At 73.2% G+C, this 55,194-nt stretch carries 52 protein-coding genes, 1 tRNA gene and 1 pseudogene (2 of these 54 cut by a window edge); 27 read left to right on the top strand and 27 right to left on the bottom strand.

The genetic code is table 11. The features are described from left to right. The 3 genes from FH609_RS02210 to FH609_RS02200 all read right to left on the bottom strand — a co-directional run. Positions 1–539: the 5' portion of a histidine phosphatase family protein gene (locus tag FH609_RS02210; protein WP_139665515.1), read on the bottom strand. 202 nt of this gene lie to the left of the window's left edge; only the first 539 of its 741 coding nucleotides appear in the window; it begins with the start codon at positions 537–539; its stop codon lies off the left edge, out of view. A 93-nt stretch (positions 540–632) separates the two neighbouring features. Further along, positions 633–1,307, bottom strand: a complete 675-nt coding sequence (locus FH609_RS02205) for a response regulator (RefSeq protein ID WP_139665516.1) — start codon at positions 1,305–1,307, stop codon at positions 633–635. Continuing rightward, a complete protein-coding gene (locus tag FH609_RS02200; RefSeq protein WP_139665517.1) occupies positions 1,304–2,158 on the bottom strand; it encodes a sensor histidine kinase in 855 nt (284 codons plus the stop codon). Before FH609_RS02200 ends, FH609_RS02205 begins: the two co-directional genes overlap by 4 nt. A gap of 131 nt (positions 2,159–2,289) precedes the next feature. Here FH609_RS02200 and FH609_RS02195 point away from each other — a divergent pair, with 131 nt between their 5' ends. From FH609_RS02195 to FH609_RS02185, 3 genes are read left to right on the top strand one after another with little or no spacing between them, the layout of a single operon-like run. Beyond that, positions 2,290–3,069, top strand: coding sequence for an ABC transporter ATP-binding protein (locus FH609_RS02195; RefSeq protein WP_139665518.1), 780 nt, complete (start codon positions 2,290–2,292; stop codon positions 3,067–3,069). Next, complete coding sequence (locus FH609_RS02190) at positions 3,066–3,884, top strand: hypothetical protein (RefSeq protein ID WP_226961323.1); 819 nt, start codon at positions 3,066–3,068, stop codon at positions 3,882–3,884. Before FH609_RS02195 ends, FH609_RS02190 begins: the two co-directional genes overlap by 4 nt. Further along, positions 3,881–4,558 carry an ABC transporter permease gene (locus FH609_RS02185; RefSeq protein WP_139665519.1) on the top strand — a complete coding sequence of 226 codons (678 nt, stop codon included), beginning with the start codon at positions 3,881–3,883 and terminating at the stop codon, positions 4,556–4,558. Before FH609_RS02190 ends, FH609_RS02185 begins: the two co-directional genes overlap by 4 nt. 55 nt (positions 4,559–4,613) lie before the next feature. On the opposite strand, the gene FH609_RS02180 is transcribed toward FH609_RS02185, so the two are convergent. Next, entirely contained in the window at positions 4,614–6,014 is a 1,401-nt protein-coding gene (locus FH609_RS02180) for a serine/threonine-protein kinase (RefSeq protein WP_139665520.1), read from the bottom strand. A gap of 22 nt (positions 6,015–6,036) precedes the next feature. Further along, positions 6,037–6,111: transfer RNA gene (locus FH609_RS02175), tRNA-Val, on the bottom strand. A 142-nt stretch (positions 6,112–6,253) separates the two neighbouring features. Here FH609_RS02175 and FH609_RS02170 point away from each other — a divergent pair. Together FH609_RS02170 and FH609_RS31350 are read left to right on the top strand one after the other, a co-directional pair. Next, positions 6,254–7,606 carry a hypothetical protein gene (locus tag FH609_RS02170; RefSeq protein ID WP_139665521.1) on the top strand — a complete coding sequence of 451 codons (1,353 nt, stop codon included), beginning with the start codon at positions 6,254–6,256 and terminating at the stop codon, positions 7,604–7,606. A gap of 151 nt (positions 7,607–7,757) precedes the next feature. Beyond that, a pseudogene (locus tag FH609_RS31350) lies at positions 7,758–8,183 on the top strand (DUF4383 domain-containing protein); the annotation flags it as partial. Between the two features lie 178 nt (positions 8,184–8,361). Here the strand turns inward: FH609_RS31350 and FH609_RS02160 are convergent. From FH609_RS02160 to FH609_RS02150, 3 genes are read right to left on the bottom strand one after another with little or no spacing between them, the layout of a single operon-like run. Next, on the bottom strand, positions 8,362–9,261 hold the full coding sequence (locus FH609_RS02160; RefSeq protein ID WP_139665523.1) for an HAD family hydrolase: 900 nt from the start codon (positions 9,259–9,261) through the stop codon (positions 8,362–8,364). Beyond that, a complete protein-coding gene (locus tag FH609_RS02155; RefSeq protein WP_226961322.1) occupies positions 9,258–11,693 on the bottom strand; it encodes a phosphoribosyltransferase in 2,436 nt (811 codons plus the stop codon). Before FH609_RS02155 ends, FH609_RS02160 begins: the two co-directional genes overlap by 4 nt. Continuing rightward, positions 11,690–12,853: an HpcH/HpaI aldolase/citrate lyase family protein gene (locus tag FH609_RS02150; RefSeq protein WP_139665524.1), complete on the bottom strand. Its 1,164-nt coding sequence runs from the start codon at positions 12,851–12,853 to the stop codon at positions 11,690–11,692. Before FH609_RS02150 ends, FH609_RS02155 begins: the two co-directional genes overlap by 4 nt. Positions 12,854–12,963: 110 nt before the next feature. On the opposite strand from FH609_RS02150, the gene FH609_RS02145 reads away from it, so the two are divergent. After that, on the top strand, positions 12,964–13,614 hold the full coding sequence (locus FH609_RS02145) for a TerD family protein (protein ID WP_139665525.1): 651 nt from the start codon (positions 12,964–12,966) through the stop codon (positions 13,612–13,614). A 43-nt stretch (positions 13,615–13,657) separates the two neighbouring features. Here FH609_RS02145 and FH609_RS02140 read toward each other — a convergent pair whose 3' ends face one another. The 4 genes from FH609_RS02140 to FH609_RS02125 form a co-directional block, all read right to left on the bottom strand. After that, positions 13,658–14,398: a Tellurium resistance gene (locus FH609_RS02140; RefSeq protein ID WP_139665526.1), complete on the bottom strand. Its 741-nt coding sequence runs from the start codon at positions 14,396–14,398 to the stop codon at positions 13,658–13,660. A 120-nt stretch (positions 14,399–14,518) separates the two neighbouring features. Then, a complete protein-coding gene (locus FH609_RS02135) occupies positions 14,519–15,649 on the bottom strand; it encodes a DUF475 domain-containing protein (protein ID WP_139665527.1) in 1,131 nt (376 codons plus the stop codon). Between the two features lie 177 nt (positions 15,650–15,826). Then, entirely contained in the window at positions 15,827–16,285 is a 459-nt protein-coding gene (locus FH609_RS02130; protein WP_139665528.1) for a peroxiredoxin, read from the bottom strand. Between the two features lie 153 nt (positions 16,286–16,438). After that, positions 16,439–16,873 carry a DUF3052 domain-containing protein gene (locus FH609_RS02125; protein ID WP_122182372.1) on the bottom strand — a complete coding sequence of 145 codons (435 nt, stop codon included), beginning with the start codon at positions 16,871–16,873 and terminating at the stop codon, positions 16,439–16,441. 382 nt (positions 16,874–17,255) lie between these two features. Here FH609_RS02125 and aceE point away from each other — a divergent pair, with 382 nt between their 5' ends. The 3 genes from aceE (at position 17,256) to FH609_RS02110 (ending at position 22,411) form a co-directional block, all read left to right on the top strand. Continuing rightward, positions 17,256–19,988: a pyruvate dehydrogenase (acetyl-transferring), homodimeric type gene (gene aceE, locus FH609_RS02120; protein ID WP_139665529.1), complete on the top strand. Its 2,733-nt coding sequence runs from the start codon at positions 17,256–17,258 to the stop codon at positions 19,986–19,988. Positions 19,989–20,229: 241 nt separating this feature from the next. Beyond that, on the top strand, positions 20,230–21,441 hold the full coding sequence (locus tag FH609_RS02115) for an alpha/beta hydrolase (protein WP_226961321.1): 1,212 nt from the start codon (positions 20,230–20,232) through the stop codon (positions 21,439–21,441). Positions 21,442–21,529: 88 nt separating this feature from the next. After that, the gene (locus tag FH609_RS02110; RefSeq protein WP_139665530.1) at positions 21,530–22,411 is read left to right on the top strand and encodes a DUF4429 domain-containing protein; all 882 of its coding nucleotides are present in this window, start codon (positions 21,530–21,532) and stop codon (positions 22,409–22,411) included. A 66-nt stretch (positions 22,412–22,477) separates the two neighbouring features. Here the strand turns inward: FH609_RS02110 and FH609_RS02105 are convergent, their stop codons facing one another. Beyond that, positions 22,478–22,972, bottom strand: coding sequence for a MerR family transcriptional regulator (locus FH609_RS02105; RefSeq protein ID WP_139665531.1), 495 nt, complete (start codon positions 22,970–22,972; stop codon positions 22,478–22,480). Between the two features lie 135 nt (positions 22,973–23,107). On the opposite strand from FH609_RS02105, the gene FH609_RS02100 reads away from it, so the two are divergent. Then, entirely contained in the window at positions 23,108–23,923 is an 816-nt protein-coding gene (locus tag FH609_RS02100) for a serine hydrolase domain-containing protein (protein WP_139665532.1), read from the top strand. Positions 23,924–24,283: 360 nt separating this feature from the next. On the opposite strand, the gene FH609_RS02095 is transcribed toward FH609_RS02100, so the two are convergent. Both FH609_RS02095 and FH609_RS02090 read right to left on the bottom strand, forming a co-directional pair. Beyond that, on the bottom strand, positions 24,284–25,501 hold the full coding sequence (locus tag FH609_RS02095) for an IS110 family transposase (RefSeq protein ID WP_139665533.1): 1,218 nt from the start codon (positions 25,499–25,501) through the stop codon (positions 24,284–24,286). A 1,176-nt stretch (positions 25,502–26,677) separates the two neighbouring features. After that, entirely contained in the window at positions 26,678–27,349 is a 672-nt protein-coding gene (locus tag FH609_RS02090) for a pirin family protein (RefSeq protein ID WP_139665534.1), read from the bottom strand. Positions 27,350–27,431: 82 nt separating this feature from the next. Here FH609_RS02090 and FH609_RS02085 point away from each other — a divergent pair, with 82 nt between their 5' ends. From FH609_RS02085 to FH609_RS02065, 5 genes are all read left to right on the top strand, one after another. Then, positions 27,432–28,610, top strand: coding sequence for a PucR family transcriptional regulator (locus FH609_RS02085; protein WP_139665535.1), 1,179 nt, complete (start codon positions 27,432–27,434; stop codon positions 28,608–28,610). A gap of 88 nt (positions 28,611–28,698) precedes the next feature. Continuing rightward, positions 28,699–29,655, top strand: a complete 957-nt coding sequence (locus tag FH609_RS02080; protein WP_139665536.1) for an ACP S-malonyltransferase — start codon at positions 28,699–28,701, stop codon at positions 29,653–29,655. Between the two features lie 10 nt (positions 29,656–29,665). Continuing rightward, complete coding sequence (locus FH609_RS02075) at positions 29,666–30,667, top strand: ketoacyl-ACP synthase III (RefSeq protein WP_139665537.1); 1,002 nt, start codon at positions 29,666–29,668, stop codon at positions 30,665–30,667. Between the two features lie 107 nt (positions 30,668–30,774). After that, entirely contained in the window at positions 30,775–31,023 is a 249-nt protein-coding gene (locus tag FH609_RS02070; RefSeq protein ID WP_122182353.1) for an acyl carrier protein, read from the top strand. Between the two features lie 94 nt (positions 31,024–31,117). Further along, the gene (locus FH609_RS02065) at positions 31,118–32,380 is read left to right on the top strand and encodes a beta-ketoacyl-[acyl-carrier-protein] synthase family protein (RefSeq protein WP_139665538.1); all 1,263 of its coding nucleotides are present in this window, start codon (positions 31,118–31,120) and stop codon (positions 32,378–32,380) included. A gap of 89 nt (positions 32,381–32,469) precedes the next feature. Here the strand turns inward: FH609_RS02065 and FH609_RS02060 are convergent, their stop codons facing one another. Then, a complete protein-coding gene (locus tag FH609_RS02060; protein ID WP_139665539.1) occupies positions 32,470–33,414 on the bottom strand; it encodes a beta-ketoacyl-ACP synthase III in 945 nt (314 codons plus the stop codon). 62 nt (positions 33,415–33,476) lie between these two features. On the opposite strand from FH609_RS02060, the gene FH609_RS02055 reads away from it, so the two are divergent. Continuing rightward, positions 33,477–34,139: a TetR/AcrR family transcriptional regulator gene (locus FH609_RS02055; protein ID WP_139665540.1), complete on the top strand. Its 663-nt coding sequence runs from the start codon at positions 33,477–33,479 to the stop codon at positions 34,137–34,139. A 1,337-nt stretch (positions 34,140–35,476) separates the two neighbouring features. On the opposite strand, the gene FH609_RS02050 is transcribed toward FH609_RS02055, so the two are convergent. Then, on the bottom strand, positions 35,477–36,379 hold the full coding sequence (locus FH609_RS02050) for an NAD(P)-dependent oxidoreductase (RefSeq protein WP_139665541.1): 903 nt from the start codon (positions 36,377–36,379) through the stop codon (positions 35,477–35,479). 85 nt (positions 36,380–36,464) lie between these two features. Further along, positions 36,465–36,959 (bottom strand): DUF3145 domain-containing protein, encoded by a 495-nt coding sequence (locus tag FH609_RS02045; RefSeq protein WP_139665542.1) that lies wholly within the window; start codon positions 36,957–36,959, stop codon positions 36,465–36,467. Between the two features lie 274 nt (positions 36,960–37,233). On the opposite strand from FH609_RS02045, the gene FH609_RS02040 reads away from it, so the two are divergent. From FH609_RS02040 to FH609_RS02005, 8 genes are all read left to right on the top strand, one after another. After that, a complete protein-coding gene (locus FH609_RS02040; RefSeq protein WP_139665543.1) occupies positions 37,234–38,160 on the top strand; it encodes an SGNH/GDSL hydrolase family protein in 927 nt (308 codons plus the stop codon). 121 nt (positions 38,161–38,281) lie between these two features. Beyond that, positions 38,282–39,454, top strand: a complete 1,173-nt coding sequence (locus tag FH609_RS02035; RefSeq protein ID WP_139665544.1) for a mandelate racemase/muconate lactonizing enzyme family protein — start codon at positions 38,282–38,284, stop codon at positions 39,452–39,454. After that, the gene (locus tag FH609_RS02030) at positions 39,451–40,470 is read left to right on the top strand and encodes a zinc-dependent alcohol dehydrogenase (RefSeq protein WP_139665545.1); all 1,020 of its coding nucleotides are present in this window, start codon (positions 39,451–39,453) and stop codon (positions 40,468–40,470) included. The genes FH609_RS02035 and FH609_RS02030 overlap by 4 nt, the downstream gene beginning before the upstream one ends. Positions 40,471–40,557: 87 nt before the next feature. Further along, positions 40,558–41,622 carry a hypothetical protein gene (locus FH609_RS02025; protein ID WP_226961320.1) on the top strand — a complete coding sequence of 355 codons (1,065 nt, stop codon included), beginning with the start codon at positions 40,558–40,560 and terminating at the stop codon, positions 41,620–41,622. 6 nt (positions 41,623–41,628) lie between these two features. Beyond that, positions 41,629–42,735 (top strand): multiple monosaccharide ABC transporter substrate-binding protein, encoded by a 1,107-nt coding sequence (gene chvE, locus FH609_RS02020; RefSeq protein ID WP_139665546.1) that lies wholly within the window; start codon positions 41,629–41,631, stop codon positions 42,733–42,735. Positions 42,736–42,791: 56 nt separating this feature from the next. Continuing rightward, a complete protein-coding gene (gene mmsA, locus FH609_RS02015) occupies positions 42,792–44,390 on the top strand; it encodes a multiple monosaccharide ABC transporter ATP-binding protein (RefSeq protein WP_139665547.1) in 1,599 nt (532 codons plus the stop codon). Between the two features lies 1 nt (position 44,391). Beyond that, positions 44,392–45,639: a multiple monosaccharide ABC transporter permease gene (mmsB, locus tag FH609_RS02010; protein ID WP_226961319.1), complete on the top strand. Its 1,248-nt coding sequence runs from the start codon at positions 44,392–44,394 to the stop codon at positions 45,637–45,639. A gap of 138 nt (positions 45,640–45,777) precedes the next feature. Next, positions 45,778–46,923, top strand: coding sequence for an aldose epimerase family protein (locus FH609_RS02005; RefSeq protein WP_139665548.1), 1,146 nt, complete (start codon positions 45,778–45,780; stop codon positions 46,921–46,923). A 95-nt stretch (positions 46,924–47,018) separates the two neighbouring features. On the opposite strand, the gene FH609_RS02000 is transcribed toward FH609_RS02005, so the two are convergent. Both FH609_RS02000 and FH609_RS01995 read right to left on the bottom strand, forming a co-directional pair. Next, positions 47,019–48,419, bottom strand: a complete 1,401-nt coding sequence (locus FH609_RS02000) for a condensation domain-containing protein (protein ID WP_139665549.1) — start codon at positions 48,417–48,419, stop codon at positions 47,019–47,021. A 230-nt stretch (positions 48,420–48,649) separates the two neighbouring features. After that, a complete protein-coding gene (locus tag FH609_RS01995) occupies positions 48,650–49,123 on the bottom strand; it encodes an RrF2 family transcriptional regulator (RefSeq protein ID WP_139665550.1) in 474 nt (157 codons plus the stop codon). A 143-nt stretch (positions 49,124–49,266) separates the two neighbouring features. Here FH609_RS01995 and FH609_RS01990 point away from each other — a divergent pair, with 143 nt between their 5' ends. After that, entirely contained in the window at positions 49,267–50,022 is a 756-nt protein-coding gene (locus FH609_RS01990; protein ID WP_139665551.1) for an SDR family oxidoreductase, read from the top strand. Between the two features lie 25 nt (positions 50,023–50,047). On the opposite strand, the gene FH609_RS01985 is transcribed toward FH609_RS01990, so the two are convergent. Next, entirely contained in the window at positions 50,048–50,473 is a 426-nt protein-coding gene (locus FH609_RS01985) for a hypothetical protein (RefSeq protein WP_139665552.1), read from the bottom strand. Next, positions 50,470–50,721: a hypothetical protein gene (locus FH609_RS01980; protein WP_139665553.1), complete on the bottom strand. Its 252-nt coding sequence runs from the start codon at positions 50,719–50,721 to the stop codon at positions 50,470–50,472. Before FH609_RS01980 ends, FH609_RS01985 begins: the two co-directional genes overlap by 4 nt. Positions 50,722–50,836: 115 nt before the next feature. Here FH609_RS01980 and FH609_RS01975 point away from each other — a divergent pair, with 115 nt between their 5' ends. Continuing rightward, the gene (locus FH609_RS01975) at positions 50,837–51,136 is read left to right on the top strand and encodes a hypothetical protein (RefSeq protein WP_139665554.1); all 300 of its coding nucleotides are present in this window, start codon (positions 50,837–50,839) and stop codon (positions 51,134–51,136) included. Positions 51,137–51,198: 62 nt separating this feature from the next. Here FH609_RS01975 and FH609_RS01970 read toward each other — a convergent pair whose 3' ends face one another. The 3 genes from FH609_RS01970 to FH609_RS01960 form a co-directional block, all read right to left on the bottom strand. Continuing rightward, positions 51,199–51,552: a hypothetical protein gene (locus FH609_RS01970; RefSeq protein WP_139665555.1), complete on the bottom strand. Its 354-nt coding sequence runs from the start codon at positions 51,550–51,552 to the stop codon at positions 51,199–51,201. Positions 51,553–51,642: 90 nt separating this feature from the next. Beyond that, on the bottom strand, positions 51,643–52,248 hold the full coding sequence (locus tag FH609_RS01965; RefSeq protein WP_139665556.1) for a hypothetical protein: 606 nt from the start codon (positions 52,246–52,248) through the stop codon (positions 51,643–51,645). A 124-nt stretch (positions 52,249–52,372) separates the two neighbouring features. Further along, positions 52,373–52,759: a tautomerase family protein gene (locus FH609_RS01960; RefSeq protein ID WP_139665557.1), complete on the bottom strand. Its 387-nt coding sequence runs from the start codon at positions 52,757–52,759 to the stop codon at positions 52,373–52,375. Between the two features lie 156 nt (positions 52,760–52,915). On the opposite strand from FH609_RS01960, the gene FH609_RS01955 reads away from it, so the two are divergent. Then, a complete protein-coding gene (locus FH609_RS01955; RefSeq protein ID WP_226961339.1) occupies positions 52,916–53,371 on the top strand; it encodes a MarR family winged helix-turn-helix transcriptional regulator in 456 nt (151 codons plus the stop codon). A gap of 54 nt (positions 53,372–53,425) precedes the next feature. Here FH609_RS01955 and FH609_RS01950 read toward each other — a convergent pair whose 3' ends face one another. Beyond that, complete coding sequence (locus tag FH609_RS01950) at positions 53,426–54,235, bottom strand: hypothetical protein (RefSeq protein WP_139665559.1); 810 nt, start codon at positions 54,233–54,235, stop codon at positions 53,426–53,428. A gap of 191 nt (positions 54,236–54,426) precedes the next feature. Further along, positions 54,427–55,194: the 3' end of a histidinol-phosphatase gene (locus FH609_RS01945; protein WP_139665560.1), read on the bottom strand. 942 nt of this gene lie beyond the right edge of the window; only the last 768 of its 1,710 coding nucleotides appear in the window; its start codon lies off the right edge, out of view; the stop codon is at positions 54,427–54,429.

The raw sequence follows: 55,194 nt of genomic DNA, 5'->3' as shown, positions 1-55,194 counted from the left end.
CGCCGCCCCGGCGCTGCGGCGGCCAGCTCGGTGAGGAAGTCCCGCACCCGCAACGTCACATCGGGGAACGACTCCCCGCCCGGCGGCCGGTACCACCACTCCCCCACCGTCGCCCGCCGCCGGGCCTCCTCCGGCGCGCGGGCCTCGATCGCCAGCGGGGTCATCAGCTCGAAAGCGCCCATCTCCCGGTCCCGCAGCCGCTCGTCCACCAGCGCCCCGGGCGCGCCGGGCCACGCCTCGGCCGCCACCTCCCAGGTCTCCCGCGCCCTGGCGTACGGCGAGCAGACCACGAGGTCGGGCCGCTCCTCCTCGGGCAGCGCGGCCAGCCGCCGCCCCAGCGCCGCCGCCTGCTCCCGCCCGCCGGCGGTCAACGGGACCCGCGCGTCGCGGTGCGCGAGGCTCTCGTCGGGCCTGGCCGCGCGGGCCGCCTCCCGGAAGACGACGTTGGAGACGCTCTCGCCGTGCCGGACGGCCAGCAGCCCGGCGAGGGGCAGCCGGGGCGGCAGGGCGTCGCTCGACTTGCGTCCGTCACTCGACATGCGTCCGTTGCTCGACATGCGTCCAGTGTCGCGCCGCACCGCCGGGAAACCAGTCAACGACCGGCTGCCGGCCGGGTTCCGGCCGGCGCGCGGCTAGCGCGGGATCAGCCCGTTCTCGTAGGCGGCGATGACCAGTTGGGTCCGGTCGCGGGCGGCCAGCTTGGCCAGGAGGTTGCCGATGTGCGTCTTGACGGTCCTGACCGAGATGGTGAGGCTCGCGGCGATCTCGTCGTTGGACAGGCCCCGGCCGACGAGGGCGAGCACCTCGGTCTCGCGTTCGGTGAGCGCGTCGAGCCGCCTCGGCGGCGCGGCGGCCGGGCGGCGGACGTAGTGCTCGACGAGCCGGGTCAGGATGGCCGGCGCGAACAGCGACTCGCCGGCGTGGGTGCGGCGGATCGCGTCGAGCAGTTGCTCCGGGGTCGCGTCCTTGAGGAGGAAGCCGCTCGCCCCGGCGCGCAGCGCGTCCTGCACATAGGCGTCGAGTTCGAACATCGTCAGCACGAGCACCCGGCAGGCCGGCAGGGCCGGGTCGCCGGTGACGGCCCGGGTCGCCTCGATGCCATCGCCGCCCGGCATCCGCAGGTCCATCAGGACCACGTCGGGGACCAGTTCGCGGGCGAGCGCGACCGCCTCGCGGCCGGTGCCGGCTTCGCCGACGGTGCGGAGGTCGGGCGTGCCGTTGATGACGATGGCGAGGCTGCGGCGCAGCAACGGCTGGTCGTCGGCGATCAGCACGCGGACGCGGCGGTCGGCGGCCGGGCCGGTCACGGGGCGGCCCGGTCCGGGATGCGCGCGGCGAGCCGGAAGCCGTCCGCCGCCGGCGCGGCGCGCACGGTGCCGCCGAGCGCGGTGAGGCGTTCGCGCAGCCCGGCCAGGCCGTGGCCGGCGCCCGGCTGCGGCTGCCAGCCCTCGGCCGGCCCCGCGTCGCGCACCTCGACGGTCAGCGCCTCGCCGTCCCGCCGGAGCGTGACGCGCGCCCTGGTGGGGCCGGCGTGCCGGACGGTGTTGTGCAGCGCCTCGCGCACCACGGCGCAGATCGCGAGCTGCACGCCCGGCGTGACCTCCCCGAGGTCGGCGAGGTCGAGGGTCGCCGCCAGCCCGGACGCGTTGGCCGCCGCGACGATCGCCGGCAGCGCGTCCAGGGTGTCGGCCGGCCGCAGCGGTGCGCTGTGCGGGGTGCGCAGCACGGCCAGCATCCGGCGCAGCTCGGTGGTCGTCTCCCGGCCGACGCGTTCGATGTCGGCCAGCGCCTCGGCCCGTTCGGCCTCGCCCTCGACGCCGGTCATCCGGCGCGCCGCCGCGGCACGGACGGTGATGAGCCCGATCCCGTGGGAGACCAGATCGTGCAGGTCGTGGGCGATGCGCAGGCGTTCGGTGCCGATGGCGCGCTCGGCGGCCCAGGCCGTCAGGTCGTCCTCGTACCGCAGGCGTTGGGCGCGGGTGCGGCGCAGCGCCCAGGTCAGGACCGAGACGGTCACCGCCGCGTTGACCAGCAGCGCGACCCACCAGCCTGTGGTCGAGTTGACTCCGAACGCGAACAGCACCAGGACGACGAGGGCCAGCACGGTCGCGACGACGAGCCGGTCGGGCGGGCGCCACCTGGGCCGTTCGTTCTCCATCCCGCGCAGTCTAGGGAGGAGCGCGGCGCCGGGCATCGGCCCCGGGTCCGAGGGACCGGGGACGGAGCCGTCGCGGCGAGACCGGTCCCCGGCCCGATGACGGGCCGGCGCAGCCCGGCTGCCATGGGGACATGCTCTCCTTCGACGGCGTGACCAAGCGTCACGGCCACCGCACCGTCCTGACGGACGTCACGTTCCGGGCGCTTCCCGGCCGGGTGACCGCGTTCCTCGGCCCCAACGGCGCCGGCAAGTCCTCGGCGCTGCGCATCCTGCTCGGCCTGGACCGCGCCTCGTCCGGCGCCGCCCTGGTCAACGGTCGGCGGTACCGCGACCTGCGCACGCCGCTGCGCACCGTCGGGGCGCTGCTGGAGGGCTCGGGGGCGCACCCGTCCCGGACCGCGCGGGCGCATCTGGCCTGGGTGGCGCGGAGCAACGGCATCCCCGGGCGCCGGGTGGACGAGGTGCTGGAACGGGTGGGGCTCGCGGCGGCCGGCCGCAGCCGGGTACGGCGGTTCTCGCTGGGGATGGGGCAACGGCTGGGGCTGGCGGCCGCGTTGCTGGGCGAGCCGGAGGTGCTGGTGTTGGACGAGCCGGCCAACGGTCTCGACCCGGCGGGCCTGCGCTGGCTGCGGGAGCTGCTGCGCGGGCACGCGGACGGCGGCGGGACGGTGCTGCTGTCCAGCCACCAGATCGGCGAGGTCGCCTCGGTCGCCGACGATCTCGCGGTCATCGCGGGCGGGCGCGTCCTCGCGCACGGGTCGCTGGCGCGGCTGACGGCCGGCCATGACTCGTTGGAGGGCGCGTACTTCGCGTGGACGGGCGGGGCCGAACAACGGCCGGGCGGGGGCGCGGGGCCGTTGGGGGGCGCGGGGAGATCGGGGAACGCGGGGCGGTCGGGGGGCGCGCGATGAGGCCGGCGGGCGCGACGGGGTGGACGCGCGCCGGGGTGGCGCTGCGGCGCGCGGTCGGCGGCGAGTTCCTCAAGGCCGCCAGGCTGCCGGCCACCTGGGCGGTGCTGGCCCTGACGTGCCTCGGCTCGCTCGGCGTCGTCCTGATGGCCGCGCGCCGCGAGGCGCGCCTCGGTGCCGGCGCGGCGCCGGCCGACGTCGCCTTCGACGCGGTGCCGCTGGGCACCGTCGGCGCCGTGGTGCTCGGCATCCTCGCTGTCAGCGGCGAGTACCGGACCAACAGCCCCGAGTCGGGCGGCGGGCGGCAGCTCACCACGACCCTGGTCGCGATGCCGCGCAGGATGACCGTGCTCGCCGCGAAGGCCGTCGTCCTCGTCGTGCTGGTCGCCGTCGGCGCCGCCGTCACCGTGGCCGCCTCGCTCGCGGTGGCGCGGCTGGCGCTCGGCGGCGGCGCGGCCGGCGCGGCCGGCGCCGACCAGCCGGGCACGCTCGTCGGCCGGGCGGTCGGGGTCGCGCTGTACTGGACGCTGATGGCGCTGCTCGCCCTGGCGGTCACGGTGTTCGCCCGGGGGCCGGTGCTCCCGCTGGTCTGGTTCGTCGTCAACGGCTCGGTCGTGTCGGTCTCGGCGCTGCTCGCCAAGGTGACGCCGGTGGCGCGCCTGCTGCCGGATCTCGCCGGGGTGCGGCTGTTCGCCGACGCCTCGTCCGTCGCCGTCGACGACCCGCTCGCGCCGCTGCCCGGCGGGCTGGTCATGGCCGCCTGGACGGTGGCGCTGCTCGGCGTCGCGGCCGTCGTCCTGCACCGGCGCGACGCATGAGACGCGCGCTGGCCGATGTCACGGCCGCCGAGCTGATCAAGCTCCGCAGCCTGCCGCCCGTCCTCGCGACCGCGCTCGGCACGGTGCTGGCGGCCGTCGCGCTGACCGCCGCCGCCGGGGACCTCGGTGAGACCGTCCCGTTCCTCCAGGTCGGTACGGTCCTGCTCGGCGTGCTCGCCGTCGCCGCCGACCTGCCGGCCGGGCACGCGCGCCCGGCCCTGCTCGCGGTGCCCGACCGGCGCACGCTGCTGCTCGGCAAGGGCCTCGCCTACCTGGCCGCCGGCTCGCTGACGAGCGCGGCGGCCCTGGGCGCGGGCGCGGCCACCGTGTGGTGCGGGGGCGAGGCCGCGCCCGACACGGGGCTGCTCCTGGGCGCCGGCGGCCATCTCGTGCTGATCGGGCTGCTCGGCCTGGCGGCGGCGCTGCCGCTCCGCTCGCTGGTCCGCGCGCTGGTGGCCGCGCTCGGGTTGGTCCTCCTCGCGCCGCCGCTGCTCGCCCCGCTCACCGACCATGCCCGCCTGCTGCCGGGCCCGGCCGGCGGCGCGCTCTTCCGGCTCCACGGGCCCGGGGCGGAGGCGGCGCTCGCGCCGGGAACGGGCGCGCTGGTGCTGCTCGGCTGGATCGCCGTGACGACGGCGGCGGGCGTCGCGACGTTCCTCCGCCGGGACGCCTGACGCGCCGAGAAGACGCCTGACGCGCCGAGAAGGCGTGGCCCGCCGACCCCGCGAGCTACTTCCGCAGCCGGGCGGGGGACAGCTGGTAGACGCTGTAGAACAACGGCACGCCTACCAGCATCAGGCACCAGCCCCCGGCCCCGACGGACCCAAGGTCCCCGCCGGTGAAGAAGAGGGGCACCAGGAGGAGGGCCAGAGCCGTGACGACCGTGCTCACCACCCCGTGCAGCACCCGAGCCCAGGTCGGTACCGGCGCGCTGCCGCCCCGGCTCTGGAGCCACAGCACCAGGGCGCAGGTGGACACGCTGAGGGCGCCGAGCAGCGGGGCCATCCAGTACAGATCATCCGGGGTGTTGACCACACTGAGGCCGTACGCGATGGGCAGGAACTGGGCGGCCACCACCATGACGATGGCGGCCCGGAGGGCAGCGGCGGCGCGGGCGGCGGCGGCCGGGCGGGAGGTCGAGGCCGCCGCGCGGCTGACCGTCCTGGTCGGTGGCGGGGCCGGTGGCGTGGACGGGGGCGGGACGGTGGACGCCGGCGTCGGCTGCTGCGGACGCCAGCCCGCCTGCCGGTCGACGGCAGTGGGCGGGTGGTCGTCGAACTCCGCCTCCTCGGCGGCGAGTTCGGCCAGCACGGCGGCCACCGTGGGCCGCTCGGCCGGCTCCTTGGCCAGGCAGCGGCCGATGATCTCCAACCCCGGGGCGGGGAGTCGGGTGAGATCCGGCTCCTCGTAGGCGATCCGGAAGTTGAGCGACTGGGCCGAGCCGGCGCCGAACGGGCCGGTGCCGGTGGCCGCATAGGTGAGGACGGCGCCCAACGCGAAGACGTCGGTGGCCGGAGTGACGGCGGCGCCGGTCAGCTGCTCGGGCGCCATGAACCCGGGCGTGCCCACGACGACGCCGGTGCGGGTCAGCGCGGTGGCCTCGACCGCGACGGAGATCCCGAAGTCGACCACCCGAGGGCCGTCCGGCGCGATCAGCACATTGGACGGCTTCAGGTCCCGGTGCACCAGCCCCACCGTGTGGATCGCCTCCAGCGCCTCGGCCAGCCCGGCGCCCAGGGCGCGCACCGACGCCACCGGCCACGGGCCGCGCGCCGCCACCGCCTCGTCCAGGGCGGAACCCGGGACATAGGCCGTGGCCAGCCAGGGCGTGGCCGCGTCGGGATCGGCGTCGACCAAGGCGGCGGTGAACAGCCCGGTGACCTTCCGGGCCGCCGCGACCTCGCGGGCGAACCGGGCCCGGAAGCCGGGGTCGTCGGCCAGCTCGGCCCGCACCACCTTCACCGCGACCAGCCGCCCGCCCGGCGAACGCCCCAGGAAGACCCGTCCCATCCCGCCGGCCCCCAGCCGCCCGGTGATCCGGTACCGGCCGACCCGCCGGGGATCGCCCGGCTCCAACTCCGCGACCATCGCCCCCAGTTCCCCCCGTCGCTCGCCCTCGTGGAAGCTCATGGGCGATGAACGCGTCCACCTGTGGTGGGTACAGACGGGTTCGAACCGCCGACATCCGCCTTGTAAGGGCGGCGCTCTACCACTGAGCTATGTACCCGGGGATTTCGCGGGCACAGCCTACACGGGAGCCGTTCGAAAGGGATCTCAGGCGGGCACTACCAGCCGCTTTCGGATCGTTGTGTGGATGGGAGAATGACGGCGGACTCACCTGGCACACGCGACCACGGGGAGAAGGACACGTGACAACCGGCCGAGCGGCGAGCCGACTGGCGAGGGATCTCACCGTCTCCGTGGTGCTGGCGCCGGCCACGTTGGCGGTGGTCGCGTGGGCCGCGCTGCCCGGCGCGTTCACCGGCGGCGGCACCCGGCGCTGGGGCCGGGGCCGGTCGGAGGAGTCGCGGGCCAGGGCGCAGCAGGCGAAGGACGCGGCGGCCACCGCGTTCTACGAGTTGGACACGGCGCAGCGGGATCTGCGGATCACGCTGGAGACGGTGACGGCGGCCGACGAGTCGCCCGAGGTGCGGCGGGCCGCCGCCGGGTTCGCCGCGCTGGGCGAGCAGGTGGACCGCGCCAGCCACGACTACATCACCACCCTCGACGCGCACGACCTGGACGCGGAGCAGCTGGAGCCGGGCGACGCCAACCGCGCGCAGCGGGAGTTGGCCCGGGTGACCGACGCGCTGGTGCGGGTCAGGGGCGATCTGGAGCGGTTCGAGCAGAGCCTGACGCCGCTGGTGGCGCGGGCGCAGGAGCAGCTGGCGCAGGTGGCGCCGGCGGTGGAGCGGGCCAGGCGGGCGCTGCTGGCGGCTACCGAGGCGCTGGACGGGGCGCGCGCCTCCGGCCTCGGCGCCGACGAGTTGGCCGCGCGGCTGGCCCAACTCGGCCCGGAGCTGCGCGCGTTGAACGAGGGCGCCGGCCGGCACGGGGTGCGGCCGACGATCCAGCGGGCCGAGCGGGTGCGGCGGGAGGCCGAGGCCATCGCGGCGGACGCGGCCCGGCTGCCGGAGCGGGCGGCCGAGATCGACCGCCGGCTGACCTCGCTGCGCACCCGAGCGGAGGCGATCAGCAACCGCGCGGACTCCGTCGGCCCGGTCCTCAGCGAGCTGCGGCGCCGCTTCATGGCCAACTGCTGGCAGGACCTGCAACGGGTGCCCCAGCAGGCCGAGGAGGCGGTGCGGGAGGCCGGCGAGGCGCTGGCCGCCGCTCGCTCGGAGCGGCGGGCGCAGCGGTTCGAGGCGGCGACCGCCCAGCTGGCGCGGGCGCACGAGCTGCTGGGCAGCGCGGACGAGGCGGTGTCGGCGGCCGGGGAGCGGCTGCGCCGGCTGAACGAGATCGCCGGGGACCCGTCGGGCGAGATCGAACGGACGCGGTTCGTGGTGCGGGACGCGCAGCGGCTGGCGATGCGCGGGCGCACGGTGCCCGACCCCCGGCACGCCCGCCCGCTGGACGGGGCGGTCGCCCGGCTGGAGCGGGCGGTCTCCGCGCTGGAGGAGGGCGGGCGGAACCCGGACTACTGGCACTTCCTGACCGAGCTGGAGGCGGTGCGGGAGACGGCCGGCGCGGTGGTGGAGGCGATCCGGTCGGGGCGCTGAGCGCACCGAAGACGGGCGCCCGCCGGGCGGTTCGGCCGGGCGGAGGTGGGGTACGCGGGACGGGACATTTCGGAGGTGCGCCGGGCCACGGCGGTCCGCCGGGCTTCCGGAAGCGGCACGCGTCCCCGAGGAACCCGAGGAGGAGGTCGCCATGGCGGCATCGGTGTCGTCCCTGATCGGGACGGACCCGCGCGGTGAGCCTCGACTGCCCAACGGCGGACCGTTGGGCCTGCTCAGCCGGGCCAGGCTGGAGCAGAACCGGCCGGCCGACCGGCGGCTGAACCGCTTCTACCGGATCGGCGCCGGGCTGATGGGCCTGGGCCTGGTGGTCTTCGGCGTCCTGGGCATCACGCAGAAGCTCGGCGCGTTCTCCACCGGCGACAACACGGTGTGGGGCATGAACACCAACGGCGCGCTCAGCTGGCTGTCGGTGGTGGTGGGCCTGGCCCTGGGGGTGGCGATGCTGGTGGGCGGCAACCTGGCGTCCACGTTCTGCCTGGGCCTGGGCGTGCTGTTCCTGCTGAGCGGCTTCGTCAACCTGGCGTTGATCAAGACCGACGCCAACGTCCTCAACTTCGAGATCTCCAACGTGATCTTCAGCTATGCGGCGGGCCTGCTGCTGGTGTTCATCGGCGCCTACGGCCGGGTCGCCGGCCGGCTGCCGCACGACAACCCGTACTGGCGGGCGCGCAACCCCGAGGTGGCGCGGGACGCCGAGCGGCGGGATCGGATCGTCGAGCGGCGGCGCCGGGAGATCAGCGAGGAGTGGCGGCAGGCCGACCGGCACCGGGAGCGGCGCTGGGCGCGGGACCGCCGGCGGCGTCGGGTGCTGCCGGGTCGGGCAGCGCGTCGAGCAGCGCGCGAAGAATCGACTCCCCGCAGCTGACGCCGCGTTCGTCGAGCCCGGTGACGTGTGGCGCGGTCCAGCCGCTGGTGGCCAGCTCGCCGTGGCCGGGCCGCCAGGCGGCGTCGGCGGCCAGCAGCAGGTCCCGGTCGAGCAGCGAGTCGCCGGCGGACAGCACCCGTTCGGTGCCGGCGCGGCGGGCGACCTCGGCGACGGCGGCGCTCTTGGTCAGCGGCTCCGGCACCACATAGAGCTTGCGGCCCTGGAGGGAGACGGTCCAGCCCCTGGGCGCGGCCCACTCGGCGAGGGCCTTGGGCCAGGCGTCGGGCAGCCGTTCGCGGTCCACCACCAGATAGGCGAAGAGGTCCTCGGCGACCCTGTCGCGCAGCAGCCACTCCGGGTCGGCGGTGGCGCGGACGCGACCCCTGATCGCGTCGAGCGGGGCGCACTCGGCGGCCAGCCGGCGGGTGACGGCGCGGTGCCAGTCGGGGTCGCTGACGCCGTCGACCAGCAGATGGCCGCCGTTGGCGCAGATCGCGTAGCGCGGCGCCGGTCCCGGCAGCCGCACCCGGAGGTACTGCTCGCGGGTGCGGGTGGTGGTCGGCACGAACACGGCCGCCGGGTGGGCGGCGAGCCTCGCCAGCAGGGCGGCGGCCGCCTCGGTGACGAAGGACTGCGGCCGGCCCCGGTAGGTCTCGACGGCGAGCAGCCGGGGCGCGTCGCGGTCGGCGCAGGTCAGCTCCAGGGCGTTCGCCGAGTAGATCAGGGTGCGGTCGAGGTCGCTGGCGACCAGCGTGCGGGCCGGGGTCATGCGCCGGCCCCCCTTTCGGTGGTGGAGGTGGCCGCGTGGCCGTCGGCGCCGGTGGCGCCCCTGGTGTAGCGGGGGTGGATCAACCCGACGCAGCTGTACGGGAGTTCGTCGGTCTCCTCGACGGGGACGCCGCGCTGTTCGGCGAGCAGCCTGATGTGGTCGAGGTCGGCGCCGGCGCCGCGCCGGGCCAGGATGCGCCAGGGCACCCGGCGCAGCAGGACCCGGGTGGTCTCGCCGACACCGGGCTTGACCAGGTTGATGTCGTGGATGCCGTACTCCTCGCTGATCCGTTCCACGGCCCGCCAGCCGGCCCAGGTCGGGGTGCGGTCGGCGGCCAGCAGGGCCGCCGCGTCGTCGGCGACGGCGTCGCCGACCTCGGCGAACCGGGCGGCGACCGCGTCCAGGAACGCGCCGGAGACGTCGGCGTCGGCCAGCTCGCGGTAGTGCTTGGCGCCGTGGAAGTCGTCGGGGCCGACGAGGTCGGCGCGCAGCACGGTGCGGGAGATCAGCCCGGAGACGGTCGAGTTGAGGCAGGCGGAGGGGATCAGGAAGTCGTCCCTGGTGCCGTAGGTGGTGACGCAGCCGCCGGGGTCGGCCAGCACGGCCAGGCCCGGGTCGAAGCCGGGGAACGGGGCCAGCGCCTCGGTCAGTTCGCGGGTGATCGCGCCCTTGCCGGTCCAGCCGTCGACGAAGACCACGTCGGCCGGGTCGTGGTGGGCGGCCAGCCAGCGCAGCGCGGTGGTGTCGATGCCCCGGCCGCGCACGATGGAGACGGCGTAGTGCGGCACATCCCTACCGTGGGCGTGCCGGGCCCAGCGGCGCATCAGCACGCCGACGGGGGTGCCGGCCCTGGCCAGCGAGACCAGCACCGGGGGCCGGGCGCGTTCGGCGAGGACCGCCTCGGTGACGGTGCCGACGGCGCGGGCGACGCGGGCGGCCGACGCCTCCAGCGCGCTGTGGAAGAGCCGCTGGTACTCCTCGCTCGGCTGGTACTCGACCGGCAGCGACTCGGCGTAGTGGGCGCCGCCGGACTGGATGGCCTCCTCGCGCTCCTCGCGCGGTGCCTCCAGGCGCACCTCGGAGAGGTCCTGGAGCAGCCAGCCCACCTCGTCGGCGCGGTAGGAGGAGAACGCGGGGCCGCGCAGCGGCGGCGGCAGCGGCCTGGGCGCGGGCAGCACGGCCAGCAGCACCCGGCCGGCGTGCGGCGCGAGGGTGGCCAACAGCCCGTCGGGGGCGTGGAGTTCGGGGGTGTCGCCGGCGGCGTCGGTGACCACGAGGGCCGCGTCCCAGCGCTCGCCGGCCACGTTGTAGGCGTAGCGCGGGCCGGGGTCGGCGGGGGCGTCGTGGGCGGGGAACGTCAGCCGGCTGCGGATGGCGTAGCCGGGTTCGTCCACCGGGAGGACCGGGGAGCGGGTGGTTGAGGAGAACGCCACCTCGGCGCCCTCGCCGAGCGCGGCCTGGAGCGCGCCGGCCAGCCGCAGCGGCGCGTACATCAGCTCCTCGGTGCCGAGCACGAGTATCCGCCGGGCGCCTTCCGGGACCCGCGCGGCCAGCTCGCGGCCGAGCGCGGGCAGCGCGGCGTCCAGCCGGGCGCGGTGGGCGCGGGTGAAGCCGTGCCGGCCGCCGTCGGGCACGTCGGCGGGCCAGTCCAGGGCGATCCGCGTCGCGGGCGCGGTGCGCTGCCGGGGCACGACGGGGGGCGCCTCGGGGGGCGCGGGTTCGGCGGTGGGCGTCTCCCGGGCGGCGACCAGCGCGGCGCCCCGGGCCAGCACGTCCTCGGGGAGCGCGATCAGGCCCCGGGCCAGCGCCACCACCCGCACGGTCGCGCCCAGTTCGGCCGCGAACTTGGCCAGCTCCGACCGGTCCCGTTCGGTTCTGGTGTCCACCAGCGCGGCCACCACATAGCGGTCCCTGGGCCAGCGGCGGTGCAGCGTCGCGATGGTGTTGCGGACGGTGCGGCCGGTGGACAGCTCGTCGTCGACCAGCACCAGCGGCCCGTCGCCCGCCAGCAGGCCGGGGTCGGAGGGCAGCAGCAGGTGCGAGGTGTGGTGCGAGTGCTCCTCCTCGAAGCCGCCGACCGGCGTGACCCCGGGCACCGCGCGCCGCGTCGAGTGCAGATAGCCGACGGCGTCCAGGCCGTCGGCGACGCTGTGCCCGAGCCCGGTCGCGGTCTCCGCGTAGCCCAGGACCACGGCGCGCGCCGCCTCGGGGCCCAGCTCGGCGGCGACCCGCCGCCCCAGGTCGAGCCCGGTGCCGTGCACCAGCCCTGGCCGTTGCGGAACGTGCTTGCCCAGCACCCGGGAGACCAGCAGATGCGCCCGGCGCGGGTTGCGCCGCAGGGCCAAACCCAGCAGTTCCCGCGTCCCCTCGCCCTCCAGGCGCACGCCCAGCGCGCGGGTGACCCAGTCACCCGACCATATGGGGCCCGTCACGCGTTCCCCGCAGCCAGCAGATCCACGAAGTCCACTCCGTCCCTGGCGACGCCGAACACCTCGGCGCGCAGCATGGTCCTCTCGGCCCAGGCGCGGTGCGGCTTCACCTCGTTCATCTTGTTGGTGTAGGCGGACCGCAGCACGCCGCCGCCGCTGGCCTCCGGCCGGAGGATGTCGGCGGCGTCGCTGAACTCCTCGTGGCTGACGACCGACAGCGCGTGCACCGGCGCCACGTGCGAGGGGTGGATGCAGGTCTTGCCCATCAGCCCGTTGGCGCGGTCCAGTTCGATCTCGCGCAGCAGCCCGTCCATGTCGTGCTCGATCAGCCGGGCGCGCAGCGCCTCCGCCCGGCCGCTGAACGGGGTGTTGCGCAGCTGCGGCTTGAACAGCCGCTCCTGGGTGCGGAAGTACTCCCAGACCGGTCCTGTCACCACGCACCCCGAACCGTCGGCGCGGCCCAGCACGTTGACCACGTCGGCGATCACCGAGGCGACCAGGCCCACGTCGTAGGCCGTCATCTCCGGGGTGCGGCGCAGCCCGTAGGCGGAGCAGAAGTCCGTCACGCCCAGCCGCACGGCCGGGATGCGCTCCCGGTGCTTCTCGACCAGCGCCGCCACCGCGCGCAGCCCCTCGTAGCGGCTCTCCAGATGCAGCAGCTCGGGCGACTCCAGCACCGGCATCACCAGCAGCCGCCGCCCGCAGAGGATCTCGGCGGCGACGGCGGCGTCCAGGAACGCGGCGCCCGAGGCCGGGGTGAACTTGGGCAGCACGAAGCCGGTCAGCAGGGCGACGTACGGGCCGAGCCGGCGCGTCAGGTCCAGCACCTGGTCCGGCTCCCGCACCCGCACGAAGAGCAGCGGCAGCGCCGACGGCTCCGAGCCGTCGGCCAGCAGCCGGAACTGCCGCACCAGGTTCTCCTCGGCCGCGCCCACCTCGGCGTCGCTGATGGAGTCCTCCAGGCAGAGCACCATGGACACCACCCCGGCCCTGGCCTGCTTGCGCACGTCCTCGGCGAGCCGGGGGCGGGTGGCGGGCGCGTAGAGCGTCGCGCCCAGCGCGTAACCGACCGTCCGCACCGGCGAGTCGGGGCCGAACTCGGCCGGCTCCCGATGGAACAAGGCGCGACGTCGCGCGGCCGACAGATGCCCGAAGTGCCGCATGATGCCCCCGATCTCCCCCACCCTCCGGCCGTCTGGCTGACGTCACCGGTTTCGGGCCATCGTAAGCTCGCCATTGTTTCGGGGGCATGGCCGCAGGCAGGATTCGGTGTATGACCCCTGTGGTGGAACCCGGTGCTCCGTTGCGTCTCGACGCGGGCGGCGTCCGGGTCGTGCTGCGGTGGAGCTGGCAGCACAGCGGCGCGGGGGCGCCCGATCTGGACCTGTCCGCGCTGCTCCTCGGCCCGGACGGCCGGGTCGGCCAGGAGGGCGACTTCGTCTTCTACAACCAGCCCGCCCACCCCTCGGGGCTGGTGCGGCGGCTGCCCAAGCAGCGCGCCGCCGACGGCGTGCGGGACGTGGTGCACGCCGAACTGACCGAACTGGCGCCGGGGATCGAGCGGCTGGCGCTGGCCGCCTCGGCGGACGGCGGCTTCCGCGCCGAGCTGAGCCGGCCCGAGCTGACCGTGCACGACGCGACCAGCGGGGAGCCGCTGGCCGGGCTGCCGCTCGCGCCAGGGCCCCGGGAGACGGCGGTGCTCTGCGGGGAGCTGGCCCGCGCCGGCGACGGCGGCTGGGAGCTGCGGGCCATCGGCCGGGGCTTCACCGGCGGACTGGTCGCGCTGGCCGCCGAGTTCGGCATCGGCGCGGCCCGCAGGCCGCCGCCCACGCCGCACGGCTACGCCGGCGCCGATCCCACGTTCACGCTGCCGCCGCAGGGCCCGCAGTTCCTCCCGAACGCCGGCGCCGGCGCCAACGCCTGAGGCGCGCGGAGCCGGAATCGCCCCAACGGCCCGCAGCGCGGCGCTACTTGCGGGCCCGGCCCCAGGACAGGCCCCAGCCGTAGAGCCGGTCGATCTCCGACTGGAAGCCGTAGACGTATCTGACCTCCCGCCGGGCCACCAGCTGACCCTTCTCCTCCTCGATCAGCGCGACCGCGCAGGACCGCGCCTGCGGCGGCGGGTCGGTGCAGCCGATCTCCACGTTCTTCCCGTCCGGGGTGGCCAGCGTCACCACCACGTCGGCCCGGTCGAAGGTCGGCGCCCCGTCATAGATGTAGACGAAGAGCAACAGCCGCTTGAACTGGTCCTTGTTGTCCAGGTTGATGTACAGGTGCTCGCCCGAGCCGGTGCCGAACCGGTCGTCGCCGCTCAGCTTGATGAACGGCGCCTCGTTGAAGTCGCCGTGCAGCCCACCGAGGGTCTGCACCACGCCCCTGCTGCCGTCCACCAGCTCGTACATGCAGGCCAGGTCGAAGTCCATGTTGGCCACGCCCTGCGAGTGCGCCTGGATCTCGGCCGGCCGGAACACGGCGAGCGGATGGCGCCAGTTGGCCATCCGCCGCCGCTGGGACCGGCCGAAGTCGCTGTTGTTGCGGATGCGCCAGGTCAGGTCGACCCGCAGGGTGCCGCTGTCCGTCCCGTCGCCGGTGAGCACGGCGCTCGGGTTGCGCCGGGTCAGCTCCGACGCGTAGCTCATGGCCCCGCCGACCGAGTCGAACTTCTGGTTGGCCGCGCCGCCGCGCCAGTATGTCCACAGGGACACCATGCGGCTCCACCCCTCGCCTCTCCCCCTCCCGGCCGGGAGGTCCCACGCGCACTCCGCGCACCTTCGGTAACGGGACGGTCTCGGGCCGTCCCGTTACAGGCTTCCGCGTTCGCCGGGCGCTCACACCTCGTCGGAGATCTGCCGGTGTCCCTTCCCCGCGGCATCGTCCCGCCGGTTGGCCCGCACCGAGGAGTAGAACGCCCAGCCGATCAGCCCGACGCCGACCAGGCCGGTGACCACCTCCGGCAGGTGCCAACGGATGCTGATCAGCAGCATCACGGCCAGCGCGCCGATCGCGTAGTGCGCCCCGTGCTCCAGGTAGCGGTAGTCGTCGAGGGTGCCCTGGCGGACCAGGTAGATAGTGAGCGAACGGACGTACATCGCGCCGATGCCCAGGCCGAGCGCCATCCAGAAGATGTGGTTGGTGATGGCGAAGGCGCCGATCACGCCGTCGAAGGAGAACGACGCGTCCAGGACCTCCAGGTAGAGGAAGAGGAAGAACGCGGCCTTGCCGCCGACCCCGATCGCCGTCGGCTTCTTCCCCGCGCGGCGGGCCGCCTCCTCCGCCTCGTGCAGCTTCTCCTGGTCGTCCTCAAGCCGGTGCTCGAAGTACCCGGAGAGCCCGCCGACCAGCAGATACGTCAGCAGGCCCGCGAGGCCGGAGAGCAACACCGTCTCGGTCTTGTCCGCGTGCAGCCCGCCGTGTTGGTACGCCTGGCTCGCTACGGTGGTCGCGGTCAGCAGCAGCGCGGCCAGCGCGACGCCGACCGAGAAGCCGTCGATCCGGCCCAGCTTGGACAGCGGCTTCTCCAGCCAGCGCGCCCACATCACCTCGCGCTCCTCGAACACGAAGTTGAGGGCGATCATCAGCAGGAACATCCCACCGAACGCGGCGATCGACGGGTGCGCGTCGGTGACCATCTCCGAGTACTGGTCGGGGTCGTCGAGCGCCAGCTCCACGGCCTCGATCGGGCCGACCCCCGCCGTGACGGCGACGATCAGCACTGGGAAGACCAGCCGCATACCGAAGACGGCGATCAGGATGCCGATGGTGAGGAAGATCTTCTGCCAGAACTCGTTCATCCGCTTCAGCACGCCGGCGTTGACCACCGCGTTGTCGAAGGAGAGCGAGATCTCCAGCACGGAGAGGATCGCCACCACGGCGAACCCCTCCCAACCCCAGAAGTACAGGGCGACGGCGAGTCCGGCGACGGTCACGCCGAAGGACCAGCCAAAGGTCTTGAGAATCACGAGTAGTCCAGTCTTCCGCGCGAGACGGCGGTGGTTATGCGGGTGAACAGGCAGGTGGACGGGTCGGGAGGCGGCCCGGGGGCCCCGGGCCCTCCCGCCCGGCCCGTGGTGGCCGGACCACGAACGCGACGCCCCGGCGCCGCGCCCCGTGTCCCGCTCGCCACCGACGTACCCGGGTCAGAGTGCCTTGAGGGCGGCGACGTAGTCGTCGAGGTCCCGCGCGTCGGGCAGGTCGTTGACGACGGTCCAACGCACCGTGCCCGAGGTGTCGATCACGAAGGTGCCGCGCACCGCGCAGCCCTTGTCCTCGGCGAAGACGCCGTAGGCGCGGGAGACCTCGCCGTGCGGCCAGAAGTCGGAGAGCAGCGGGTAGTCGAGGCCCTCCTGCTCGGAGAAGACGCGCAGCGCCGGGGCCGGATCGTTGGAGACGGCGAGCAGCTGCACCCCGTCGTTGACGAAGTCGGGCAGCCGGTCACGCAGCTCGCACAGCTCGCCGGTGCAGACACCGGTGAACGCGAAGGGATAGAACAGCAGCACCACGTTCTTCCGACCACGGAAGTCGGCCAGCGAGACCGACTGGCCGTGCTGGTCTCTGAGCGTGAACTCGGGTGCCTGGGTACCGGGCTCGATCGCCATGCTCGCGTAATCCGTTTCCCTGGGGAAGGCAAAGTGACGAGCCCCAGCCTACGTCGGGCCCCGAAAACCCGGACGCGCCCCCGGAAGGTGGGGCCCATCGGGCTCCAGGCGTCGCTCCCGGGGACGCTGCGTGGTGAAAGAGATCACCGACCGTTACTTCTTGCCGGCCGTCTTGGGGGTCACCAGACGGCTCCCGGACCAGTCCTTCCCGGCGTTGACGGTGCTGGTCTGCGCCAGCCCTGCCGTCTGCGCGGCCTCGCCGATCTCGCTGGGCTCGACATAGCCAGCGCGCCCGGTCTTGGGCGTCAGCAGCCAGACCGGTGCCCCCGGGTCGATCAGCGTGGTGGCGTCCACCAGCGCGTCGGTCAGGTCGCCGTCATCGTCGCGGAACCACAGCACCACCGCGTCGGCCACGTCGTCATAGCTCTCGTCCACGAGGTCCTCGCCGGTGATGGCCTCGATCCCCGCGCGCAGCTCCTGCTCGGCGTCGTCGTCGTAGCCGAGTTCCTGGACCACCTGCCCGGGCTGAAAACCCAGCCTGGCGGCCGGGTTGGTCCGCTCATCCGCGTGGTCCGCGGTCGCGCTCACGGATAGCTCCTGTCCTGTCTCGGGTAAGTATCGAATGGGGGCCACGCGTGCGCGCGGCTTGGGGCGTAGTCCACACGGGCCGGGCGGATCGCGCAAGTACCCGACCCCCGAGCCCGCCCAAACGTTGACGTCTTGGCCCATGACGTGGGGTGATCCGCGCCATAGCGCGGGGAACGGGTGTTCGCGGGTGGCGGGCGGCCCGGGCGTAGGCTTGACGGTCGGCCCCCACATCGAGGATCGCCGCCGCTAGGCCGGCCGGGAGAGCCGCCCTGGCCCGTGAGATGAGGATTACCACCCGGTAGAGATGACGTTTCGCCGCCAGCGGTACACGATGGAGGCGGCGCGACACAGCAGAGCAGACAACTCACAGTGAAGGAACAGCGTGGCTTCCGGATCAGATCGCAACCCGATCATCATTGGCGGCCTTCCCAGCCAGGTCCCGGACTTCGACCCTGAGGAGACTCAGGAGTGGCTTGACTCGCTCGACGCCGCGGTCGACGAACGAGGCCGGGAACGGGCCCGCTATCTCATGCTCCGGCTGATCGAGCGCGCCCGTGAGAAGCGGGTGGCCGTGCCAGAGATGCGCAGCACGGACTACGTCAACACCATCGCGACCAAGGACGAGCCCTACTTCCCCGGCGACGAGGAGGTGGAGCGCAAGGTCCTCAACGCGACCCGGTGGAACGCGGCCGTGATGGTCTCGCGCGCCCAGCGGCCCGGCATCGGCGTGGGCGGACACATCGCCACCTTCGGCTCCTCGGCCTCTCTCTACGACGTGGGCTTCAACCACTTCTTCCGGGGCAAGGACGGCGGCGACGGCGGCGACCAGGTGTACTTCCAGGGGCACGCCTCGCCCGGGATCTACGCCAGGGCCTTCCTCCTGGACCGGCTCACCGAGCAGCACCTGGACGCGTTCCGGCAGGAGAAGTCCAAGTTCCCGTACGGGCTCTCCAGCTATCCGCACCCCCGGATGATGCCGGACTTCTGGGAGTTCCCCACGGTCTCCATGGGGCTCGGCCCGATCAGCGCCATCTACCAGGCGCGGATGAACCGCTACCTTCAGGCGCGGGGCATCGCCGACACCTCCAACTCGCACGTCTACGCCTTCCTCGGCGACGGCGAGATGGACGAGCCGGAGTCGCTGGGGCAGCTGGCCCTGGCCGCCCGGGAGGGCCTGGACAACCTGACGTTCGTCGTCAACTGCAACCTCCAGCGGCTCGACGGCCCGGTGCGCGGCAACGGCAAGATCATGCAGGAGCTGGAGTCCCAGTTCAGGGGCGCCGGCTGGAACGTGATCAAGCTGGTGTGGGACCGCAGCTGGGACCCGCTGCTGGCGCAGGACCGGGACGGGGTGCTGGTCAACAAGCTCAACACCACCCCGGACGGTCAGTTCCAGACGTACGCCACCGAGACCGGCGCGTACATCCGCGAGCACTTCTTCGGCGGCGACCAGCGGCTGCGCGACATGGTCGCGAACATGACCGACGACCAGATCCTGCACCTGGGGCGCGGCGGCCACGACCACCGCAAGATCTACGCGGCGTACCGGGCGGCCAAGGAGCACAAGGGCCAGCCCACGGTGATCCTGGCGCAGACGATCAAGGGCTGGATGCTGGGGCCGAACTTCGAGGGCCGCAACGCCACCCACCAGATGAAGAAGCTGACGGTCGACGACCTGAAGCGCTTCCGCGACCGGCTGCACCTGCCGATCCCGGACCGCGAGCTGGAGTCGGGCCTGCCGCCGTACTACCACCCGGGCCGGGACTCGGACGAGATCCAGTACATGCACGACCGGCGGCGCGAGCTGGGCGGCTACGTACCGACCCGGGTGGTGCGCGCCAAGCCGCTGACGCTGCCGGGCGACAAGGCGTACGCGGCCGTCCGCAAGGGCTCTGGGCAGCAGCAGGTGGCCACCACCATGGCCTTCGTGCGGCTGCTGAAGGACCTGATGCGGGACAAGGAGATCGGCAAGCGCTTCGTGCCGATCGCGCCGGACGAGTACCGCACCTTCGGCATGGACTCGCTCTTCCCCTCGGCCAAGATCTACAACCCGCTGGGGCAGACCTACGAGTCCGTCGACCGCGAACTCCTGCTCTCCTACAAGGAGTCGCCGACCGGGCAGATGCTGCACGACGGGATCACCGAGGCCGGCTGTACGGCCTCCCTGATCGCCGCCGGCTCGTCCTACGCCACGCACGGCGAGCCGCTGATCCCGGTCTATGTCTTCTACTCGATGTTCGGGTTCCAGCGGACCGGTGACCAGTTCTGGCAGATGGGCGACCAGCTCGCGCGGGGCTTCGTGCTGGGCGCGACCGCCGGGCGCACGACCCTGACCGGTGAGGGCACCCAGCACGCCGACGGGCACAGCCATCTGCTGGCCTCGACCAACCCGGCGTGTGTCGCCTACGACCCGGCCTACGGGTATGAGATCGCGCACATCGTGCGGGACGGCCTGCGGAGGATGTACGGCGAGAACGCCGAGGACGTCTTCTACTACCTGACCGTCTACAACGAGCCGATCAACCAGCCCGCCGAGCCGGACGACGTGGACGTGGAGGGCATCCTCAGGGGCCTGCACCGGATCGCCGTCGGTGCCTCGGGCAGCGTTCCGGCGCAGATCCTCGCCTCGGGCGTGGCCGTGCCGTGGGCGCTGGAGGCGCAGTCCATCCTCGCCGAGGAGTGGGGCGTCAAGGCCGACGTGTGGTCGGCCACCTCCTGGAACGAGCTGCGGCGCGACGCGGTGGAGGTCGAGGAGCACAACCTGCTGCACCCGGAGGAGGAGCAGCGGGTGCCGTATGTCACCCGCAAACTCCAGGGCGCCGAGGGTCCGTTCGTGGCCGTGTCCGACTGGATGCGTTCCGTTCCGGACCAGATCGCGCGGTGGGTGCCCGGCACCTACCAGTCGCTGGGCGGCGACGGCTTCGGCTTCGCCGACACCAGGGGCGCGGCGCGGCGGTTCTTCCACATCGACGCGCAGTCGATCGTGCTCGGGGTCCTCACCGAGCTGGCCAAGGAGGGCAAGATCGACCGTTCGGTGCTGAAGCAGGCCATCGACCGGTACCAGCTGCTGGACGTGGCGGCGGCCGATCCGGGCGCCGCCGGCGGCGACGCCTGACCGGCACCCTGACCGGCACCCTGACCGGCACGGAGTGAGCGGGCGGGCCCCGGGCGGAAGCTTCTTCCGCCCGGGGCCCGCCCCGTTCCGCGCCGGCTTCGCCGTGATCTCCGTGGCCCCCGGCGAACGGCCGTGCCGCCGGGGCGAGTTCTCCCGCCACATGCTGATGGTGCCGTCCTCGCCCCCGGGCCGGTGAGGGGCCCGACCGGGCCCGACGGCCCGCCCCGTACGCTGGGGCGCGATGTACACGTTCGTCCGCTCCGCCCCGACCCGCACCGGTCACCCGCTGCGGCGCGTGGTGCTGGTGTTGGCCGTGACGTTCGCCGTGCTGGCCGCCGCCGGATGGCTGGCCGACGCGCGGGCGGCGGAGCCGGGTCCGCTCGAACGCCAGCTGGCCCTGTGGACCGAGGCGTCCGTCGCCGACCGGCCGCTGCCCGCCCCCGACGCCCCCGCCGAGCGGATCGCCGCCTTCTTCGCGGCCCTCGACCCCGGCCAGGCGCGGACGTTGGCCGACCGCTACCCGCTGGTCGTCGGCAACCTGCCCGGCGCCCCACCCACCCTGCGTTACCAGGCCAACCGGCTGGCCATCGAGGACGCCAGGGCGGCTGAGCGGCGGCGCGCCGAGGACGAACGGCTCTCCCCCGACGGCCAGCGGGAGGCCGGCCGCCGCGCCAACCGCCTGGCGTCGCTGCTGCGCGAGGACCGACAGATCCTCGCGTTCGACCCCTCGGGGCGCGGCCGGGTCGCCGAGGTCTTCGGCGACCTCGAAGCGGCGGACCGGATCTCCCTGGTGGTGCCCGGCGTCAACACCGACCTGCTGACCTTCGAACGCACCGAGGGCCGCTGGTCGGCGCCCGCCGGGATGGCGCGGGCGCTCTACGCCGAGGAGCGGTCCCGCTCCCCCGAGACCGCCACCGCGACCATCGCCTGGGCCGACTACGACGCACCGCGCGGGCTGACCATGTCGGCGGTCACCGCCGGCAGCGCCGAGACGGGCGCCGATCGGCTTCTCGCCACGCTGCGCGGGCTGCCGGAGGACGCCGAACTGGCCCTGTTCTGCCACTCCTACGGCTCGGTGGTCTGCGGCGTCGCCGCCGACGAGCTGCCCTCCCGGGTCACGGACATCGCGGTCACCGGCAGCCCGGGGATGCGCGTCGAGCGGGTCGATGACCTGGGCACCACGGCCCGGGTCTGGGCGATGCGGGCCGAGGACGACTGGATCGGCGGCATCCCACACCTGGCGATAGGCCCGCTGGGGCACGGCAACGACCCGGCCTCCCCGGCGTTCGGGGCCCGCCCGCTGGGCAGCGGCGGCGCCGGCGGCCACGACGGATACTTCGTGCCCGGCTCGGCCAGCCTGCGCAACCTCGCCCGGGTGGGCAACGGCACGGCGGCGAGCGCCGGTTGCGTTCCGGAGGCGCCCGACTGCGCGCCGCACTCCCCCTGCGGCTGACCTCGCGACGCGCGTTCCGTCAAGGTGACGCGAACACACCCATCCGGGGGAAGCCGTTTCGTCGGTGCCGCCCCTTACGATGACCCGCATGGGTGATGTGCTGGCCGGAATCCACTCCACATGGGAGTTCGACACCGACTCCGTGCTCATCCGCTTCGAACGGGGGATTCGCACGCCGAAGCTGTTCCAGGTGCTGGGCGAGCGCCGCATCCCGTACGAGGCGCTGAGTTCGGTCGAGCTGGCCCCCGGGTCACGCAAGGGCACCGTGGTGCTGCACGCCGTGCCGCGCCCCGGCGCCGACCCGCTGGTCGAGGCGGCGGCCGGGCAGCTGCGGCAGGCGGCCGACCCGTACCGGCTGGTGCTGCCGGCCGAGCGCGAGTCGCTGGCCGCCTACTACGCGGGCGAGCTGCGCTCCGCGCTCGGGCCCGAGGCCGGCGAGGACGCGGACCGCCACCTGGTGGCGGCGCCCGGCGCCCCGCTCCAGTTCAAGGCGTACGACGGCAAGGTCTCGTTCGACGGCAAGGTGGTCAGCTTCCGCTGGTTCTGGACGGGCGCCTCGTCGGCCAAGTGGAAGGCGGGCGACCAGACCTTTCCGGTCAGCGAGCTGGCCGACGTCGAGTGGCGCTCGCCCGAGATAGCCGGCGGCCATCTGCGGCTGCTGCGGCGCGGCCCCGACGGGGAGCCCGAGCGGGACCAGGGCCCGGTGGACCAGGACCCGGCGACGGTGGTCTTCGGCCCCGGCTACGGCCTGGTCCACGAGTCGCTGCCGCTGGCCGCCGCCGTGCTGGAGGCGATCCACGCCAGCGACCCCGAGGAGAACGGGCACCGCGCCCCCGGCCGTGGCAAGCGCCGCGCGGCGCCGGCCGACATCGCCGAACGCATCCGGCACCTCGGCGAGCTGCACCGCTCGGGGCTGGTCACCGACGAGGAGTTCACGGCCAAGAAGCGGGAGTTGCTGGCCGAGCTGTGACCGGCCGCCGCCGGCACCGCCCGCTACGCGGGTAGTCCCCGGCTCACGACCGTCGGCGCCCCGCCCTCAGCGCGCGGCCTCGACGGCCGCCGCCGCCTCGCCATAGAAGTCGATCTTGTAGTCCAACACCGAGAGCGTGCCCTGGAGTTCGGCGATCCGCCGCAGTACGTTCTCCCGGGTGGCCAGCAGCAGCGCCTGCCGCTCCGGGAAGGTGTGGTCCCCCTCCCGCATCAGGTCCGCGTACCGCACCATGTCGGCCACCGCCATCCCGGTCAGCCGCAGCTTCCCCACGAACGCCAGCCACTCCAGGTCGGTGTTGCGGTAGCGGCGCTGCCCGGTGTGCGAGCGGTCCACGTGCGGCATCAGCCCGATGCGCTCGTACCAGCGCAGGGTGTGCACGGACAGCCCGGTGTGCTGGGCCACCTCGCTGATGGTGTACCGGTCCTGCCCCGTCGACCGGGGGAACGGCCGGTCCACCGAGGCGCAGAGGTCATCCGTTCCCGCCTCGCCCTCCACCGGCGAGGAGGTCGAGGGGGACGGCTGTGCTTGGGTCAGGGTCATGCCGTCCACGCTAGATCCCTGGAGTGGACTCAAGGCAAGGGCCTCCCGAACGTTCGGCACCCCGGGGCCGGGGAACGTTCGGCGCCCCCGAGGCCGGCCGCCGGGCGACGCCGAGTCGCGGCTAGGCTCGGCCTTATGCGAAGCCTTGCGTTGGTGGACGAGTGGCCGGTCGGGACGGTGGCCACCGGGGTGGTGCGCGCGGACGGCACGGTCGCCGGGCAGCGCGGGCCGGTGGACGAGGCGTTTCCGCTGGCCTCGGTGACCAAGCCGCTGACCGCGTACGCCGCGCTGATCGCGGTCGAGGAGGGCGCGATCGAGCTGGACGAGCCGGCCGGGCCCGAGGGCTCCACGGTCCGGCACCTGCTGGCGCACGCCTCCGGGCTGGCCTTCGACGAGCCGAGGGTGATGGCCCCGCCCGGCGAGCGCCGGCTCTACTCCAACGCCGGCTTCGAGGTGCTCGGCGACCACATCGCCAAGGCCACCGGGATGCCCTTCGCCGAGTACCTGCGGCAGGCGGTCTGCGAGCCGCTGGGCCTGACCGCCACCGAACTGGCCGGCTCCCCGGCCAAGGACGGCGTCTCCTCGGCGGCCGACCTGCTGCGCTTCGGCGCCGAGCTGCTGAACCCGGTGCTGTTGGCCCGCGAGACGCTGGACGAGGCGACGCGGGTGGTCTTCCCCGGGCTGAGCGGCGTGCTGCCCGGCTTCGGGCACCAGCGGCCCAACGACTGGGGGCTCGGGTTCTCGCTGCGCGACCACAAGTCCCCGCACTGGACGGGGCGGAACTCCTCGCCGCGCACCTTCGGCCACTTCGGCCAGTCCGGGACGTTCCTGTGGGTCGACCCGGACGCGGGGGCGGCGTGCGCCACGCTCACGGACCGGCCCTTCGGGCCGTGGGCGGCGAGCGCCTGGCCGGCGTTCACGGACGCGGTGCTGGCCGAGCTGAGCGCCTAGGGTTTTTCTTTTTGGGTTTTTCTTCGGTTTTTTCTTTGGATCTTCGCGGATCTTCGCGGATCTTCGTCGATCAGCGAGCGGCTTCCCTACGGCTGTTGTCGCGCGCCTGCGGAGATCTGAGGGAGAGGGACCGCGGGCCGGTGGCCGGTGCGGGGCAGCCCGACTGGTCGCCGTCCCTCGACGAGACTCGTTGTGAGGGGTTGGGGCTCTGGCGCGGGCTACGACGCCGGGCCTAGATGGCGCACGATCGGCCGGGTGCGGGCGTAACGAATGCCGGCAAGGGGCTGGCTGGGAGGGGTGCCTCTATGTCGTTCGTCAAGGCGTCTCTGTCGGGTTTGGGGTGGTTTGGTGTTGCTGGGGTTATGCGGCGAGTGTGATGTCCTTCGGTGTCCGGGGTTCGTAGAAGGTTCCGTCGCGGAGCATGGCGAATAGGACGCTGATGCGTTGGCGGGCGAGGCGCAGGAGGGCTTGCGTGTGGGTCCTGCCCCGGGCGCGCTGCTTGTCGTAGTAGGCCCGCGAGGCGGGATCGGCGTTCATGCAGGCGAAGGCGGAGAGGAACATGGCGCGTTTGAGTTGCCGGTTTCCGCCTCTCGGTGCGTGTTCGCCGTGGATGGAGGTGCCCGACGACTTTGTGGTGGGGGCGAGTCCGGCGTAGGAGGCGAGGTGGGCGGCGGTGGGGAAGCTGGAGCCGTCGCCGATGGTGACCAGCAGGACGGCGGCGGTCCTGACGCCGATGCCGGGCATCGAGGTCAGGACCGGGGAAAGAGGGTGGGCCTCCAGCAGGTTGTTGATCTGGGCTTCCAGGGCTCGGCGCTGTTCATGAACGGCCGCCAGCGAGCGGGCCAGGGATGGGATCACGACATCGAGAGTGCCGGTCCCGGGAACGACGACGGTCTGCTCGTCGAGCGCGTCGAAGATCTCGTCGATCAGTCGGGTGGCCATGCGTGGGGCCTTGGGACGGATCAGTTCGATGAGTCTGCGGCGGCCGGCTTTGCGTAGGGCGGCCGGGGAGCCGTAGCGCTCCAGCAGCCACGTGATGGCCTGGTGGTCCAGACGCGGGCCGAGGACGCGTTCCAGGGAGGGGTGGAACTGGGTGAGTAGGCCGCGTATCCGGTTGGAGGTGCGGGTGGCCTCGGCGGCGAGGTCCTGGTCGAAGCCGACCAGGACGGTCAGTTCGGCGGTGATCTCGTCGGTCAGTTCCAGGGAGCGCAGGGTGTGCGGCATGGTGCGGGCCGCATCCGCGATCACCGCGGCATCCTTCGCGTCGGTCTTCGCCTCGCCCGGATACAGATCCGCGATGCGTCGCATCGCCAAGCCAGGCAGGTAGGCGACCTTGCAGCCCGCGTCCCGGGCCACCGTCAGTGGCAGGGCGCCGATGGAAGAGGGCTGGTCCACGATCATCAAAACCGTGCCGAACTTCGCGGCCAACTTCTCGAAGACGGCCCGTAGCCTCGGCTCGCTGTTGGGCAGCGGCTTGTCGAAGACCTTCTTCCCGGTCGGGGTCAGACCGTGGCCGTGGTGAGCGGTCTTGCCAACGTCCAGGCCGAGGAAGACGCCCACGTCTTCGGTGTCGAACATCGTGCCCTTCCCAGGGAGTTGCAGGTGCCGGCCTCGGTGGTGGTGTCGTGCGCGCGCATCCACGTTATGCAGACCTGCCGCCCACGAGCTGTCCGGCATTGCGCCGGACCGGGCGGTGGCCGGACCTCTCATCAGCGTCTCCGACGACACCTCCCGGGCCCGGTGACACCACCCCTCAGGTCATGCCTTCGACAGGGGGCAACAGTCATACCGGACCCGGAGGCCAGCGGCCCCATTGCAGGACCGCGAAAAACATAACGGGGCGCGGCTTCCGGGAGGTGGAGTTCGTTGCCGCCAGGGGTGGTGGGTGATGGCGACCGTGCCCCACGGGCGCAGGGACCGCGCCGAGTTCGAGGGCCGGGTGGCCGCTGGGGGCGTGCGTAGCGCGCACCGGCTTCGCCGGCCTGCCCCGGCATGTCGCCCGTCTCGGACGTGACCGATCGTCGGGCGACTGAAAGGGACGGCCCTCGCCGCTCCACTCCGCTGGCAGGACGGGGCGCCGGTCAACGACCACGCTGCCGCGCGAACATCGCCTGCCGGTGGGGTAGTCCGCGCCTTGTCGGCTTCCGGGCAGGGGGGTGGGGGTCTCTTTCTGTAGGTGCCCGTCTAGAGTTGAACGATCTGTTCACTTCCAAACGGGCACCTAGAAAAAAGGTCCCCCCACCCCCCGGCGCGCCCGCCTTCGGGAGTCGACGGCCCGCGGACTACCAAGACGACAGGCGATGTTCGCGCGGCAGCGTGGTCGTTGACCGAACTCGACGAAGCGCCGCACTTCGACACGACGACCGGTACGGGCCTCTTGAGTCGCCCGACGATCGGCCACGTCCGAGACGGGCGACATGCCGGGGCAGGCCGGCGAAGCCGGTGCGCGCCACGCACGCCCCCAGCCGCCAACCGGCCCCCGAACAAGCCGCGGTCCCCGCGCCCGGAGGGCACACACCGCACTCCCGACCACCCCTGGCGGCAACGAACCCCACCTCCCGGAAGCCGCGCCCCCCCTCCCAGCCAGCCCCTTGCCGGCATTCGTTACGCCCGCACCCGGCCGGTCGTGTGCCATCTAGGCCCGGCGTCGTAGCCCGCGCCAGAACCCCAACCACACACAACAAGCCTCGTCGACCAACAAACGACCAGACGGGCTGCCCCGCGCCGGCCACATAGCCGATCCACGAAGAAGAATCAGCCGCGCAGCGACCAGTACAGCGCCTCCAGCTGAGCCGCACCGGCCGTCAGCACCCACGGGCCCCGCATCCGCACACTGTCCCCGACGCACACCTCACGTTCACCCAACTCGCCACTCCCCCGCACCAGTTGCAGATGCCCGAGCCCCCCGGACAGGGCCACGGAACCGCCGGCGGCGACCCGCAGCAGCCGCAGCTCCGCCGCCGTGCGCGGCAGCGCGTACCCGACGTCGGAGGCGAACCCGCGCACCACCTCGTACTCCGGCCCGCCGCCCGGCTCGTCCTGCACCAGCCACATCTGCGCGAACCGCAGCGGCACGTCCCCCTCGTTCCGTTCGCTGTGCCGCACCCCGGACCCGGCCGTCAGGCGTTGCAGGTCGCCGGCGCGCACCACGGTCGTCGCGCCCGTGTCGTCCTCGTGGGTCAGCTCGCCCTCGATGACCCAGCTGACGATCTCCACGTCCCGGTGCGGATGCGGCGGGAACCCGGCGCCCGGCGCCAGCCGTTCCTCGTTGCAGGCGGTCAACTGGCCCCAGCGCAGGTTGTCCGGGTCGTAGAAGCCGCCGAAGGAGAACGCGTGGCGGGTGTCGACGCCGGCGTCCGGGTCGCCGCCCCGGAAGCGGTCGGCGGCGCGCACGATTCCGAGATCCCTCGGCTGGAGAAGCGACACGCACGCCACGTTAACGCCCGGCGCGGGGCGGGTGGGGACCCCCCGGGTATGCCCGTCGACGAAATGAGGCAGGCTGGTCCCCGTGTCCGATGCCGATGAGAAGCAGGCTCATGCCGCCACCGTTCGCCGTCTCGAACAGTCCTCGGGCAAGCTGGCCGCCGCCGCCATCGCGCGGATGGATCAGCAGCTGCCCTGGTACCGCGCCATGCCGCCGGAGAACCGCTCCTGGATCGGGCTGGTCGCCCAGGCGGGCATCGCCGCGTTCACCGAGTGGTTCCGGCATCCGGACGCGCCCCAGGCCATCAGCACCGACGTCTTCGGCACCGCGCCGCGCGAGCTGACCCGGGCGGTCACCCTGCGGCAGACCGTGGAGATGGTCCGCACCACCATCGAGGTGGTGGAGTCGGCCGTGGACGAACTGGCGCCGCCCGGCGGCGAGATGGCGCTGCGCAACGCGCTGCTGGTCTACGCGCGGGAGATCGCGTTCGCCACCGCGCAGGTCTACGCCCAGGCCGCCGAGGCCAGGGGCGCGTGGGACGCGCGGCTTGAGTCGCTGGTGGTCAACGCGGTGGTCTCGGGCGAGGCCGACGAGTCCGATGTCTCCCGCGCGGCGGCGCTCGGCTGGCGGGCCCCCGAGCATGTGGTGGTGGTGCTGGGCAACGCGCCCAACGGGGACAGCGAGTTGACGGTCGAGGCGATCCGCCGGGCCGCCCGTTACGCCAAGCTCCAGGTGCTGACCGGGGTGTTGGGCAAGCGGCTGGTCGTGATCGCCGGCGGCAGCGACGACCCGGTGCAGGCGGCGAAGGCGCTGATCGGGCCGTTCGCCGCCGGGCCCGTGGTGGCCGGGCCCGTCGTCGGGGACCTGCTGTCGGCGACGCGTTCGGCGCGGGCGGCGGCGGCTGGGGTGCGGGCGTGCGCCGCCTGGCCCGACGCGCCGCGTCCGGTGCTCGCGGACGATCTGCTGCCGGAGCGCGCGATGGCCGGCGACCCGGCGGCCCGCACGCTGCTGGTGGAGGAGATCTACAGACCGCTTCAGCAGGCGGGCTCAGCGCTGTTGGAGACGCTGAGTGTCTATCTGGAACAGGCCAGCTCTCTGGAGGGTGCCGCCAGAATGCTGTTTGTGCATCCCAACACCGTGCGCTACCGCCTCAGACGTGTGACTGATGTCACCGGATGGCCTCCTTCTGACGTACGCTCGGCCTTCACACTCCGCATCGCGCTCATGCTCGGCCGTCTCGCGGATGGAGATGCGAACTCCTGACAGTTAGAGGCTCTCTACAATTCCCAGGACTGTTCTTCGTTCTCGCCACCACCGGTGGCGACCCCCTCACCCGGGAGAGAGTGAGAAGGTGCTCGTACTCGTAGCCCCCGGCCAGGGCTCCCAGGCCCCTGGCTTTCTGCAACCGTGGCTCGAACTTCCTGGTGTGGCCGACCGCCTCGGCGAGTGGTCCGATGTCGTGGGTCTCGACCTGGTCCGCTACGGGACCGAGGCGGACGCCGACGAGATCCGGGACACCGCCGTCGCCCAGCCGCTGCTGGTCGCCGGCGCGCTGCTGTCCGCCGGCGCGCTCTTCGGCGCGGACGGCGTGCCGGCCCCCGCCGACGCGCTGGGCGCGATCGCCGGCCACAGCGTCGGGGAGCTGCCGGCCGCCGCGATCAGTGGGGTGTTGAGCGAGCGCGAGGCGATGGCCCTGGTGGCCCGCCGGGCGACGGCGATGGCCAAGGCCGCCGCCGTCACCGAGACCGGGATGTCCGCCGTGCTCGGCGGCGAGCCGGCGGAAGTCGACGCCAGGCTGGCCGAGTTGGGCCTGGTCGCGGCGAACAACAACGGCGGCGGCCAGCTGGTCGCCGCCGGCACCACGGAGCAACTGGCCGCGCTGGCCGCCGACAAGCCGGCCGGCGCGCGGGTCATGCCGCTGAAGGTGGCCGGCGCCTTCCACACCGCGTACATGGCCCCGGCCGTGGCCGAGATGGAGGAGGCCGCCCGCGACCTGACCCCGGGCGACCCGAGCGTGCCGTTCGTCTCCAACGCGGACGGCGCGGTGGTCGAGACGGGCGCCGAGGTGCTCCGCCGGCTGGTGGCCCAGGTCTCCAGCCCGGTCCGCTGGGACCTGTGCGTCGACCGGTTCAGCGCCCTGGGCATCACCGCGATGATCGAGCTGCTGCCCGGCGGCACGCTGGCCAGCCTGGCCCGGCGGAACCTGCCGGGCGTCGCGCGGGTCGCCATCAAGCGGCCCGACCAGCTGGACGCGGCCCGCACCCTGATAGCGGAGCACGCGCACCAGTCCCCCGAACCAGCCGAATAGGAGTCCGGACATGCCCCCCGCCACACTCAAGGCCAGCCGAGGCGCGCCGTATGCGCGGCTGGTTGGCGTCGGTGGCTACCGGCCCGCCCGGGTGGTACCCAACGAGGAGATCCTCCGCCACATCGACTCCTCCGACGAGTGGATCAGATCCCGCTCGGGGATCGTGACCCGGCACTGGGCCGGGCCCGAGGAGACGGTCGCCGAGATGGCGATCTCCGCCTCGGGCAAGGCGATCGCCGGCGCCGGGATCACCGCGCGCCAGGTGGACGCCGTGGTGATCTCCACCGTCTCGCACTTCGCGCAGACCCCGGCCGTGGCCACGGAGATCGCGCACCGGCTGGGCACGGAGAACGCCGCCGCCTTCGACATCTCGGCGGCCTGCGCCGGGTTCGGCTACGGCCTGACCATCGGCAAGGGTCTGATCGTGGACGGCAGCGCCGGCCATGTGCTGGTCGTCGGCGTCGAGCGGCTCTCCGACCTGACCGACCCCACCGACCGTTCCACCGCGTTCCTGTTCGGCGACGGCGCCGGCGCCGTGGTGCTCGGCCCCTCGCTGGAGCCGGCGCTCGGGCCGACGGTCTGGGGTTCCGAGGGCGACAAGGCGGACGTCATCGGGCAGACCGTGGCCTGGAACGACTACCAGCCGGGCCAGCCGTTCCCCGCCCTGCGCCAGGAGGGCCAGTCGGTCTTCCGCTGGGCGGTCTACGAGATGGCCAAGGTGGCCCAACAGGCGCTGGACGCCGCCGGGATCACCGCACAGGATCTGGATGTCTTCATCCCGCACCAGGCCAACATGCGGATCATCGACTCGATGGTGAAGACGCTCAAGCTGCCGGAGCATGTCGCGGTCGCCCGGGACATCGAGTTCTCCGGCAACACCTCGGCCGCCTCCATCCCACTCGCGATGGAGCGGATGCTGGAGACCGGTCAGGCGAGAAGCGGGGACACCGCGCTCGTCATCGGCTTCGGGGCGGGGCTGGTGTACGCGGCCACGGTCGTTACCCTCCCCTAAGCGAGGACCCGACAACCAAGGACCCACCGCTTGACCCGGGTCCGCCCGACGGTCCACGGACCACCAACCACGCGGTACCCCACCGCAGCACACGAAGGAGCGCCGTCATGGCTGCCAGCCGGGAAGAGATCATCGCCGGTCTCGCCGAGATCGTGAACGAGATCGCCGGTATCCCCAACGACGAGGTGACCGAGGAGAAGTCGTTCACCGACGACCTCGACGTCGACTCGCTGTCCATGGTCGAGGTGGTCGTCGCCGCCGAGGAGCGCTTCGGCGTCAAGATCCCGGACGACGACGTCAAGGGCCTCAAGACCGTGGGCGACGCGGTCGGTTACATCGCCGACCACCAGAGCTGACGGCCTCGGCCCGAAGCACACGCGCTGTTCGCCACCCGGGATGTGATGCGGGGTGGCGGCGGCACCATCCCCGATCTAGCGGAGTAAGAGAACTGTGAACGCGACCAATCGAGCGGTGGTTGTCACCGGTGTCGGCGCAACCACACCGCTGGGTGGCGACAGCGCGACCACCTGGGAGGCCATGCTCGCCGGTGAGTCCGGCGCGCGTCCGCTGACCCAGGAGTGGGCAGCGGATCTGCCGGTCACCTTCGCCGCCACGGCCGCGGTCGACCCGACCGAGATCCTGCCCCGACCGCAGGCCCGCAAGCTGGACCGTTCCGCCCAGTTCGGGCTGATCGCGGCCAGAGAGGCGTGGGCCGACGCCGGTTTCCAGGGCAGGGCCGGGGAGGACGCGCCGGTCGACCCCGACCGGCTGGGCGTGGTGCTGGCCTCCGGCATCGGCGGGGTGACCACGCTGATGGACCAGTACGACGTCCTCAAGGAGCGGGGCGCGCGGAAGGTCTCGCCGCACACCGTGCCCATGCTGATGCCCAACAGCCCGTCCGCCAACGTCAGTCTGGACGTGGGCGCGCGCGCCGGCGCGCACACCCCGGTGAGCGCCTGCGCCTCCGGCGCCGAGGCGGTGGGCTACGCGGCGGAGATGATCCGCACCGGGCGCGCCGACGTGGTGCTGGCCGGCGGCACCGAGGCGTGTGTGCACCCGCTGCCGATCGCGGCGTTCGCCAACATGATGGCGATGTCCAAGGACAACGAGAACCCGAAGACCGCGTCCCGTCCGTTCGACACCGGCCGCAACGGCTTCGTGCTGGGCGAGGGCGCCGGCCTGGTGGTGCTGGAGTCCGCCGACCACGCGGCCCGCCGGGGCGCGCGGGTCTACTGCGAGCTGCTGGGCCAGGGGCTGTCCGCCGACGCCCACCACATCGCCCAGCCCGAGCCGACCGGGCACGGCATCGCCACGGCGCTGCGGCACCTGCTGGCGAACACGGACCTCAAGCCGGAGCAGCTCGCCCACGTCAACGCGCACGCCACCTCGACGCCGCAGGGCGACCTGGCCGAGGTGAAGGCGCTGCGCGCGGTGCTGGGCGAGAACCTGGACCCGGTGGCCATCTCGGCCACCAAGTCGATGACCGGCCATCTGCTGGGCGGCGCCGGCGGGGTGGCCACGGTGGCCACGGCGCTGGCGCTCTACCACCGGGTGGCGCCGCCGACGATCAACGTGGACGAACTCGACCCCGAGGTGGACGCGGACGTCGTCGTCGGCAAGCCCAGGGAGCTGCCCGGCGGCACGATCGCCGCGCTCAGCGACTCGTTCGGCTTCGGCGGGCACAACGTGGTGCTCGCGCTGCGGACGGTCTGAGCGCGCTTCGCCCGGGAGCGGACGAACAGCGTAACGAGGGGGCGCCGCCGGCCCGTTGGGGCCGGCGGCGCCCCCTGTCTCGTGCGGGGTCAGGGGCAGCGGACGACCTGGCCGGCCCAGGACAGGCCGCCGCCGAAGGCGAAGAGCAGCACGGGCGCGCCGGCCGGGACCTCGCGCCGTTCCACCAGCTTGGCGAGCGCCAGCGGAACGGAAGCCGCCGAGGTGTTGCCCGAGTCGACCACGTCGGCCGCGAGCACCGCCTGCGGCGCCCTGAGCTGGCGGGCCAGGGACTCGACGATCCGCAGGTTGGCCTGGTGGAACACGATCCCGCCCAGCTCGGCCGGGGTGAGCCCGGCCCGTTCACACGCCTCGCGGGCGATCGGCGCCAGCTCGGTGGTGGCCCAGCGGAACACCGACTGGCCCTCCTGCCCGAACTTCGGCTGCCACTCGCCCTGGAGCCGGACCACGTCGCGGCGGCTCGGGTCGGAGCCCCAGACCACCGGGCCGATGCCGTCCGGGCCGCCGGCCGCCTCGTCGGGGCCGATCACCGCGGCCCCGGCGCCGTCGCCGAGCAGCACACAGCTGGCGCGGTCGGTCCAGTCCGTGACGTCGGACATCTTCTCCGCGCCGATCACCAGCGCGTGCCGGGCGGCGCCGGCGCGCACCGAGTGGTCGGCGGCGGCGAGCGCGGTGGTGAACCCGGCGCAGCCGTTGTTGAGGTCGTACGCGACGGCCGACGGGATGCCCAGCTCGCCGGCGACCCGGGCGGCGATCGACGGCACCCGGTCCCTGGCGCTACAGGTGGCCACCACCACCAGGCCGATCTCCTCGGGCGCCAGGCCGGCCCCGGCGAGCGCCTTGCCGGCGGCGGCCGTGGCCAGGTCGGCCACCGACTCCTCGCGCGCGATGCGGCGGGTGGCGATGCCGGTGCGCTGCCTGATCCAGGCGTCGTTGGTGTCCACCATGGTCGCCAGGTCGTCGTTGGTCAGCACCTGCTCGGGCTGGTAGTGCCCCAGGGCGTGGATGCGCGTCATGCCCGCATAATAGCGACCGACCGGTCGGACGCTATACGCGAGGCTCTCCTATAGTGGCTGCCATGAGTCCCCGTCACTCCCTCGCCGAGGCCCGGCAGACCCGGGAACGGATCATCCAGCGCAGCGTGGACGTCGCCTCGGTCGAGGGCCTGAGCGGGCTGACCCTGGGCCGGCTGGCCGGCGACCTGGGCATCAGCAAGTCGGGGCTGCTCGGCCACTTCGGCTCCAAGGAGGCGCTCCAACTCGCGGCGCTGGGGCGGGGCGCGGTGATCTTCGACCGCGAGGTGTGGCGGCCGGCGGCCGACGCGACGCCGGGCCTCGACCGGCTCCGCGCGGTCTGCGCGGCGTGGATCTCCTACCTGGAACGCGGGGTCTTCCCCGGCGGCTGCCTCTTCGTCAGCTCGACGTTCGAGTTCGACGGCCGGGGCGGGCCCGTGCTGGCGCTGCTGCGCCGCCAGTTCCGCGCCTGGGGCCGCCGGCTGACCGGCGAACTCCGCACGGCGGTCGCCCGGGGCGAGCTGCCGCCGGACACCGACCCGGAGCAGCTGGTCTTCGAGCTGTACGGGGTGATGATGAGCCTCAACCACTCCCTGCAACTCGCCCCCGACCCCCAGGCCGCCGCCCGCGCCCACCGCGCCGTCTCCCGCCTGTTGCCCTGGCGGGCGGCCCCGGGAATGCCTACGGCGAGCGAGGGCTCGCCGCCGCCGGCGGCGAGCAGGCGGTAACGCCTGCGGCGGGCCCGGGTGCGCCTGCGGCGAGCCCGGGCACACGGGACTTGGCGCCTGCGGCAAGCACCGGAGACGCCTGCGGCAGGCCAGGGCACCGGAGAGTTGGCGCCTGCGGCAAGCACCGGAGACGCCTGCGGCAGGCCAGGGCACACGGGACTTGGCGCCTGCGGCGGACACCGGGGCGCGCCTGCGCGCTGCCGGTGAGCATGGCGTGACGCCTTCGGCGGGTGCGAGGGGCGGCGAGCGGGTCGGCTGGGCCATGTCGGCGACGCACAACCGGGACCGACGCCCACAGCACGCGCACCAGGCGCGGCGAAGAACCCGCCAGCGACGAACGCCAGCCAGCCACCGCTGACGGCAACACCAGTCAACGCCAGCGGCCGGCGCGACAAGGCAGCCGCCTGCGGCGAGCCGTGGGCGGAACGATGTCGGCGACGCACAACCGGGACCGGGGCACCGCCCGCGACATGCGTACCGGGCGCGGCGCACCATCCGTCCGCAACGAGCGGGCCGGACTCGCCGCTGGCAGCGACACCGGTTAACGACAGCGGCAGGCACCCGGTGCGAAACCCTGGGAAAGGCCCAGACGCGTGGCCCCTGCGGCGAGCACCGGGCATGGGGGAGCTTGCGCCTACGGCGCGGCCAGGAAGTCGCCGCGACGAGCGGATAGGCCGGGCGATGCCGGTGACGAACTCCCGAGACCCGACCGGCGCCGCGCGAACGGCAGCGTGCCCGAGAGCGATTCCGGCAGGCCGTACGACCCGCCAACGGAAGCCGACCCGGTGCTGCTCGCGCGCCATATGACGGGCCTGGCCTTCGGCGTTGCCCGCAGCCCGCGAGCTGCGCCCACCGCGACGAACTCGGTCCGGTGGCCGACGCGGCCTCCCTCCGCCTGCCGATCTCACGCGTCCTTGCCGCCCTTCCAACGGACCGGGAAACGCCGTCTCCGGCAACGGTGTTCACCCCAAGCGGCCCAGGCATCCCGCCCCGCCGGCAGGCGAAGCCCTTCCCGGTGCCCGACGGTCCGGCCCCCCACCCCGGCAACTCCCTACCGGGCCTCCGCCCAGCAACGCCCCCGGCACCCCGGGCGATCAGCTGAGCTGGCCCGCAGCAGCACCGGCCCCATGGGCGGGCAGCGCCCCGGGCGCAAGGCGAAGCCCTCAAACCTCAGGTCACCGCGTCGTCAGGCGGCCCGAGTGCCGGCGCCGCCGTTCCCACCACAAGGCACCCCGGGACGCGGGGCCAAGCCCCGCACGCCCCGAACCCAACTCGCACGCCGCCAAACAACCCGCACCACCCACCCCCCACCGGCGCTCCCTCACCCCGCCGCGAGGCTAGAAGCTCGCGTAGTACGACGCCGCCATGTCCTTCCCGCCGTGGCCCTGGGCGGAGGCGCGGGTGAGGCGGTCGAGGCCGGCGGCCGCCACGTCGAGTTGGACGTCGGCGCGGGCGCCAGCCTCGACAATCAGTCGGGCGTCCTTCAGCGCGGTGTCCACCGCGAAGCTCGGCGGCGTCAGCTCGCCGGCCTCGATGGCCGCCGCCTTGGTGCGCAGATACCCCAGGTCCAGCGGCCCGCCCGCGATCGCCTCCAGGAAGTCGGCCGAGTCGACGCCCAGCCCGTGGGCCAGCGCCAGCGCCTCCGCCGTGCCGTGGGTGATCGCCAACACCCAGCTGTTGCAGACCAGTTTGAGCCGGGTCGCGGCACCGGGCGTCGCGCCCAGCCACAGCGTGCGGCTGCCGATCGCGGCCAGCACCGGGGCCAGCCGACCCCTGGTCTCCTCGGGGCCCGCGGCGAGCACGGTGAGCATTCCGGCCTCGGCCGGCTGCCGGGTGCCGAGCACGGGGGCGTCGACGAGGGTCAGGTCGTGCCGCTCGGCCAGCGCCACGAGGCGGTCGAGGCCGTCGAGCCCCGCCGTGGTGCACTGGAGCCAGACCGCGTCGGGGGCGAACGCGCCGGCCGCCTCGGCGATGGCGTCGGCGGCGGCCGCGCCGTCGTGGAGGACGGTGAGCACGACGCCCGCGCCAGCCACCGCGTCGGCGGGGCTGTCGGCGATCCTGATGCCGTCGTCCGCCAGCGGCTCGGCCTTGGCCCTGGTGCGGTTCCAGACCCGCACGTCCAGGCCGGCGCGGCAGAGGTTGCGGGCCATCGCCGCGCCCATGATGCCGGTGCCGAGGACGGCGATGGAGGTGGGTTCGGTCGGGGCGTCGGTGGGGGAGGAAGCTGAAGCGTCGGTCATGGCCGCACGCTAACTCGCGTCCGGCGCGCCCCGGTTGCGCCGCGCGCGGTCCGCGCCCCGGTTGCGCCGCGCGCGGTCAGGCGGCTCAGACGACCTGGTGCAGCCAGCGGACGGGGGCCCCTTCGCCCGCGTGCCGGAACGGCTCCAGCTCGTCGTCCCAGGGCTTGCCGAGCAGCCGGGTGATCTCGGAGTGGAGGTCGCTCTCGCCGGCGGCGGCGCGGGCGGCGGCGGCGCGGAGCCGGTCCTCCGGGATCATGATGTCGCCGTGCGGGCCGGTGACGGCGTGGTAGATACCGAGATCCGGGGTGCAGCTGTAGCGCTCGCCCTCGCTGGCGGGCCCGGGGTCGGCGGTGACCTCGTAGCGCAGGAGGTGCCAGCCGCGCAGCGCGGAGGCGAGTTGGGAGGCGATGGCGGGCTCGCCCTGCCAGGAGAGTTCGGCGCGCCAGGTGCCAGGGGAGGCGGGCTGTCGGGTCCAGTCGAGGCCGACGCGGGAGCCGAGGACGGAGGCGACGGCCCACTCGATATGCGGACACAGCGCGCGGGGGGCGGAGTGCACATACAGAACACCACGTGTCGTCATCGGGACCTCCACTTCCCAACCTGCGCCCGCGCCGCGCCTCCGGCCGCCCCCACCGTGACCCCGACCGCGCACGAACAGTAAACACCATTGCCGTCTTTTCTCGGCAAAGCGGACAGCGTGTGACGTGCGGTCATCTCTTAACCTTGGTGGTGGCACGCACCCCAGGCGCTGCCCGTGCCAGAACCACGCTACCGCCCCACACGGTGCCCACCGGGACAACGCGAGCCCGGACGGGGGCACCACGCCCGAACAGCGGGAGATCGAGGGAGTCCGCATGACCGTCCACCTCCGTGCCGCGCTCGCCTCTTTGACCCTGTCCGCGCTGCTCCTCGGGTGCACCTCCTCCGGTCAGGACGCTGGTCAGGGGGCTGAACGGGACTCCGAGACGGAGTCCGACCGGGGTTCGTCCGAGGGGGAGGCGGGCGCCGCCGAGGAGGAGGGGCCGGTCTGGAACACCGAGCCGGCCTCCATCGCGGCCATGGGTGACTCCATCACCCGCGGCTTTGACGCCTGCGCCCTGTTGGCCGACTGCCCCGAGGCGTCGTGGGCCACCGGAACGGACAGCGAGGTGGACAGCCTGGCCCGGCAGTTGCTCGGCGACGACGTCGCGGTGGCCGAGCGCTCCTGGAACCTGGCCGCCTCGGGCGCGGTGATGGCCGACCTGCCGGCGCAGGCCGCCGACGCGGTCGCGCTGGAGCCGGAGCTGGTGACGGTGCTGATCGGGGCCAACGACGCGTGCGCCACGGATGTCGCGCAGATGACGGAGGTGGCGGAGTTCCGCGCGGACTTCGCGGCGGCGCTCGGCGTGATCCGGGCGGAGCTGCCGGAGACCGGCGTCTATGTGGCGAGCGTTCCGGATCTGGAGCGGCTGTGGTCGGAGGGGCAGGGCTCGACGCTGGCGCGGACGATATGGCGGCTGGCGAACGTCTGCCCTTCGATGCTGGCGGACGCCGACGAGCAGGGTGCCGAGGCGACCGAGCGCAGGGCGGAGGTGAGCGACCGGGTGCGCGCCTACAACGAGGCCCTGGCCGAGGTGTGCGCGCGGGACGCGCTCTGCCGCTACGACGGGGGCGCGGTGTACGACTACGCGTTCACGGCCGACCACATCAGCGACTGGGACTGGTTCCACCCCAGCCGGCAGGGCCAGTCGACGCTGGCGGCCCTCGCGTACGAGCAGGTCACCATGGACGCCGTCGAGTAGTCCTGGGCCGGGCCGATTCCCGCCGCCGTCGCGCCATTGACAGCGGAACTCTTCGGTGAATACGTTCTGCTCAGCATTTCGAACGTATGACGAAATACCGAACAAGTGGAGGTCCGAGCCCGTGCGCATCACCGGCATCAGCACCCATGTCGTGGGCACCCCGTGGCGCAATCTCACCTACGTCCAGGTCCATACCGACGAGGGGCTGACCGGCGTCGGCGAGACCCGGATGCTGGGGCACACCGACGCGCTGCTGGGATACCTCAGGGAGGCCGAGGTCAACCACATCCTCGGCTCCGACCCGTTCGCCGTCGAGGACCTGGTGCGGCGGATGAAGGTCGGTGACTACGGGCGCGCCGGGGAGATCGTGATGTCCGGCATCGCCTGTGTGGAGACGGCCTGTTGGGACATCAAGGGGCAGGCCCTGGGCGTCCCGGTCTGGCAGCTGCTGGGCGGGCGGGCCAACGCGAAGGACAACCGGATCAAGGCGTACGCCAACGGCTGGTACACCGTCGAGCGCACCCCGGAGGCGTTCCACAAGGCGGCCACCAAGGTGGTCGAGCGCGGCTATCTGGCGCTGAAGCTGGACCCGTTCGGCACCGGCAGCTTCGAGTTGGACCACGCGGAGACCATCCGTTCCCTGTCGCTGGTCGAGGCGGTGCGGGACGCGATCGGTCCGGAGCGTGAGCTGCTGCTGGAGATGCACGGCCGGTTCAGCCCGGCGACCGCGATCCGGCTGGCGAAGGAGCTGGAGCCGTTCCAGCCGTCCTGGCTGGAGGAGCCGGTGCCGCCGGAGAACCTCAAGGCCCTCGCGAAGGTCGCCGAGAAGACCACGCTGCCCATCGCCACCGGCGAGCGCATCCACGACCGGATCGAGTTCCGGGAGCTGTTCGAGTCGCAGGCCGCCGACATCATCCAGCCGGACCTGGGGCACCTGGGCGGCATCGGCGAGATGCGGAAGCTGGCCGCCACGGCCGAGACCCACTACGTGCTGATCGCCCCGCACAACGTCGGCGGCTCGGTGCTCACCGCAGCCAGCCTGCAACTGGCCGGCTGCACGCCGAACTTCAAGATCCTGGAGCACTTCAACGACTTCGCCGACGCGGAGATCAAGAAGGTCGTCAAGGGCGCGCCCCAGGTGGTGGACGGCTACTTCACGCTCTCCGAGGAGCCCGGGCTCGGCGTCTCGCTGGACACGGACGCGGCGGCCGAGTTCCCGCAGCAGCAGGCCAGGTTCGACCTGTGGGCCGAGGGCTGGGAGAAGCGCGAGGGCACCGGGGGGAACAAGCGATGAGTGGACCGGCGCGCAGCATCGTCGTCGAACGGCCGGGCGCGTTCCGCCTCGTCGAGGCCGAGCGGCCCGATCCCGGGCCCGGCGAGGTGCGGGTGCGGGTGCACGCGGCCGGCGTGTGCGCCAGCGACCGGGAGCTGTTCGACGGCACCCGGCCGGCGGACTACGCCCGTTACCCGGTGGTGCCCGGCCACGAGTGGTCCGGCACGGTGGACGCGGTGGGCGAGGGCGTCGACCCGGCGCTGGTCGGCCGGGGCACGGTGGCCGAGGGCTTCCGCGCCTGCCAGCGCTGCGAGCGCTGCCGGGCCGGCGAGCAGACGCTGTGCACCGCCGGCTACGCGGAGACCGGCTTCACCGAGCCGGGCGCTTTCGCGGACTATCTGGTGCTGCCGGCGCGGCTGTTGCATCCGCTGGCGCCCGACGTGGACCTGACCTCGGCGGCGCTGCTGGAGCCGGCGGCCGTGGTCGCGGCGGCCGTGCTACGCGGCGCGCCGCGCGCTGGCGAGCGGATCGCGGTGCTGGGCTGCGGCACGCTGGGGCTGCTGGCCGTTCAACTGCTCTCCGCCGCCACGCCCGTTGAGCTGCTGGCGGTCGATCCCCGGCCGCGCCCGCTGGAGTTGGCCGGCGAGATGGGCGCGACGCGCGCGCTGACGCCAGAGCAGGTGGGCGAGGGTCCCGGCGCGTTCGACCTGGTGGTGGAGACGGCGGGGGCGCCCGGCACGGCGGCCGACGCCTGCCGGCTGGCCCGCAGGGGCGGCCGGGTGGTGCTGACCGGCGTGCCCGAGCCGGGCGCGCTGGGCCTGGACCCGGTGCTGCTGCTGGTCAACCAGCTGACGGTGGCCGGGATCTTCGGCGCGGCGCCGGCCGCCTGGTCCTATGCCGTGCACGCCTTCAACCACGGGCTGCTCCGTCCCAAGAAACTCGTCTCGCACCAGCTTTCCCTCGCGTCGTTCGGGGAAGCGATGAGACTGGTCGGCAGCGGCGACCCGGAAGTGGGCAAGGTCCTGCTGATGCCGTGACGACCTCCGGCATCCCAGCGTGGCCACCCAACCCCCTGGCAACCGAACCCTGATCGAAATACCGAACGACCGCACGTCTGGAGCATCGTGTCTGACCCCGCCGTCTCCTCCGCCCGCCCCGGCGACGCCGCGCTGGCCGCGCTCGGCTTCGCCCCGCCCGCCGAACTCCCCGCCGACTCCTCCCCGCACGCCTTCCCCGACGGCGGCACCTGGCGCACCGAGATCCCCTCGGTCGAGGGGCCCGAGGCCCTGACCACGGTGCTGGCGGAGGCCGCCCGGCTGTCCGTGCCGATCCACCGGATCAGCCAGGGCAGCGGCGTGTGGATGCTCACCGACGCCGAGATCACCGAGATGGTGGACGCCTGTGCCGAGGCCGGCACCGAGCTGTGCCTGTTCACCGGCCCCCGGGGCACCTGGGACATCGGGGCCGCCACCCGCACCGCCTCCGGCGGCGCCGGCCTGCGCGCGCGGGGACAGCGCGCGGTCGCCGGCTGCGTGGAGGACGCGCTGCGCGCGGCCTCGTTGGGCGTGCGCTGCCTGCTGGTGGCGGACGAGGGCGTGCTGTGGGCGCTCCACCAGCTGCGCGCGCGGGGGGAGTTGCCGGCCGACACCACGTTCAAGGTCTCGGCGTTGATCGGCCCGGTCAACCCGATCGCCGTCTCGGTGCACGAGGGCCTGGGCGGCGACTCGGTCAACATCCCGTCGGACCTGACGCTGGAGCACCTCAGCGAGATCCGCCGGGTGACCCGGGTGCCGCTGGACTTCTATCTGGAGGCGCCGGACGACCTGGGCGGCTATGTCCGGATGCACGAGATAGCCGAGCTGATCCGGCGCGGGGCGCCGATCTACCTCAAGTTCGGCCTGAGCAAGGCGCCCGGGATCTACCCGTACGGCGCCCACCTGCGCGATGTCACCCTCAACAGCGCGCGGGAACGGGTGCGTCGGGGGCGTCTTGCCCTGGACCTGCTGGCCCGGCTCGGCGCCGACCAGGGCATGTCGCCGCTCGGCTCCCGCCTGCCGGGAACGCTGCGGCGTTTTCCGCCGGACAGGACTGAGCACAGTCCAACCGCTTCCAACAAAACAATCCATACTCCATCATCGAACGGCAGCAACAGCACAGCAGAAGAGGCGTCACCCGTCGAAAGGACGTGACCATCAATGTCTCGTGCACGAGCCGCGACCCGCACCCTCGCCGTCGCCGCCGCCCTCGTCCTCCCCCTGACCGCCTGCGGCCAGGACTCGGGCGGGGGCGGCGGACGCGACGCCGACGCCGAGGGCGGGACGGTGGGCATCGCGATGCCCACCAAGTCGTCGGAACGATGGATAGCCGACGGCGACAACATGGTCGCGCAGTTCGAGGAGGCCGGGTACGAGACCGACCTCCAGTACGGCGAGGACCGGGTCGAGAACCAGATATCCCAGATCGAGAACATGATCGCCCGGGGCCACGACCTGTTGGTGATCGCCGCCATCGACGGCTCCTCGCTGAGCAACGTCCTCCAGCAGGCCGCCGACGCCGACATCCCGGTCATCGCCTACGACCGGCTGCTGATGAACTCCGAGAACGTCGACTGCTACGCGACGTTCGACAACAGCAAGGTCGGCGAGCTCCAGGCGCAGTACATCGTCGACGCGCTCGGCCTGGAGGAGAACCAGGACGACTCCTTCAACATCGAGCTGTTCGCCGGCTCGCCCGACGACAACAACACCCGGTACTTCTTCGAGGGCGCGATGAGCGTCCTCGACCCGTATCTGGAGAGCGGTCAACTCACCGTCCAGAGCGGCCAGACCGAGCTGAGCGAGGTCACCACCGAGCGCTGGGACGGCGGCACCGCCCAGAACCGGATGGACGACCTGCTCACCGCGCACTACCGCGGCGAGCCCGTGGACGCGGTGCTCTCCCCGTACGACGGGATCTCCATCGGCGTGCTCTCCGCGCTCAAGAGCGTCGGCTACGGCTCAGGCGACACCCCGTTCCCCGTGGTCACCGGGCAGGACGCCGAGCTGGCCTCGGTGAAGTCGATCGTCACGGGCGAGCAGACCCAGACCGTCTACAAGGACACCCGCGAACTGGCCCGGCTGGCCGTCGCGATGGGCGAGTCCCTGCTGGCCGGCGAGGAGCCCGAGGTCAACGACACCGAGAGCTACGACAACGGCGTCAAGGTCGTGCCCGCCTACCTGCTGGACCCGGTCAGCATCGACGCCGAGAACTACGAGCTGCTGATCGAGGAGGGCTACTACACCGAGGCCCAGATCACGGGCTGAGCCGGGGCTGACAGGACGTCCCACAGGGACCGCCTGACAGGGAGAGAGAGAACGCCATGGCACCACACGTGCTGGAAATGCGCGGGATCACCAAGACCTTCCCCGGCGTCAAGGCCCTCGACGGGGTGGACATCTCGGTGCGCACCGGAGAGGTGCACGCGATCTGCGGCGAGAACGGCGCCGGGAAGTCCACCCTGATGAAGGTGCTCAGCGGGGTTCATCCGCACGGCACCTACGGCGGGGAGATCCGCTTCGAGGGCGAGCCGTGCGAGTTCCGGGACATCAGGGCCAGCGAGCGGCGCGGCATCGTGATCATCCATCAGGAGCTGGCGCTCGTCCCCCAGTTGTCCATCGCCGAGAACATCTTCCTCGGCAACGAACGGGCCACCCGCGGCGTCATCAGCTGGTCGTCGACGCTGGTGGAGACCGAACGGCTGCTGCGCCGCGTCGGCCTGGACGAGCGGCCCGGCACCCGGATCGCCGAACTGGGCGTCGGCAAGCAGCAGTTGGTGGAGATCGCCAAGGCGCTGGCCAAGCGGGTCAAGCTGCTGATCCTGGACGAGCCGACGGCCGCGCTCAACGACGAGGACAGCCGCAAGCTCCTCGAACTCATCGGGGAACTCCGCGAGCAGGGCATCTCCTGCATCCTGATCTCGCACAAGCTCAACGAGATCCGGCAGGTGGCCGACACGGTCACGGTGATCAGGGACGGCCGGTCGATCGAGACGCTGACCGTGCGGGAGAGCCCGGGCGAGCCGTCCCGGATCACCGACGAGCAGCTGATCGAGCGGATGGTCGGCCGGGAGCTGGACCAGTTCTATCCGGACCGCACGCCCTACACCGGCGACCGCGCCGGGCAGGTCGCGCTGACGGTGCGGGACTGGACGGTGCGGCACCCGGTGGACACCAGCCGCAAGGTGGTGGACTCGGTCTCCTTCGAGGTGCGCCACGGGGAGATCCTGGGCATCGCGGGGCTGATGGGCGCCGGGCGCACCGAGTTGGCGATGAGCGTCTTCGGGCGCTCCTGGGGCCGGTACGAGCGCGGCACGGTGGAACTGCACGGCCGGGAGATCTCGACCCGGACGGTGGCGGAGGCCGTGCGGCACGGGATCGCCTATGTCACCGAGGACCGCAAGACCTACGGCCTCAACCTGATCGACACCATCAGCCGCAACATCTCGCTGGCCGCCCTGCCCCGGATGGCCAGCCGGGGGCTGGTGGACGCGCACGGCGAGCGCCAGGTCGCCGAGCGGTTCCGCACTTCGATGAACATCAAGGCACCCACGGTCTTCGAGCAGGTGGGCCGCCTCAGCGGCGGCAACCAGCAGAAGGTGGTGCTCAGCCAGTGGATCAACGCCGAGCCGCAGGTGTTGATCCTCGACGAGCCGACGCGGGGCATCGACGTCGGCGCCAAGTCGGAGATCTACACCGTGATCGACCAACTGGCCGCGCAGGGCAAGGCGGTGGTGGTCATCTCCTCGGAGCTGTCCGAGCTGCTGGGGATCTGCGACCGGATCGCCACGATGGCCTTCGGCCGACTGACCGGGGTGCTGGACCGCGACGAGGCCACCCAGGAGGGGCTGATGCGGCTGATGACCAGGACCCACGACCTGTCCGGGGAACCCGGGGACCGGCCCACGACGGGAGAGGATTGAGATGAGCCAGGCCACTCTCGACAAGAACCCCGAGGGCCACCGGAAACCGGAAGGTGCGCCCGCCTCCACGGCGCGGTCCCTGACGGCGCAGGCGTTGCGCGCGCTGCGGAACAACATGCGGCAGTACGGGATGTTGATCGCCCTGGTGCTGCTGCTCGGGCTGTTCCAGGTCTGGAGCGGGGGCGACATGCTGTTGCCCCGCAATGTCACCAACATTGTGCTTCAGAACGGCTACATCCTGATTCTGGCCATCGGCATGATGATCGTGATCATCAACGGCCATATCGACTTGTCAGTGGGGTCGTTGGCCGCCTTCACGGGGGCGGCGGCCGCCGTGATGATGGTGGACCACGACCTGCCCTGGCAGGTGGCGCTGGCCGTCTCGCTGCTGATCGGCGCGGCGGTCGGGGCCTGGCAGGGCTTCTGGATCGCCTATGTGGGCATTCCGTCGTTCATCGTCACCCTGGCCGGAATGCTGCTCTTCCGGGGGGCCACCCAGATCCTGCTGGACGGGCAGTCGGTCTCCCCGTTCCCCAAGGGCTTCCAGGACATCAGCCAGGGCTTCCTGCCGGAGGTCGGGCCCAACACCAACTACCACAACCTCACGGTGCTGTTGGGCGTGGCGGTGTGCGCGATCGCGCTCTTCCAGGAGTGGCGGCAGCGGCAGCAGGCGCAGGCGTACGAGCTGCATGTGCTGCCGTTCCGGATGTTCCTGCTGAAGTGCGCGGTTATCGTCGCCGCGATGATGGCGTTCACGCTGACCCTGGCGAGCTACCGGGGCGTGCCGGTGATCCTGCTGATCCTGGGCGGGCTGCTGGTGGCGATGGGCTTCGTGATGCGCAACGCGGTGGTCGGCCGGCACATCTACGCGCTGGGCGGCAACCGGGCCGCGGCGCAGCTCTCCGGCGTCAAGGACAAGCGCGTCACGATGCTGGTCTTCGTCAACATGGGCGTGCTGGCCGCGCTGGCCGGCTGTGTCTTCGCGGCCCGGCTCAACGCGGGCACCCCGGGCGCGGGCAACCTCTTCGAGCTGGAGGCGATCGCCGCCGCGTTCATCGGCGGCGCCTCGATGAGCGGCGGCGTGGGCACCGTGCTGGGCGCGGTGATCGGCGGACTGGTGCTGGGCGTGCTCAACAACGGCATGTCCCTGGTCGGCATCAGTCAGGACTGGCAGCAGGTGATCAAGGGCCTGGTCCTGCTCGCCGCCGTCGGCTTCGACGTGTGGAACAAGCGCCGCGCCAGCTCCTGAGGTTGGGGCCCCCGTGGTCGCCGAGGCTCCTGAGATTCCGGAACCACGCGGGGGAACGATCAGCATCGAACAGAAGTAATCTGCATTCGAGCAATACGGCACACTCATCAACGGGACGATCAGAAGGAGCAACCTTCGATGACCACCTCAAGGAGAGCCGTGATCGCGACGGCGGCCGCTGCGGGGATCACCGCCGCGACGGTCGGCCGGGCCTCGGCGGGAGGCCATGGCGGAGCGTCGCCCCGCCCCGAGCGCTTCGGCGAGCTGGCGGACGGCACCGAGGTCCAGCGGTGGACCCTCGCAAACGGCGGCATCCGGCTCGGGGTGCTCAACTTCGGCGGGATCGTCCAGACCCTCGAAGTGCCCGACCGGGACGGCGAGTCGGTCAACGTCTCGCTGGGTTTCGCCGAACTCGACCCCTATCTCGGCGACTCGCCCTACATGGGCGCGCTGATAGGCCGCTACGGCAACCGCATAGCCGCCGGGAAGTTCACCCTGGACGGCACCGAGTACCAGGTGCCGGTCAACGACGGGCCCAACAGCCTGCACGGCGGCACCCAGGGCTTCGACAAGCGGATCTGGGACGTCAACCCGAACGGCAGGTCGGGGCTGACGCTCACCTACTCCAGCCCGGACGGCGAGATGGGCTACCCGGGCACGCTGGACGTCCGGGTCGACTACACGCTCACCGACGACGGCGAGTTCCGCATCGACTACGAGGCGACCACCGACGCGCCCACCGTGCTCAACCTCACCAACCACACCTACTTCAACCTGGCGGGCGAGGGCAACGGCGGGATCTACGACCACAAGCTGAGCCTGGCGGCCGGGAAGTACACCCCGGTCAACGACGTCCTCATCCCGACGGGCGAGCTGGCCTCCGTCGGCGGCACCCCGTTCGACTTCCGCCGGGGCAAGACCATCGGCGAGGACATCAGGGAGAGCCACCAGCAGATCCTCTACGGCCAGGGCTTCGACCACAACTTCGTGCTGGACAAGGGGATCACCCGTCGCCCCGAGCGCTTCGCCCAGCTCTACGAGCGGCGCTCGGGCCGGCTGATGACCGTCTCCACCACCGAGCCGGGCGTGCAGTTCTACAGCGGGAACTTCCTCGACGGCACCCTGGTCGGCACCTCGGGCCGGGCCTACCGGCAGGGTGACGGGCTGTGCCTGGAGACCCAGCACTTCCCGGACTCACCCAACCAGCCCGAGTTCCCCTCGACCGTGCTCCGCCCCGGCGAGACCTACCGCTCCACCACGGTCTACGCCTTCTCCACCCGCTGAGCCCGGCTGACCTCCGCCGAGCCCCGCCGCTCGACCCCCGGCCCGTGGACCCCCCAGGTCCACGGGCCGGCCCGCGTTCCCGGCGAGGAACCGCGCTACCGCGCCACCGCCTCCGAATCCGCCCGCGCCACCGACAGCACCAACTCCCGCAGCCGCTCGACATACAGCCGCATCGTCTTCCCCGCCACCTCCGTGTCCGGGAAGCGGGCCGCGAACTGCAAGCCCTCGTGCAGCCGGGTCAGCCACACGCAGACCCGGTCCCCGTAGGAGACGCGGACCAGCCCGTACGCCCGCAGCTCGGCCCACCGCTCCGACAGCGGCACCCCGCGCCCGTCCACATAGGACAGGAACGAGCAGAGGTCCGGCGAGTCGAAGCGGAAGTCGGAGCCCAGCAGCCCCAGCGCCCGCGAGATGGGAATCCGCGCGCACGCCCGGTTCGCGCGCAGCGCCGAACGGGCCATCGGCAGCGCCTCGTCGAACCCCGACGCCCGCCCCACCGGGATCTCGACCGGCGCGCCGCCCACGTACCAGCCGACCGAGTCCGACCACCGGGACCTGACCCGGGTGTGGAACGGCACCACGGTGCGGTAGGTGTCCACCCCGCCCAACTCGCGGAAGATCAACGCCGAGGCGGCGAGCGCGCCGACCAACGTCCCGCCGAACGGCCGGCAGTGCGCCTCGAAGGCGGCCGCCGCGCCGGCGTCCACCAGCGTCTCGTGCTCGAACCGCTGGGTCGGCAGCGGCCCTTCGGGATCGAGCCCCAGGTCGACGGGGAACGCCGGCATCACCCCGCCGGAGCGGGCGACGAACTCCCGCCAGCGGCCGATGATCTCGTGCGTTCCGTCGATCGCGTCGGCCCGCGCCCGCTCGGTGGCGCAGAAGTCGACATAGCTGTCGACCGGCGGCAGCGGAGCCGGCTCGCCGCGCAGCTGGGAGGCGTAGAGCTGGTGGATCTCGGCGGGGATGCGGTAGATGGAGTGCGCGTCCACGTTGCTGTGGTCGAAGGCCAGGTAGAGCGCGGCGCCGTCCGGCCTGACCACGGCGGTGTAGAGGAAGTTGGGCCAGCTGAGGGCGTCGGCGGCCCGGTCGAAGCGGTCCTGGAGGTAGCGGGTCAGGGTCGCCGGCTCGGCGAAGTGGCCGACCTCGGACCGGTCCAGCGCGACGGCCTCGGCCGGCAACGTGAACCGCCGCATCGTCTCGCCGGCCCAGCGGAACCCGCTGCGCAGCGTCTCGTGCCGCAACGTCCAGGCGTGCAGCGCCCGTTCGAGGGCATCGAGGTCCACCCGGCCCGGCAGGTCGAAGGCGACGCCGAGCCAGCCGGGCGCGCACAGCCCGGCGGCTCGGGCGTCACGGGCGGTCCTGAGGTGGAACTCCTGCACATAGGCGGGCGGTCGGGAGTCGTCCGGCGCCGACCTCGCGGCCTCGACGGTCGGCGCTGGCAGCGACCACTCCACCAGTCGCCCGGGGCGGATCTCGCAGCGCTGGATGTCGGTCATTCGCACGGGGCTCTCCGTTCACACGCCCCGGGAACCCAGGTGGCGCGGGTGGGGGTCGGGCGGGCCGGCGTGCCAGGGCGCGGGACCGCCGCGCCCTGGCACGCCGCCGTCGCCAGGCCCGGCGCCGCGAGGGGCGCGCGGGTCAACGGTCGACGGCATAACAGAACCAACGCGCCGGGCGCCTCCCGGTCACGCCCACCACCCGTCCGCGCGCCACCGCACGCGCCGGTTCACTCCGTCTCGGTGAGCAGCCGGCGGGTACGGGCCGGGGCGGTGGCGGGGAGTTCGCCGAGGACGTCGGCGAGCGTGGTGCCGGCGAGGCTGCGCCGCCAGGCGCGGTGCGCCTCGGCCATCCTGACGGCGAGCAGACAGGCTTCGGCGCAGTCATCGGGCGGGTGGGCGCCGCGCCCGCGCTGGCGGATCTCGCGGCACTGGAACGGCGTGGACGCCCCGTCCACCGCCTCGACGATCTCCAGGAGGGTGATCTCGGCGGCCGGCCTGGCCAGTTGGAACCCGCCGCGCGGCCCCGTGGTGGCGCTGAGCACCCCCGCCCTGACCAGGGCCTGGAGCTGCTTGGCGAGATAGGGCGCCGGCAGGTCGAAGTAGGCGGCGAGTTGGGCCGCCGAGGCCGTGACACCCGGTTCGAGCTGCGCCAGCGAGGTCGCGCAGTGCAGGAGCCATTCGGTGCTCACGGGCAGCTTCATGGCGTCGAGTCTAGCGACGGCGCCACCCCTTCAAAGATATTGCGGATCTCTTTAGTCCTGGATAGCGTCGGCCGAGACACCGGGAGACCCGGACGAAGAGCACGGGACAGCACGAGAGAGAACACGAGAGAGAAGGAGACGCCATGCGCATCGCCGTCGCCGGAGCGACCGGGAGGATCGGCGCCCTGACCGTCCGGGCCCTGGAGCGCGAGCGGCACGAGGTCGTCCGGATCAGTCGCTCGCTGGGCGTGGACCTGCTGACGGGCGAGGGCCTGGACGCCGCGCTGGTCGGCGTCGACGCGCTGGTCGACGCGACCAACTCTCCCGCGATGGAACGGAGTTCGGCCGTCGAGCAGCTCGGCACCATGACGCGGAACCTGCTGGCGGCCGAGGAGCGGGCCGGGGTCCGCCACCATGTGCTGCTGTCGATCGTCGGCATCCAGCGGATCGACGGCAACGCGCACTACGCCGGCAAGCGCGAGCAGGAGCGGCTGGTCGCCGAGGGGCCGATCCCGTGGACGGTCGTGCCGGCCACCCAGTTCCACGACTTCGCGGAGATGGTGGCCGGCTGGACCGAGCGGGACGGGGCGGCCACCATCGCGCCGCTGCTGGTGCGGCCCGTCGCGCCGGCCGACGTCGCCGAGGTGCTGGCCGAGGTCGCCACCGACCGGCCGCAGGGCCGGCACCCCGACCTCGCCGGCCCCGAGACCCAGGACCTCGTGGACATGGCCCGCCGCACCCTCCGCGCCCGGGGGCGCCAGGTGCGCCTGGTGCCCACCTGGTCCGGGGTCTTCGGCACCGAGATGAGCGGCGAGGCGCTGCTGCCCGGCGAGAACGCCCGGATCGCGCCGACCACGTTCGAGCAGTGGCTGACCGAGCAGGCCGCCGCCACGCGGTGAGCCGCCGCCCGCTGAACGGGCGGGCTCAGGGCAGCAGTTCGACCTCGATCGCGGGATAGAGCGTGCGCAGCGGCGCGGGCGTCGCGGTGATCACCGGCCACTGGCGGGCGGCCGCGAGATAGGCCACATGGCCGGGCGTGGTCGCGGCCGGCCGGTGCGCGGAGCGCAGGATGCCCGAGCCGACGGCGTGCGCCTCGTCCAGCGCGGCGAAGGTGACCAGCGGGAACCGCAGGATCGCGGTGAGCGCGTCCCGGCCGTGCGGATGCAGGTCGGCCGCCGCGTCGGCGACGCAACTGGCCGGCGCCAACAGCGGGATGACATGCCGGTGCGCGGCGCTCAGCAGCGCCCGCATGTGCGGGCTGCCCTGGGCGGCGGCGACCAGCGCCGTGGTGTCGAGGATGCGACCGCCTATCGCGGGGGCGGCGCCCGAGGGTTCGTCGGGCGCCGTCACGCGGCGCCGCGCCCCTCGGCAGTGTCGAGGCCCAGGGCGCGGTCGGCCCACTTCAGGTGCTCCTCGCCCGGGAGTTGCTCGCCGAAGAGGCGGCGGAGCGTCTCGTCGACCTCGGCGGTCTCCTCCTCGCGCCGGAGCAGCTCCTGGATGTGCCCGGAGACGCTGGGGATGCGCCCGGCCGCCTCGGCGGCCTTCAGCCGCATCAGCTGGTCCTCGGGCAACGAGATCGCCGTTTTCCGCATGGTCATACTTCAGTAGTACCACCGACCGGCGCCGGTGGCCAGACCCCGCCGACCGGTTTGCGGGCCGGCGCGAGCGGCGCTCTAGTGGAGGGAGAGACCTCGGGCGGCCAGGGAGCGAACGATGGTGCGGGAGACGGCCACCAGTCCGGCGCTGGAACGGCAGACCGAACGGCTGCGGCTGCGCGGCCTGCGCCTCACGGCCACGGAGGCGGCCGTCGCGCTGCTCTCGGGAGAGCCGGACCGCAGCGAGGAGCTGCGCTCGGAGATCGACGCCGTGCTCACCGGGCACGAGGCGCGGGAGGGCGACACCGTGCTGGTGGACACCCGCGAGGGGCGCCTGAACTGCCGGCTCCGCCGCGAGGCCGACGCGGCGGCCGAGGCGGCGGCGGAGGCCGAGGGGATGCCGGACCCGGGCAGCTGACCGGGGCCGGGCGGGGCGAGGCGAGGCGGGCCGGTCAGGGCGGGCCGGTCAGGGCGGGCCGGTCAGGGCGACGCTTCGGGCGACTCGATGTACGAGGACCCGGAGGAGTCGACCAGGTCGCGCGCCCGGCAGGCCGGGCAGCGCACCACCGTGAGGTCCCGGTAGCGCACGCCGTCGATCCAGTGGTGTTCGCAGCGGCCACGGGTCAGCCTGGTGAGCCAGTCGTCGCACGAGCCCTTGGCGGCAGCCCGCAGCGTCTGGGCGTTGTCCACGACGCCGGTGACCAGGCCCCGGCAGTCCGCGTTGGCCGTGTCCTTCTGCCACGGCCGCAGCCCTTCGAGGAAGAGCCCCTCGATGTCGAGGCCCCAGTTCCCGTCGGGCGTCTCGACGACGAGGTAGTACCGCTCGCGGTCCACCTGTTCCCCCAGCAGCCGTCCGCTTGGTCCCGACCAGCCGCAGCCCGGCATCGGCGGCCCGCCGCCGCCGGCGCCGGGAGGGCTCCCGGCTCAGTGGGCGCCGCAGCACGGGTGCGGGTCGGGCACCTCGAACGGGACGAACCCGGCGCGGGACGGCGCGAGTTGGAGCGTCAGGAGTCCGTTGGCGCGGTCCGGCCGCAGATGGTTCCTGGTCTCGACCAGCGCCTCGGGGCCGGCGGCGGACCCGCCGAGAACGCGCACCGCGTCGATGGCCGTGCGGGAGAGCAGTTCGCCGACGGTGAGCGTGGCCGGCAGCTCGGCCGCCCCCGGGAAGAGCACCGCCCGACCGCCCTGCGGCGCGGCCGCCAGCGCCGCCGCCGCGTCCGCGCGCCAGCGCTCGGGGCCGCGCGTTGCCCCGCCCGCCGCCTCGGCGACCGCGACCTCGGGCGCGGCCGCCGCCAGCCAGCCGGCGGCGGCCCGGGCCGTCGCCGGGTCCGGCAGCCCGAGGCTGAGGCCGAGCCGCCCGGGCCCGACGCGGTGCGTCTGCCCCAACGCTGCGACCGGCAGCGGGAGTTCGGCGGCGAGCCGGTGCAGCAGATGGTCCGCGTCGGCGTTGCGGGCGTGGCCGGCGGCCAGCCCCAGCCAGTGGCCGGGCGCGGCGGACGCGGCGAACGGATGGCGGGACGGGGTCGGCACGGGCGGAACCCTCCGGGCGTGGTCGGGACGCGGGACCGGCCCAGCCTCCCCCGGGGCGGGGACCGGGCGGGAACGTTCCGCGAACGCCCGGGCCACCGCCGCGTGAACGGCAGCGACGCCCCCCTCACGCGTTGGCGAACAGGACCCCGCCGACGGCGGACCGGTCGTCGGCGGTGCCGATCAGGGTCACGCCGATGTCCTTGCGCAGCTCCTCGCCGAACACCGCGGCGAGGGCGTCGGTGAACCCGGCGGCCAGCCGCTCGGCGGCGTCCGGCACCTGGGTGAACAGCCCGGCACGGCTGCTGAAGTGAACGGCGGGCGCGGGCGCCTTCCCGAGTTCGCCGCCCACGGCGAACCGGGCGGTGGGCACGCCGTGGAACTCGATGACCACCAGCGGGCGGGCCCACTCCCCGTACACGGCGAGCACCGCATCGGTGAGTCCGGCCACCAGACGCTCCTCGGTCGTGCCGTCGAGCAGTTCCTCGGCCACGGTGACGACGCAGTGCGGCATGATTCCTCCTGTTGCCCCAACAACAAAATAGCTTTGGAAGCAAAGATAATGCCCGACACGCCGCCCGTCCACTCCGATCGCGTTCCCGACTCCGACTCCCACTCCGACTCCGACTCCGAGGACATCTCCGCCGCCATCCGCAGGCTCCTGCTGGTGATGCCGCGCGCCATCGGCCGCATCAAGCGCCTCGGGGCCCCGGAGGAACTCGCGGAGTTGGCGCTCGCCCCGCGCCATCTCTCGCTGCTGTCGTTCCTGCTGCTCGACGGCCCGATGACGGTCAGCGAGCTGGCCGACCGCCTGGAGGTGGCCCCCACCACCGCGAGCCTGCTGGTCAGCGAGCTGAGCAGAAAGGGCGTCCTGGACCGCCGCGAGGACGAGAGCGACCGGCGCCGCCGCGTGGTCTCCATCCCCGAGGGGATGCGGCCGGCGCTGGAACGGTGGCTCTCCCCCGGCGCCCGCGCCTGGCGCGCGGCGCTGGAGCCGCTGACGCCGCCCGAACGGGCGGCCGTGGTGCGGGCGTTCACGGCGTACGAGGCCGCGCTGGCGGACGGGCCGGACGGGCCGGGTCCGGACGGGCCGGACAGGGCGGAGCCCACGGAGGAGCGGCGCTGACGGAGGAGCCGGGCGTCCCGCCGGCGCGCGTGATCGCGTGGAACGGTGGGTGGGTCAGCCGACGCGGGCGGCGCCGACATGGAGGGCGGCCGGGTCCATCCCCGGCGCCGCTTCCCGTGCCAGGGCGAGCGCGGCGTCCAGGTCCGCCGGGTCGGCCACGGTGATGCTCAGCCCGGTGTCGCGCAACGTCGCGCCGGCGACCGGGAGTTCGGCGACCACCGCCTCGTAGGCGGCGAGCGCCTCCGTCGGCAGGCGGCCGTCCAGCTCCGAGCGGATGCTGAGGCCGGGCCGCGCGCCGGAGGCCGTGACCACCTCCACCGCCATCGGGTCCGACGGCGGCCGGTGCCGGCCGCCCCCGCCGAGCAGGTCGTCGAAGACCGCCAGCGCGCCGTCGGCATCGACCACCGTGACGCGGGCCTGCCAGCGGTGCTCGCCGCGCAGGGTGGCGGCCCCCACGTCCCCGTCCACCACCCGTGCGTCGGACCGCAACGAGGCCCACAGCGCCAGGACTTCACGCGTGCGCCCCTCGTCCGCCGCCACGGTGAAGGTGATGTCGTCCGCCGTGATCCGCCCGGTGACGGAGCCCTCCCGCGCGACGTACTCCCGCAGCGCCTCCGCCCGTTCCCCGACCCGCTCGGGCGGGGTCCCCTCCCGCAGTACGAGCGTCCCGGTGGCGGTCCCGGAGAAGGGAAGGGTGTTGTACCCGTGGACGACGACCTCCGCCACGTCAGGCGTGCCGCCCCAGTGCTCCTCGAAGTCCGAGGCCAGCGCCGTGCCCTGGTTGACGGCACAGCCGGTCAGCAGGGGCAGGGCCAGCGCCAACGCGACGACCGCCACCAGCCATCGGGAGACCTCGCTGCTCATGGCCGTCTCCTCGGAAGCGGGCGGGCGGACCGGCCCACGGCGGTCATGACAGCCGCAGCCTACGGCGTCCCTCCTCGTCGCCGGACGGCGGAGCCCCACCGAGCCCGCGAAGCGCCGGGGCCGGCCGCGCGGCCCGCCGGGGCAACCCCGGCGGCGCGGCCGGCTCCCGGAGCGCGGTCAGGCCAACGCCGTCACTCCGGCAGGACCCAGATCGGGTTGGAGTAGAACCACAGGTCCTCCCACGGGTCCGCGTCGCCCTCGACGTCGAGGGCCGGGCCCGCCGGGTCGACGTTCGCGCCGTTGAGTCCGGGCTGGGACCGCTTGCCGTCGGTGCCGCGCAGCCGGACATAGGCCGGCTCCGAGACCCGGCCCAGGTCGTAGGTGAAGGTGACCGTGCCGCTGGTCTCGTTGACCTCCCAGGACTTCACCACCCGGGTGTCGGGGGCGTGGAAGGTGTCGCGGTCGGCGGCCGCGCCGGTGACGGCGCCCCTGATCACGTCCACCCTGGCCAGCCTGGGCAGGAAGGTGGCCCAGTTGGGGACGGCCGCCAGCGCGATCCTGATCTTGAGTTCGACCCGGGTGCCGCGCCGCACCGTCAGCGTGTCGCCGAGGGTCACCGACCGCCCGCCGCCGCGCAGTTGGGCGTCGAGGCCGGCGATCAGCCCGCCGTGGTCGACCCAGATCCGCCCGGCGCGGATGCCGTCCATCACGGCCGCGTAGGAGAAGTCGTGCGCGCCGACATGGGTGCGGCTGTACTGGCCCGGCCAGAAGTCGCCCGCGCCCAGGTTGAGCCCCGAGCCGGCGTAGACGGGGTCGTCGTGGAAGCCGTTCCCGTCGAAGTCCGTGCCCTCGGGGCGGGTGGAGGTGTCGGCATAGTTGACGTGGGAGTCGGAGTTGGCGGTGATCCACCAGGGCTTGCCCTCGGCCAGCAGGCTGTCCCAGAGGCCGCCGACGGTCGC

The organism is Streptomyces sp. 3MP-14 (assembly GCF_006334905.2).
GTDB lineage: Bacteria > Actinomycetota > Actinomycetes > Streptomycetales > Streptomycetaceae > Streptomyces > Streptomyces triticirhizae.
Note: the sequence above shows the minus strand (reverse complement) of the source record. Positions and strands in the feature narration are given on the sequence as shown.

Bases quoted from the DNA above. Each gene is read 5' to 3' on its own strand.
- FH609_RS02200 (WP_139665517.1), bottom strand. From the start codon at position 2,158: ATGGAGAACGAACGGCCCAGGTGGCGCCCGCCCGACCGGCTCGTCGTC.
- FH609_RS02195 (WP_139665518.1), top strand. From the start codon at position 2,290: ATGCTCTCCTTCGACGGCGTGACCAAGCGTCACGGCCACCGCACCGTC.
- FH609_RS02190 (WP_226961323.1), top strand. From the start codon at position 3,066: ATGAGGCCGGCGGGCGCGACGGGGTGGACGCGCGCCGGGGTGGCGCTG.
- FH609_RS02185 (WP_139665519.1), top strand. From the start codon at position 3,881: ATGAGACGCGCGCTGGCCGATGTCACGGCCGCCGAGCTGATCAAGCTC.
- FH609_RS02180 (WP_139665520.1), bottom strand. From the start codon at position 6,014: ATGAGCTTCCACGAGGGCGAGCGACGGGGGGAACTGGGGGCGATGGTC.
- FH609_RS02160 (WP_139665523.1), bottom strand. From the start codon at position 9,261: ATGACCCCGGCCCGCACGCTGGTCGCCAGCGACCTCGACCGCACCCTG.
- FH609_RS02150 (WP_139665524.1), bottom strand. From the start codon at position 12,853: ATGCGGCACTTCGGGCATCTGTCGGCCGCGCGACGTCGCGCCTTGTTC.
- FH609_RS02145 (WP_139665525.1), top strand. From the start codon at position 12,964: ATGACCCCTGTGGTGGAACCCGGTGCTCCGTTGCGTCTCGACGCGGGC.
- FH609_RS02140 (WP_139665526.1), bottom strand. From the start codon at position 14,398: ATGGTGTCCCTGTGGACATACTGGCGCGGCGGCGCGGCCAACCAGAAG.
- FH609_RS02130 (WP_139665528.1), bottom strand. From the start codon at position 16,285: ATGGCGATCGAGCCCGGTACCCAGGCACCCGAGTTCACGCTCAGAGAC.
- FH609_RS02115 (WP_226961321.1), top strand. From the start codon at position 20,230: ATGTACACGTTCGTCCGCTCCGCCCCGACCCGCACCGGTCACCCGCTG.
- FH609_RS02110 (WP_139665530.1), top strand. From the start codon at position 21,530: ATGGGTGATGTGCTGGCCGGAATCCACTCCACATGGGAGTTCGACACC.
- FH609_RS02105 (WP_139665531.1), bottom strand. From the start codon at position 22,972: ATGACCCTGACCCAAGCACAGCCGTCCCCCTCGACCTCCTCGCCGGTG.
- FH609_RS02100 (WP_139665532.1), top strand. From the start codon at position 23,108: ATGCGAAGCCTTGCGTTGGTGGACGAGTGGCCGGTCGGGACGGTGGCC.
- FH609_RS02095 (WP_139665533.1), bottom strand. From the start codon at position 25,501: ATGTTCGACACCGAAGACGTGGGCGTCTTCCTCGGCCTGGACGTTGGC.
- FH609_RS02075 (WP_139665537.1), top strand. From the start codon at position 29,666: ATGCCCCCCGCCACACTCAAGGCCAGCCGAGGCGCGCCGTATGCGCGG.
- FH609_RS02070 (WP_122182353.1), top strand. From the start codon at position 30,775: ATGGCTGCCAGCCGGGAAGAGATCATCGCCGGTCTCGCCGAGATCGTG.
- FH609_RS02060 (WP_139665539.1), bottom strand. From the start codon at position 33,414: ATGACGCGCATCCACGCCCTGGGGCACTACCAGCCCGAGCAGGTGCTG.
- FH609_RS02055 (WP_139665540.1), top strand. From the start codon at position 33,477: ATGAGTCCCCGTCACTCCCTCGCCGAGGCCCGGCAGACCCGGGAACGG.
- FH609_RS02050 (WP_139665541.1), bottom strand. From the start codon at position 36,379: ATGACCGACGCTTCAGCTTCCTCCCCCACCGACGCCCCGACCGAACCC.
- FH609_RS02045 (WP_139665542.1), bottom strand. From the start codon at position 36,959: ATGACGACACGTGGTGTTCTGTATGTGCACTCCGCCCCCCGCGCGCTG.
- FH609_RS02040 (WP_139665543.1), top strand. From the start codon at position 37,234: ATGACCGTCCACCTCCGTGCCGCGCTCGCCTCTTTGACCCTGTCCGCG.
- FH609_RS02030 (WP_139665545.1), top strand. From the start codon at position 39,451: ATGAGTGGACCGGCGCGCAGCATCGTCGTCGAACGGCCGGGCGCGTTC.
- chvE (WP_139665546.1), top strand. From the start codon at position 41,629: ATGTCTCGTGCACGAGCCGCGACCCGCACCCTCGCCGTCGCCGCCGCC.
- mmsA (WP_139665547.1), top strand. From the start codon at position 42,792: ATGGCACCACACGTGCTGGAAATGCGCGGGATCACCAAGACCTTCCCC.
- mmsB (WP_226961319.1), top strand. From the start codon at position 44,392: ATGAGCCAGGCCACTCTCGACAAGAACCCCGAGGGCCACCGGAAACCG.
- FH609_RS02005 (WP_139665548.1), top strand. From the start codon at position 45,778: ATGACCACCTCAAGGAGAGCCGTGATCGCGACGGCGGCCGCTGCGGGG.
- FH609_RS02000 (WP_139665549.1), bottom strand. From the start codon at position 48,419: ATGACCGACATCCAGCGCTGCGAGATCCGCCCCGGGCGACTGGTGGAG.
- FH609_RS01995 (WP_139665550.1), bottom strand. From the start codon at position 49,123: ATGAAGCTGCCCGTGAGCACCGAATGGCTCCTGCACTGCGCGACCTCG.
- FH609_RS01990 (WP_139665551.1), top strand. From the start codon at position 49,267: ATGCGCATCGCCGTCGCCGGAGCGACCGGGAGGATCGGCGCCCTGACC.
- FH609_RS01980 (WP_139665553.1), bottom strand. From the start codon at position 50,721: ATGACCATGCGGAAAACGGCGATCTCGTTGCCCGAGGACCAGCTGATG.
- FH609_RS01975 (WP_139665554.1), top strand. From the start codon at position 50,837: ATGGTGCGGGAGACGGCCACCAGTCCGGCGCTGGAACGGCAGACCGAA.
- FH609_RS01960 (WP_139665557.1), bottom strand. From the start codon at position 52,759: ATGCCGCACTGCGTCGTCACCGTGGCCGAGGAACTGCTCGACGGCACG.
- FH609_RS01955 (WP_226961339.1), top strand. From the start codon at position 52,916: ATGCCGCGCGCCATCGGCCGCATCAAGCGCCTCGGGGCCCCGGAGGAA.
- FH609_RS01950 (WP_139665559.1), bottom strand. From the start codon at position 54,235: ATGAGCAGCGAGGTCTCCCGATGGCTGGTGGCGGTCGTCGCGTTGGCG.